The sequence below is a fragment of the Arcicella gelida genome (genome assembly GCF_034931025.1).
Taxonomy (GTDB): Bacteria; Bacteroidota; Bacteroidia; order Cytophagales; family Spirosomataceae; genus Arcicella; species Arcicella gelida.
The window spans coordinates 57,672-98,508 of sequence record NZ_JAYGIL010000023.1 but is presented as its reverse complement, the minus strand read 5'-3'; the positions used below and the strand labels follow the sequence as shown (position 1 = coordinate 98,508).

Annotated in this window: 23 protein-coding genes and 1 pseudogene (1 of these 24 running past the window's edge); 15 read left to right on the top strand and 9 right to left on the bottom strand. The window is 35.0% G+C overall.

Features of this window, described 5'->3' with window-relative positions:
- From VB776_RS17220 to VB776_RS17205, 4 genes and pseudogenes are all read left to right on the top strand, one after another.
- Nucleotides 1-112, top strand: a pseudogene (locus VB776_RS17220) (IS1 family transposase); the annotation flags it as partial.
- A 200-nt stretch (nt 113-312) separates the two neighbouring features.
- The gene (locus VB776_RS17215; protein WP_323698111.1) at nt 313-1,392 is read left to right on the top strand and encodes a porin; all 1,080 of its coding nucleotides are present in this window, start codon (nt 313-315) and stop codon (nt 1,390-1,392) included.
- 93 nt (nt 1,393-1,485) lie between these two features.
- Complete coding sequence (locus tag VB776_RS17210; protein WP_323698110.1) at nt 1,486-2,598, top strand: sensor protein KdpD; 1,113 nt, start codon at nt 1,486-1,488, stop codon at nt 2,596-2,598.
- A gap of 124 nt (nt 2,599-2,722) precedes the next feature.
- Complete coding sequence (locus VB776_RS17205; RefSeq protein WP_323698109.1) at nt 2,723-4,405, top strand: sensor histidine kinase; 1,683 nt, start codon at nt 2,723-2,725, stop codon at nt 4,403-4,405.
- A gap of 355 nt (nt 4,406-4,760) precedes the next feature.
- Here VB776_RS17205 and VB776_RS17200 read toward each other — a convergent pair whose 3' ends face one another.
- Nucleotides 4,761-5,273: a RidA family protein gene (locus VB776_RS17200; RefSeq protein ID WP_323698108.1), complete on the bottom strand. Its 513-nt coding sequence runs from the start codon at nt 5,271-5,273 to the stop codon at nt 4,761-4,763.
- 287 nt (nt 5,274-5,560) lie between these two features.
- Between VB776_RS17200 and VB776_RS17195 the strand changes: the two genes are divergently transcribed.
- A complete protein-coding gene (locus tag VB776_RS17195; protein ID WP_323698107.1) occupies nt 5,561-7,093 on the top strand; it encodes a SulP family inorganic anion transporter in 1,533 nt (510 codons plus the stop codon).
- Between the two features lie 49 nt (nt 7,094-7,142).
- Here the strand turns inward: VB776_RS17195 and VB776_RS17190 are convergent, their stop codons facing one another.
- From VB776_RS17190 to VB776_RS17160, 7 genes are all read right to left on the bottom strand, one after another.
- On the bottom strand, nt 7,143-8,270 hold the full coding sequence (locus tag VB776_RS17190) for a TlpA disulfide reductase family protein (protein ID WP_323698106.1): 1,128 nt from the start codon (nt 8,268-8,270) through the stop codon (nt 7,143-7,145).
- 81 nt (nt 8,271-8,351) lie between these two features.
- The gene (locus VB776_RS17185; RefSeq protein ID WP_323698105.1) at nt 8,352-9,728 is read right to left on the bottom strand and encodes a RagB/SusD family nutrient uptake outer membrane protein; all 1,377 of its coding nucleotides are present in this window, start codon (nt 9,726-9,728) and stop codon (nt 8,352-8,354) included.
- A gap of 13 nt (nt 9,729-9,741) precedes the next feature.
- Nucleotides 9,742-13,110, bottom strand: coding sequence for a SusC/RagA family TonB-linked outer membrane protein (locus VB776_RS17180; protein WP_323698104.1), 3,369 nt, complete (start codon nt 13,108-13,110; stop codon nt 9,742-9,744).
- Nucleotides 13,111-13,536: 426 nt separating this feature from the next.
- On the bottom strand, nt 13,537-14,505 hold the full coding sequence (locus tag VB776_RS17175; RefSeq protein WP_323698103.1) for a FecR family protein: 969 nt from the start codon (nt 14,503-14,505) through the stop codon (nt 13,537-13,539).
- Nucleotides 14,506-14,682: 177 nt separating this feature from the next.
- Entirely contained in the window at nt 14,683-15,231 is a 549-nt protein-coding gene (locus tag VB776_RS17170) for an RNA polymerase sigma-70 factor (RefSeq protein ID WP_323698102.1), read from the bottom strand.
- A 459-nt stretch (nt 15,232-15,690) separates the two neighbouring features.
- Nucleotides 15,691-16,461: a response regulator gene (locus VB776_RS17165; RefSeq protein ID WP_323698101.1), complete on the bottom strand. Its 771-nt coding sequence runs from the start codon at nt 16,459-16,461 to the stop codon at nt 15,691-15,693.
- Nucleotides 16,462-16,479: 18 nt separating this feature from the next.
- A complete protein-coding gene (locus VB776_RS17160; protein ID WP_323698100.1) occupies nt 16,480-19,539 on the bottom strand; it encodes a ligand-binding sensor domain-containing protein in 3,060 nt (1,019 codons plus the stop codon).
- A gap of 280 nt (nt 19,540-19,819) precedes the next feature.
- On the opposite strand from VB776_RS17160, the gene VB776_RS17155 reads away from it, so the two are divergent.
- On the top strand, nt 19,820-22,267 hold the full coding sequence (locus VB776_RS17155; RefSeq protein ID WP_323698099.1) for a glutaminase family protein: 2,448 nt from the start codon (nt 19,820-19,822) through the stop codon (nt 22,265-22,267).
- A gap of 103 nt (nt 22,268-22,370) precedes the next feature.
- Here VB776_RS17155 and VB776_RS17150 read toward each other — a convergent pair whose 3' ends face one another.
- Entirely contained in the window at nt 22,371-23,429 is a 1,059-nt protein-coding gene (locus VB776_RS17150; RefSeq protein ID WP_323698098.1) for a glycoside hydrolase family 76 protein, read from the bottom strand.
- Between the two features lie 542 nt (nt 23,430-23,971).
- On the opposite strand from VB776_RS17150, the gene VB776_RS17145 reads away from it, so the two are divergent.
- From VB776_RS17145 to VB776_RS17105, 9 genes are all read left to right on the top strand, one after another.
- Nucleotides 23,972-27,799, top strand: coding sequence for a PAS domain S-box protein (locus tag VB776_RS17145; protein ID WP_323698097.1), 3,828 nt, complete (start codon nt 23,972-23,974; stop codon nt 27,797-27,799).
- 270 nt (nt 27,800-28,069) lie between these two features.
- Nucleotides 28,070-29,656 carry a glycoside hydrolase family 32 protein gene (locus VB776_RS17140; protein WP_323698096.1) on the top strand — a complete coding sequence of 529 codons (1,587 nt, stop codon included), beginning with the start codon at nt 28,070-28,072 and terminating at the stop codon, nt 29,654-29,656.
- A 149-nt stretch (nt 29,657-29,805) separates the two neighbouring features.
- Complete coding sequence (locus VB776_RS17135; RefSeq protein ID WP_323698095.1) at nt 29,806-32,502, top strand: substrate-binding domain-containing protein; 2,697 nt, start codon at nt 29,806-29,808, stop codon at nt 32,500-32,502.
- Between the two features lie 171 nt (nt 32,503-32,673).
- Nucleotides 32,674-34,017, top strand: a complete 1,344-nt coding sequence (locus tag VB776_RS17130) for a sugar porter family MFS transporter (protein WP_323698113.1) — start codon at nt 32,674-32,676, stop codon at nt 34,015-34,017.
- 34 nt (nt 34,018-34,051) lie between these two features.
- Nucleotides 34,052-34,960 (top strand): carbohydrate kinase family protein, encoded by a 909-nt coding sequence (locus VB776_RS17125; protein ID WP_323698094.1) that lies wholly within the window; start codon nt 34,052-34,054, stop codon nt 34,958-34,960.
- Between the two features lie 29 nt (nt 34,961-34,989).
- Nucleotides 34,990-38,130 (top strand): SusC/RagA family TonB-linked outer membrane protein, encoded by a 3,141-nt coding sequence (locus VB776_RS17120; RefSeq protein ID WP_323698093.1) that lies wholly within the window; start codon nt 34,990-34,992, stop codon nt 38,128-38,130.
- A gap of 97 nt (nt 38,131-38,227) precedes the next feature.
- The gene (locus VB776_RS17115) at nt 38,228-39,934 is read left to right on the top strand and encodes a RagB/SusD family nutrient uptake outer membrane protein (protein WP_323698092.1); all 1,707 of its coding nucleotides are present in this window, start codon (nt 38,228-38,230) and stop codon (nt 39,932-39,934) included.
- 198 nt (nt 39,935-40,132) lie between these two features.
- The gene (locus tag VB776_RS17110) at nt 40,133-40,369 is read left to right on the top strand and encodes a hypothetical protein (RefSeq protein ID WP_323698091.1); all 237 of its coding nucleotides are present in this window, start codon (nt 40,133-40,135) and stop codon (nt 40,367-40,369) included.
- A gap of 137 nt (nt 40,370-40,506) precedes the next feature.
- Nucleotides 40,507-40,837, top strand: the 5' portion of a protein-coding gene (locus VB776_RS17105; protein ID WP_323698090.1) for a M61 family metallopeptidase. It continues 1,238 nt past the right edge of the window; only the first 331 of its 1,569 coding nucleotides appear in the window; it begins with the start codon at nt 40,507-40,509; its stop codon lies beyond the right edge, outside the window.

Sequence of the window (40,837 nt, the reverse complement as noted above, 5' to 3'; positions counted from 1 at the left end):
TAGCCGATTAGTAAGACAAACATTGTCTTTTTCCAAGAAATTAGAAAATCATATAGGGGCTATAAAATACTTTATTTGCCACTATAACAAACAAAGAGCATTACTTGATTAACACTACCGAATAATTGAGTGAATTAGCGAATGAGTGATTTAGTGATTAATCTTTTGTAAATCAAATTATTAATCTCGTCAATTCTTCAGAGCTTTTACTCATGGCATGACTCCAAGTCATGCCATGAATAGCTTGAGTCTCAACTCTTAACCTGTTAAACTATGAGATATAGAACAATTCACAAAAACAATCTCATAATCATGAAAACAATTTATTTTACTTTGATTGCCTTGTTCGTTTTTCAAACAAGAATTTTTGCACAAACTGAAAGCAAACCAAGTATCACTTGGTCGGGTTACTTGGAAACGTATTATGTCTATGATTTCAACCGACCTACCAACCACGAGCGTCCGAGTTTTATGTATAATCATAACCGACATAATGAGTTTAATCTCAATCTTGGTTTTATCAAAGGCACTTATATTGCAGCAAACACACGGGCGAATTTGGCTTTGATGGCTGGTACTTATGCCCAGTACAATTTGGCAAGTGAACCTTCATTGTTGCAACACGTTTTTGAAGCAAACGTAGGAGTGAAACTTTCAAATAAACAAAATCTTTGGTTGGATGCTGGTATTATGCCCTCCCACATTGGTTTTGAAAGTGCCATCTCAAAAGATTGTTGGACGCTCACCAGAAGTATCTTAGCAGAAAATTCGCCTTATTATGAGTCTGGAGCGAAAATTACTTATATCAATGCAGACAATCGTTGGACGCTTTCGGCTTTGGCATTGAACGGTTGGCAGCGAATCAAACGACCTGATGGAAACCAAACGCTGGCTTTAGGAACGCAAGTTCAATTTAAACCAAATGAAAAAACAACGCTGAATTGGAGTACTTTTATCGGAAATGACAAACCAAGTAGTCAAAAACAAGAGCGTTATTTTTCAAATCTTTATGGTATTTTTCAACTGTCTTCAACCTTAGGCTTGATTGCGGGATTTGATTATGGTTTAGAACAAAAAGCAGTGGCTTCGTCGGAATATAATACTTGGTATAGTCCTGTGGCAATTTTAAAATATACCGCAAACACAAAATGGTCGGGAGCGGTGCGTTGGGAGTATTATCAAGATAAAAATGGGGTAATTATCGCCACTAACACACCAAATGGCTTTCAAACAACAGGTTATTCATTGAATATCGACTATAAAATTAGTGACCAAGTACTTTGGCGAGTGGAAGGCAAGTACTTAGAAAGTAAAGACGCAATTTTCAGCAAAGAAGGAAAAGCAGTGAACAATAATTTCTCACTAAATACTTCAATGGCGATTGCTATTTGAGGTGAAATCAACTCATTGCATGACTCTAAGTCATGCAATGAGCAAAAAGGAGTACACAAATAACCATTAACAGATTTCTGATAACAATTTTAAATGGAACATTCGGCTCAATATTTTTTAGATTTAATCAAAAGCTCCAAAAGAGGGAAGTTTAAAATTTACATTGGTATGAGTGCTGGTGTGGGCAAAACTTTTAGGATGTTGCAAGAAGCCCACACTTTGCTCAGAAATAATGTCAATATAAAAATTGCTTATATTGAAACCCACAATCGAGCCGAAACCCATGCTTTGTTGGAAGGTATTCCTGTGATTCCTCGCCGAAAACTTTTTTATAAAGGTAAAGAATTAGAAGAAATGGATGTGCAGGCTGTCATCAACCAACGTCCAGAAATTGCTATTGTCGATGAACTCGCTCATACTAATATTGAAGGCTCTAAAAATGAAAAGCGTTGGCAGGATGTCATGGAGATTTTGAATGCTGGTATCAATGTGATTTCTGCCGTCAATATTCAACATCTTGAAAGCCTGAACGATGAAGTAAAACAAATTACCAATGTAGAAGTAGCAGAAAGAGTACCCGATTGGGTTTTGCAACAAGCCGACGAAGTAGTAAACATTGATTTAACGGCTGACGAATTAATTACAAGGCTCAAAGAAGGGAAAATCTACGATTTGAGGAAAGTAGAAACTGCCTTGAATAATTTCTTTCAACCTGCTAAGTTATTGCAATTGAGAGAATTAGCTTTGAAAGAAGTAGCTCATCAAGTAGAAAGAAAAGTATTCAACGAAGTTGCCAGTAGTAAATTTACCCATGAACGATTTTTGGCTTGTATCAGTTCTAATGCCAATACTTCAAAAAATATCATTCGCAAAACGGCTCGATTGGCTTCGCATTATGATTCAAAATGGTTTGTATTGTACGTGCAAACGCCTTCGGAATCGGGAGATAAAATCAATTTAGCAACGCAAAGACATTTGATTAATAATTTGAAATTAGCCACCGAATTAGGAGCAGAAGTCATCAGAATACCAAGTGATTCGGTAGCAAGAAGTATTGTAGAAATCGCTGAAAAGTACGAAATCACGACAATTTGTATCGGAAAACCACATTTTAGTTTATTCAGAATTATCTTGGCAACGAATTTATTTAATCAATTACTAAAAAAACTATCGTCTTCGGATATTGATATTGTTATTTTAAGTTAAAGACGTTATCCGTTATTAGGATTTTTCAAAATAGAATTTAAGGCAATTAACAAATCCAAACGAATTATTTAATAAATATCGTGCTTGCCTAAAGCCTAAAGCTTATCGCTTAAAGCAAATTACCATGAAAATCAAAGCAAAACTTCAACTGGGATTATTCTTCCTTTTTTCTGTCATCGTCTTGTTGGGCGGTATGGGAACGTATTATCTGAATCAATTACAGGCAGATTCCAGTAAAATCTTGAAAGATAATATTGAGTCTTTGGAGTATGTGCAGGGTATGGAAGAAATACTCAATACTTGGTCGTCGGTTGATACTGCCAAGCATAAATCCTTTGAAGTTTTGTTGGATAAACAAGCCCACAACGTAACCGAAGTAGGCGAGCTTGAAGCTACGCAAAATCTACGAAAAGCCTATGTTGAATTTAAAAAAGATAGTTCAGAAACACACTTTACCAAACTAAATCAAGCTTTATTGAACATTGCCGATTTAAACCAACAAGGTATTGTCAGAAAAAATGATTTGGCATTTAAAACAGCAGAAAATGCCAGTAATTATTTGAAAATGGTTGCCATCATTTGTATGTTACTGACATTTACTTTTATTGTCAATTTCCCGTCTTACATTGCCAATCCCATTAAAGAATTGACCAAAGGTATTCAAGCAATTACCAATAAAAATTATGAACAACGACTACATTTTTCTTCGGAAGATGAATTTGGGGAATTGGCTTCTGCCTTTAATTCAATGGCGGAGAAACTCAACGAGTACGAACATTCAAATTTGGCAAAAATACTTTTTGAAAAAAGTAGAATTGAAGCCATCATCAACAATCTAAACGATGCCGTAATTGGTTTAGACGAAAAAAGTAAAATACTCTTCGTCAATATTGTAGCGATTAAAATGTTGAATGTGAAATTTGAAGATTTGATAGGGAAATACGCTCCAGACGTAGCTTTGTACAACGATTTACTGAGAACACTTTTGAATGAAAAAGACCAAAACAAAGAAATTAAAATCTATGCCGACGAACGTGAAAGCTATTTTACCAAAGAAACCTTAACGGTTGAAAGCAATCAGAAAATTTTAGGAAAAGTAATTTTATTGAAAAATATTACTCGTTTCCACGAATTAGATGAAGCCAAAACCAACTTTATCGCCACGATTTCGCATGAATTAAAAACACCCATTTCGGCGATAAAAATGAGTTTGAAATTATTAGAAAACGAAAAAGTTGGAAGCCTGAATCCTGAACAAAGCCAATTATTAGAAAATATTAAATCCGATAGTCAACGACTATTAAATATTACGGGCGAATTATTGGATTTAACCCAAGTAGAAAGTGGCAAAATCAGTTTGAATTTACAAGCCGTAGCACCGCAAAACATTATTGAATACGCAACTTCGGCAATACAGTTTCAGGCACAGCAACAAAATATCGAAATTGAAATTCAGCTTTCAGACAAACTTCCACAAGTACAAGCTGATGCAGAAAAGTCAGCATGGATTTTAGTGAATTTATTGACAAACGCCATTCGTTACAGCCCAGAAAACAGCAAAATTATCGTTTCAGCCATTCGTCAGAATGGAACGGTAGTATTTTCTGTACAAGATTTTGGCAAAGGAATCGCCCAAGAATATTTAGAAAAAATATTTGACAAATACTTCCAAACGCCTGATAGTCAGAAAGGAACAGGTTTGGGTTTAGCCATTGCTCGCCAATTTATAGAAGCTCAAAACGGACAAATTTGGGTAGAATCTGAAATTGGGAAAGGCAGTACTTTTTACTTTTCGTTGAAGGTTTAGGCTTTTGTTTACTATAAAAAAAGAACTTTTACTCTTTAAGTAATAATAGACCATATATTTTCTAGCATTTTAAAATTATGCTTTATTTAGCACTTTATTGAAAATAGTAATTGTAGCGGTAACTTTTATGGTTACCGTTTGACCGTTATAAGAAACGGTAACCGTAAAGGGTACCGCTACAGGTTGTACAGGCAAGAGTTTATACCGGATAATTTTTGAGAACTTTTTTAATGACTTGTTGACTTAATCTCTATATTCAAAACCGTTTTTCCTATTAGCTGGCGAATTAATTCGCCAGCTAATAGGAAAAACAAAAGTTTAATGATTATTTGTGTTAGCATCTAACTATTTTCAGCTACTCTATTTCTACAATCATTTCTACTTCAACCGCCATGTTGAAAGGCAAAGCATTAACCCCAAGTGCAGAACGTGCGTGTTTCCCTTTTTCTCCAAAAACCTGAATCATTAAATTAGAACAGCCATTGATTACTTTGGGATGCTCAAAAAACTCACTATCGCTATTCACGAAACCCAAAATTTTTACTATTCTTTTTACTTTGCTTAAATCTCCCAAAGTAGCTTTTAATACTGCTAATTGTTGAATTGCCGCTAATTCAGCCGCTTTTGCACCTTCTTCAATAGTTAAATCTTTTCCTAATTTCCCTTTGATATACTGTCCGTCTGCCTTTAAAGGACCTTTTCCAGAAAGAAATAAAAGGTTTCCAGTTCGTACTACATTTACATAACTAGCCACTGGTTGACTCACAGCGGGAAGTGTGATGCCTAATTTTGTTAATTGCTCTTCAGGCGTTTGAGCATGAACTTTAACAGAGAAAAATAACAAACAAAGTAAGAGAAGTTTTTTCATGATGAATAATTTTAGTAATGATGATGATTTTCGATTACTCAAATATTGTTTAAAAAAAGGAGTATTCAAATAGGAGCGAAGAGGCGAAAGCTTATTCACTTTGATTTTCAGCGTTCAGAAGGTACTTTTGTGTAAAATAATGGAAAAACTAGCTTATAAAGCTTCGTTTATTGCCTCATCTTGATGGAATTACAAGATGATTTTTCTCTCCAAACTTTCTTCAATTACTTGTATTTAGAAGATTTTCTTTCCTGAGGTAATATTTTAATAGAATCAATCTTAAAATAATGTTAAAGTCTATCAACTTATTTGATTTTAATCAAAAAGTCAATTATAAAACAGAAGTTCTAGCAGGACTTACAGTAGCCATGACGATGATTCCAGAATCGTTGTCATTTGCTATTTTAGCAGATTTCCCTCCTTTAATGGGACTTTACGCTGCCTTTATCATGGGTTTGGTTACGGCTATTTTTGGTGGAAGACCTGGTTTGATTTCTGGCGGAGCTGGAGCTACCGTTGTTGTATTAATCGACTTAATGAAATCGCACGGATTAGAGTATGTCTTTGCCGCAGTTGCCTTCGCTGGAGTATTTCAGATAATTGTGGGTTTGTTTAAACTTGGCAAATTTATTCGTTTAGTGCCACAACCAGTAATGTTTGGTTTTGTAAACGGTTTGGCAGTTATCATTTTTATGGCACAAATCGAGCAATTCAAAACTGTACTTAATGGTGAGACAATTTGGTTATCAGGTACTCCGCTTTATATCATGGCTGGTTTAGTAGCTTTGACGATTGCTATTGTGTTGATTTTCCCTAAGATAAGTAAAGCAATCCCAGCGTCCTTAATGGCAATTATTGTAGTCGGGATTTTGGTTTTTGTTCTTAAAATTGAAACTAAAACAGTAAAAGATATTGCTTCTGTTTCGGGAGGTTTTCCGCCTTTTCACGTTCCAAATATTCCTTTTACTTTTGAAACTTTTCAAATTATTTTTCCTTATGGTTTAATAATGGCTGGCGTAGGTTTAACCGAAGGATTATTGACGCTAAATGTCGTGGATGAACTTACACAAACAAAGGGAAATGGCAACAGAGAATCTTTAGCACAAGGTGCAGCCAATATTTTAAATGGCTTTTTCTTTGGCATGGGCGGTTGCCCAATGATTGCTCAAACTTTAGTAAATATTTCGGCGGGTTCACGAGCAAGGCTTTCTGGTATTATTGCGGCATTAACTATTCTGTCGGTTATTCTTTTTGCTTCGCCGTTGATTGAAAATTTACCGATGGCGGCACTTACTGGAGTAATGATTATGGTGGCGATTGGCACTTTTGAATGGATGAGTTTTAAAATCATCAATAAAATGCCTAAACAGGATATTATTGTCGGAATGCTGGTGGCTGGTATTACGATTTGGTTGCATAATTTAGCCTTAGCGGTACTTATGGGTGTAATTATTTCTGCTTTGGTTTTTGCTTGGGAAAGTGCTAAACGCATCCGAGCAAGAAAATATATAGACGATAAAGGCGTAAAGTATTATGAAATTTATGGACCACTTTTCTTTGCTTCAACAACTGCATTTACCGAGAAATTTGACATCGCAAACGACCCGAATGAAGTAGTTATTGACTTTGCAGAAAGTAGAATTGCCGATATGAGTGCCATTGAGGCAGTCAATAAAATTACTGAACGCTATGCACAACTCAATAAAACTGTTCGTTTAAAACACCTGAGCGAAGATTGTAGAAAACTATTAACCAGAGCTGATAAAGTAATTGATGTAAATATTCTGGAAGATCCAACTTATCGAGTGGCGGAAGATTAGAAGATTTTTTTGTGCAGGAATAACGTCCTGCACAAAAAATGACATTGCATCAATGAATTAATTCAGCTAGCTTTTTGTGAAGTTCTTCACTTCTGAGGTTTTTGGCAATGATTTTACCATTTTTATCTAATAAAAAATTCATCGGAACAGCACTTACAGCATACATTTTAGCAGCTTCGTTTTGCCATCCTTTCAAATCTGAAACGTGAATCCAAGTCAATTTATCAGCATTGATAGCTTTTAACCAGTTGTTCTTTTTATCGTCTAAAGATACTCCTACAATTTCAAAGTTTTTATCACGATACTCATTATACGCTTTTACAACATTTGGATTTTCTTTTCTGCATGGTCCACACCAGCTTGCCCAGAAATCAACCAAAACATATTTACCTTTAAGCGATGCCAATGTAAAAGCATTGCCAGTAGTATCTGCCATACTAAAAGCTGGAGCCATTCTTCCAACATCAACTTGAGCCGATTTGTCTAAAAATTCTTTTACACTTTTACCATAATATGAAGCTTGTGCATTTTTAGCTAAAAGATTATAATATTCCTTCGCTTTATCTTCAGAACCAGCTCTCATGAAATAGCTATTGATGATAAATGCACTAATCATAGAATTAGGGCGAGTGGTAATAAATTGTCTGCAAATACTATCAGCATAAGCTTCGCCAGCAACAAAAAGTGTATGAGCTTTTTGTCTGATTGCAACGCTATCTGGATTTTTCGTTTTTACCGTAGTACCATATAATTTATCTGACTGACTCATAATGGCAAAAGCACCGTCCATTTGCTTGCGGTGTATCATCCATTCGTTGTGCAAAGCCGAACCTTTTACTGTTCCTTTGCTGATAGAATCTTTGGTAGTTTGTACAGTAATAGCACCGCTTTGTACAAAAATATTTAAGCGTTCTTTTCTAGGATTTAGATACAAACCATAGATAGATGGATAGGCTAATTTACCTTTGAAAGCAAACTTTCCGTCGGCACTTACTAAAGAGTCAATGTCGAAACCTTTACCGTTGTAATGAGAAAAAAAGATTTTTTCATTTTTAACTCCTTCTATTTTTCCTGTAAGGCTAAATGATTCTTCTTTTGCTACCGGTGGCTTGGTTTGAGCCATAGCACCTGTGATTGACAAAGCCATTAAGCTTAATGCCATTGCTATTTTTTTCATAATCTTTACTTGTTTATTGTGAATGATTTTGAGTTCAAATTTTTATCAATAGGAATGAGACTTATCCCATTCCTATTTGATTTAATATCCTAAATTCTGTGTCAAATTTCTATTGGCAAGTCGTTGATTTTCAGGAATTGGATAAAGTACTGCGGTCGATTTCCAAGTTTTTGGTTTCAATCCACCCAAAACGGCGTCGGCTCTGTTGGTACGTTTTAAATCTAACCAACGGTGTCCCCATTCTCCGAAAAATTCAACTTTACGTTCTTTCTCAATCGCCAATAATAATTGTTCTTTGGTCAACGAACTTGATAAAGCTGGTAATCCTGCTCTTTTACGAATAATGTCTGCATCCGCTTTGGCTTCTGTCAATTTACCTTGTTGTGCTTCAGCTTCCGAACGAATCAAATACAATTCTGCAAAACGCAAAGCAACGCTGTACTCATTACCAGTGCCTGTTCTTACTTTGTATTTGCTGATGAAGTAATAATTGTTTGTTCCAATTTTGGTTACGCCCGTCCAATTGGTTTTTCTTAAATCTACTTCTTCAAAAGATTTGTACAAAGTATCATAAAGCGAATAAGCTGGAATGACACCTGTTGCTGCCAAGTAATTCCCACCAAAAATAGAAACCCCAGTTGTGTTGGCTACTTGCCAAATGATTTCATTACTTGTATTCACAAAAGCATCGGCTGGAGCGGGCAAAGTATAAGCTTGTGCCGTAATTACTTGGCTTGCTTGGCTTTCAGCATTTGCCCAATCTTTGTTGTACAAATAGGCACGTGCCAACAACGTAGTAGCGGCATGTTTGTTGACACGACCTTTGAAAGTACCTACATAAGTTGTAGGTAAATGTGCTTGTGCTTCTTTTAAATCAGTAATGATTTGAGCCCAAATTGACGTAGCGGGTGTTCTTGGCAAGCTTGCTTTAGCTTCATAGTCAGCATCTGGCGTTAATGACATTGGCACATCGCCAAATAGGTTCACCAAATAGAAGTACGATAAAGCTCTGATAAATTTTGCTTCGCCCAATAATTGTTCTTTCACTGTTGGCGTCAAAGTTTGTGATTTATTCAAACCTGAAATAGCATTATTTGCATTTTTGATTTGCTGATAAGAATACGTCCAAATCGTATTTTCTACCAAAGAATTAGTGGTACTCAAAGCATTATTTTCAAATTCATCATAAGATGTATTGGCAGCATTATACTGAATATCATCTGCCGACATGCCCGGAAAAAAAGTACTTCCCTGAACAAATTGACTCATGTTTGTTCCAGAATATAAACCTAAAATCGCACTTGAAGCCGTGGCATCAGCTTTGAAAACATCTTCAGAAACAACTTGTGTAGGAGGTGCACCTAATTCTACAAATGATTCACATGAAGAAAAAAGCGATAAGGAAGTGATGGCTGTCGCCCAAAATACTCCTTTGAATTTTTTATGGATATTTATCATGATATTTCCTTAATTAAAATGAGCAATTGATACCAAACATAATCGTTCTAAGTGGCGGTAAAACCTGTGCAATTGTACCTGTTCCTAAACCTGAAGGTCCTCCAGCAACAGTAGTTTCGGTATCCAAAATATATTTATTTTTAGACCATGTAAATAAGTTTTGTCCTTGTACATAAATTCTACAATTGGTCATTCCCAATACTTTTGAAATATTTTTAGGAACATTGTACGCAATACTTGCCGATCTCAATTTCAAATAAGAAGCATCACCCCAAAAGGCATCTGATGAACCAAAGAAGTTGTATGAATTATACAAAGCCGTACCCGCTGTAGTTGTTGCTGCTGGAATATTGGTAGCATCACCTTCTTGTTTCCAAATATTCAAATACGAAGTATTTTGGTTATTCAACGTTCCCGGTCTGTTGTTCAAAATATTAGTTTGTCCGAAACGATGATTGTATTGGAAGAAGAAATCTAATTGGAAGTTTTTGTAAGAAACGCTATTTCCTAAACCACCATAATAAGGTGTTCCGATTTTGGCTACATAGCGGTCATCGAAAGTAATTACGCCATCTTTATTGATGTCTTCGTATTGAGCTGCACCCGTTTTTGGGTCAACACCTAAATAGTGAAGTAATCTTGAAAAGTTAATCGGCTGACCAACAACATAAGATGAACTAGAGAAAGTATTTTCTAAACCCGGGAATTCAACTAATTTGTTTTTTGGCAAAGTAATGTTGAAGGTAGAAGTCCACTTCCAATCGCCAGCTGAAACATTAGTTGTGTTCAAATCAAATTCAAAACCACTATTTTCAATCAAAGCAGGTAAGTTTGATAAAATGGCGTTGTAACCTGTTTGTGTTGGCAAACGCAAGTACGCAATCTGATTATTTGAACGATTATTATAGTAATCGGCTGTTAAAAGGATTTTATCTTTCAAGAATCCTAATTCTAAGGCTACTTCAAATTTCTTAGTCGTTTCCCATTGAATATCAGCATTTGGTAAAGTAACAGGGTTCATCACAGGATTATTCAAATACGTTCCTGAAGTACTGTAAAGAGGCAAGTATAAGTAATTAGAAATCTGGTCGTTACCAGTAGTTCCATAACTTGTTCTTAATTTACCGAAACTCAATACGGGTAATTTCTTAGCGAAATCTTCTTCACTGAAAACCCACGCTGCACCAATTGCTCCAAAATTACCGAAGCGATTGTTTGGTCCAAAACGAGAAGAACCATCTCTACGGAAAGTAGCGTTAGCAAAATACTTCCCTTTCCAATCATAATTTACACGTCCGAAAAGTGCATTGTATTTATATTCTACAATGTTGTTGTAATTGATAGTAATTAAACCAGCCGCCGAAAGTGTATTTAACAAAGCTTCGCTACTGTAATTACTTCCTGTGATATAATATCCATTTGAAGTATTATGTTGCCAGCTTGCTCCAGCTACTGCTAATAATTTACCTTGACCAATTTCCTTTGTGTATTCTGCTGTTGGTTCAATAATATAGTTCTGAGCCTTATTATCCGCAAAAACCGAACTACTTGTTGGGTTTGAAACTGGATTTAATACTGAAGCAGGAGTAAGATTTTTTTGGTCTAAATCTGTAATAGTATAACCAAAGTTTGATTTGATATTAAAACCATAGAATACATTATATTTCACACTTGCGTTGGCAATTAAGTTAGAACTACTAGATAAATATGTTCTTCCTAAACTTGACAAAGGATTTGTAAAATTTGACGACCAGAACCATTTACCATTTGCATCATACAAAGGCAAGTTTGGCGGTAAATTATAAACCATACTTACATCCGTTTGTGGTAGATTGGTATTGTCTTTTGAATAACTTACGGCAAAAGCAACATTCAATTTTCTATTTTTTGAATTATGGTCTAAATTCAAACGACTCGTAAATCTTTTATTAGAGAAATCGCCTGGATAAATTGTTGTTTCAGTTCTATAACCTGCATTAAACAAGAAACGAGTATTGGCATCACCACCCGAAAGTGTTGTTTGAATATCACTGATTTTACCACTTCCACCCAATAAAAACTTTTGCCAGTCTGTTGTTTTGGTTTTATCCCAAACTAATAAATCTGGTGCATTATTAACTGTTGGCGTAATGCCATCATTTTTGAATGCCTGTGTTCTTAAATCATAATATTGGTCAGGATTCAACATTGGGATAAAACGATTTAATTCACTAAAGCCTGTTGACGCATTGACATCAAATTTCGTTTTGCCAGATTTCCCTCTTTTGGTCGTAATCAATACTACGCCATTCGCACCACGAGAACCATAAATTGAAGTAGCATCAGCATCTTTCAAAATATCAATACGTTCGATGTCGGCAGGGTTAATCATACTAAATGGACTCACGCCACCATTTGCACCAGAAGTACCAAAAGCATTCAAATTGTCTGTTGCTGGTGAACCTCCGTTGAAATTCGTAAATGGCACACCATCAATTACATACAAAGGAATTGTACCAGAAGAAAGTGAACCCTGACCACGAATTTGAATTTGTACTGCACTTCCCGGAAGACCGTTATTTTGGGCAATTTGTGCTCCAGGAATACGTCCAGGCAAAGCAGCCAATACATTGGCAATTGGTTGTTTCGAAATTTCAGCCGAAGTAATAGAACTTACAGAACCAGTATTGATTCTTTTTGATGAAGTTCCATAACCAATTACGACTACTTCATCCAAGGCTTTTTGAGAAGGCTTTAGTGATATTTTTAAATCCGTAGCGTTTCCAACTGTAATTGTATATGATTCAAAACCTACATAAGTAAACAAAAGAATGTATCCTTTTTTTGCCAAAATGCGGAATTTACCGTTTTCATCGGTGATTGTTCCAAATGGTGTACCTTTGGCAGTTACAGATACCCCTATTAAAGGTTCGCCCGTTTCGGCAGAGGTAACAATACCTGTAACGTCTTCCTTTACTGCTTCGCTAGAAGTACTCGTTACAGTACTTCCTTTTAGTAAATTCAATGGAGTATTGTTAGCAATACGAGAAAGAATAATCAAATGTTCATCTTTCACAGCATATTTTATGCCCATCGGTTTTAGCAATCCATCCAATAAAATTCCTAAAGATTCTTTAGAAGAAGTAACACTTACCGTTTGATTCAAATTGATTTGACTACTACTGTAAACAAACTTTATTTTGGCTTCTTTTTCCAAACGTGACAAAGCACTTTTGAGTGAAACGTTTTCAATTTTGATGGAAACACCTTGATTAAGAACACCTTGTGCAAAATTTACATGAGCGTTGATGATTCCAGTAAAAACCATAATTATGATGGCTTGATACATGGTAAACCGCATAATTCTTAGGGTTAAGTCTTTGATTCGATAATTTTCTATCATACCTTTGGTTGGGTTTTATTCTTTGTTGAAATGGAGGAATAAGACAATAGTTTCTCATCACCGTTTTCCAAACGGTGTTATGAAATGATTTAGCCAAGGCAGGAGTGCTGGGAACACTCTTGCCTTTTTTTATGATTTTTTTTCTGTCATTAAGGATTACATTTGAGGGTTTGTTGATTATTTAGTTTGGTTTTATTTTGTCGCTTTAGGCTTTGGGCGGTAAGCTTTAGGCATTGGATAATTGATAAATCTGTTTTTATAATTCACAAAAGGGTAAAATTAAAACTTACAGCGGTAACACATTACCGTTTCAAGTGAGGTAACCGCAAGGGATTGCCCCTACAAGAAATTATTAGTTTAAATAAAGTTTTGAGCATCAATTGAATTTTTTGTACAGTATTAATCCATAACTCAAAATTCAAAACTCTACCTGCATCCTTCAGCTTTCAGCCATACGTTGTTATTTTCTATTTCAAAAGTGCCATTCAAGGTTTGGCAAAGTACTTCAAAGGTTTTTACTAAAGACTGATCTGTAAAATCTGCTGTAATCAAACAGTTGGCTACTGTATTGTCAGTCAGTTTTACATTTACATCGAATTTTGCTTCAATCTTTTTGATGATTTCACTCATTTTGGCATCTTCAAAATTCATGTTGTATTCAGTATTTGCCAAATATTCTTCTTTTTGTACGTTTGTTTGTGCTTTAATTTCCTTTTCAGCAGGCATACAAATAGCTTTTTCCGAAGGCAGTATCAACAATTGCTTATTCGTATTAGGTAATGAAACCGTTACTTTCCCTGTAAAAACTACGACTTCGATATGCTTACCGATGGGTCTGATGTTAAAACTTGTTCCCAACACACGAGTATCCATATTTCCTGAATGAACGATGAAAGGATGCTGTGCATCTTTGGCTACTTCAAATAGTGCTTCACCGCTTAAACTTACTTCACGAGTGGCTTGGTCAAAATGTTCTGGATAAGTCAAAGTACTTTTTCCTTTCAACCAAATAATACTGCCGTCGGGAAGCATTACTTTTTTGGTTTGTCCTTCCGACGAAGCCTGCAATGTTTCATTTTCCCAATCAAATACGTCATAAGCAAGTACTAATGAAAATGCCAAACCAATAAAAATTGCTAAAACTGCTGCTATTTTAATATAAGCAGCCCGATTAAAAAGCCTTACCGCTTCTTTGGGTAAAGGCTTAATTTCTTCCTTAATTTTGGCAAACATTCTTTGCTTGATTGCCAATTTTTCTTCTTCATTAATTTCCTCAAAGGCGTTTCTCTCAATCGCTAAAGAATTCATCCATTCTTCAACGATTAATTTTTCTGCTGGCGTACAGTTGCCTTGTTGGTACTTGTCAATAAGTACTATAAGTTTTGAATCTTTCATTGCTGTTTTTAAAAATGAGTAGATAAAATAATATTTTGGAAGATTCATGAATGCCCAAATATTATTTTATGTATCCTCTTATAGTGAAGTAAATGCAAAGGCGAAATACACCTATCTCAAAATGAAAATATTTAATATTTTTTTAAAATAGGCTTAATACAGCCTCAAAATCAGCTTTTAGCTAATAAATAATTCAAAAAAAAGACTGAATACTAGAAAATCTCCCAAGGAGCTACGAAGATGTTTAAGTGCTTTTGTGAGATGATTTTCGACGGTTTTATGAGAAATGTTTAATTGAAGTGCAATTTCTTGGATACTTAGATGATGAATTCTACTGAGCCGAAATACTTCTTGACATTTTTCTGGAAGTTCTTCTATGCTTTTTTCTAGCATCATTTTCAAATCATTCAATGCCATTTGTTCGTTGGTAGAATCATCAAAAAGAGCATCTCTGAAATGGTTAAAACTATCAATATAGCTATTCCGTACTTGTGTTGATTTCATGAAATTCAACATTTGGTACTTCACTGCTTGGAAAAGATAACCTGAAAGTGAGCTGGTAATTTGAAGGTTTTCACGATTTGCCCAAAGTGAAACAAAAATATCTTGGATGATTTCTTCGCAAGCTTCTTTTTCTCTTAGTCGATTGTAGGCAAAAGCATATAATTTAGCCCAGTACTTTTCATACATTTCATCAAAAGCTAAAGTATCGCCTTGCTGTATCAAAGCAAATAATTCTTGGTCGGTATGTAATATCGTTTTATTTATCGCTTTAGGGTTATATTTTTTTCAAGCTCGATTTTATGAAATTACAAAAAATATGAGGATTTTCAATCTGAATCATAAAGCTACAAACATCTTATTTAGGATTGATATTTTTTTCAAAAAATGTATAAATGCAACCGATTTTTAATAAAAAAACAAAAAAATATCAAATTATAAATCTTTTCGCAAGTTTATTGCTTTTGATTAACATAAAAACAGTCAAAAAATAACAAAAAACAAACCTGCTATTTTTATTATGAGGCTTTCATTAGAATACATAATCTACAAAAACTATAGGCAAAATTACAAAATACTCTCAATAGAGCAATCATAATCCTGTTTTTTACAGGATTAATTGCTCAAGCGACAAGAAAAGCTATTGATTTTGAGAGAATAAATGGAATGAAAAATGAAGCAATTTTACTTCTTTTCTAACTGTTTAGAATTCATGTATTCGGTAGGCGTAACATTGAATTGCTTCTGGAAATTACGGGCAAAATTACTTTGTGAGCTAAAGCCAACCATATAAGAAACCTCGAAAATACGGTGATTTCCTTGTGCTAATAATTCAGCGGCTTTTTTCAATCGAGTAATGTTAATGAGTTCGATGGGTGTAAGTACAGAAATGGCTTTAATTTTTCTATAAAGCGTAATGCGGCTCATGTTCATGATTTCTGCCAATTTTTCTACATCCAAATCTGTATCTTCAATGTTTTTGTTGATTGTATCATGAAGCGTTTCCAAGAATAATTCATCTGCCCTTGAATGTGCCATACTTTTGATATGAATCAAGGGTGAATTGGCGAAATATTCTCGAATAATATTTCTATTATTCAGCAAACTGGCAATTTGTGCTTGGAGATATTCTTTAGAAAATGGTTTTTCGATATAGGCGTCGGCACCCAGTTCCAAACCTTCTACTTTGGCTTGAATGGCATTTTTGGCAGTCAATAAAATTACTGGGATATGGGAAAACTCAAAGTTTGATTTAATTTTTTTACACAATTCAAACCCATCCATTACGGGCATCATCACATCGCTGATAATTAATTGTACGGCTTCTCTTTCCAAAATTTTCAAAGCTTCTGCACCATCTTCTGCTTTCAGAATGGTGTATTTACTTTTGAGCATTCTTTCCAAGAATTCCAAAATTTCGTCATTATCATCTACTAATAATACGACGGGTTGCATATCGTTTGTCATTAATTTTTAAGCGTTATTGGTTCTTTCAAGTGGCAATTGCAATACAAAAACAATTGAGCCGTCGGCTGTTTCTTTCAAAAATAAATCGCCATGAAGTAATTCTGTCAGCGACCTCGCCAAAGCCAAGCCAATGCCAGTACCTTCTTGTTTAGATTCTTTGAGGCGATAAAAAGGTTCGAAAATCTTTTCTTTCATCTCAAAAGGAATACTCAACCCATCATTTTCGAATTCAATAGTGATATAATTTGCATTTTCCACTAATGGTAAAAGGCGAATCGCTACTTTCTTTTGAGCAAATTTGATGGCATTGCTGAAAAGATTACTGAAAATTTTATTTAAAGCTTCTTCATCGACCAAAACAAAAATATCATTTGGCGGATAATCAATGCTGTAGGCTATTTTCCGTTTTTTTGTCAGCAAAGTAAAATTGCTATAAGAATCTTTGAGCATTTCGGTGATATTTACTCGGATAAAATCTACCGTAAAACTTTTGGTTTCTACTTTTCTAAAATCCAGAATTTGAGTCACCAAAGCGATTAAGCGATTGGTGTTTCTTTCCATCATCACTACGTCTTCTTTAATGTCTGGATTTTCTTCTACTTGTTCTAAAAGATTCTCTACTGGTCCTTTTATCAAAGTAAGTGGCGTTCTGATTTCATGGGCTAAATTGGTAAAAAAGTCAATTTTAGCTTCATAGATTTCCTTTGCTTTTTTATCTTCAATGATGATTAAATAAGTTCTCAATAAATAGTAAATCAGTGATATAGAAATAATGCCATAACACAAATAAGCCCAAATTGTAGCCCACCAAGGCGGTAAAATGTTGATTATCAAAAGCTTTTCTTCTTTACTCCAATTCCCATTGATATAAGCCTTTAAATGGAAAGTATATTTTCGGGGTGCAAGATTGGTAAAATATACTTTACGATTGGGTTTGATGGCTGTCCATTCTTTATCCAAACCTTTCATAAAATAGCTGTACTCTGTCATTTCTGGTGAAATATAACTCAGTGCGGCAAATTCAATATTGAAAGACGATTTATCGTAAGGCAAAGTAATTTCATTGGTATAAATAATCGACTTTTTCAACAGCGAATGCTGACTATCAATTTCCTGTTCTTTGTTTTCTACACTAAAACCTGTGATATAAATCGGTGCCGAACTGGATGTTTTTACAATTTCATTCGAATTGAAAGTAATCATTCCTTTTACGCTACCAAAATACATTTTGCCATTGGCATCTTGGTAGCCAGAATTATAATTAAACTGGTCGGTTAACAAACCATTGTCTTTGGTATAAGTAACCATTTCTTTGGTTTTGGGATTGTAATTTACAAGACCTTTAGAAGTAGAAATCCACAAATTATGCTGTTTGTCTTCCAGCACTTTAAAGACAAAATTGCTGGGTAAGCCTTCATTAGTAGTAATACTTGTCATTACTTTACGGTCTTTACTCAGTTTGCAGAGCCCGCCACCTTCTGTAGAAAACCAAAGACATTGCTGGCTATCTTCGTAGATAGCATTAATATCAATGTTGGTTAGGCTAACTTTACTATTTTTATGATGCTTGATATGTCCTTTTTCTTTGGTAATAGGATTGAAATAATAAACTCCACCATGCGAACCCGCCCATATAATATGTTGATAGTCTTCTACAATACTTGAAATCCAAGTACTATTTGGTATAGAATTAATTGCTTCAAAGCCATCGATATTTGGTTTGTACTTGTACATTCCATCGGCACTTCCAACATAAATATCGCCCGATTTGGTTTTTAAAAAACTGACGATAAAACTATGTCGAAAATTATTTTTACCAGTACCAGCATTATAATGGCGACGTACTTTACCTGTTTTAATATCAAGTACGTCTAAACCATGTTCAAAAGTACCTATCCAAATATCATCTCCAGCTGCCAACAAACCGTGAATATTAGAGTAAGAAATACTTGTTTTTTCACCTGTTGGTAAAAATTGAGTAATTGCTCCTGTTTTTGGATTGAGCTTATTTAAGCCAGCGTCTTCTGTGCCAATCCAAATATTTCCGTAACGATCTTCGCAAATTTCTCTCACAGCATTTCCGCTGATTGATTTTTTAGAATTATCTGCAAAATACTTTTGAAACAGGGCATTCTTCCTCGAATAATAATTAATTCCACCAAAATAAGTACCTACCCACATTCCACCTTCTTTGTCTTTACAAAGCGAATAGACGGCATTATCTGATAAAGAGAATGGGTCTAAAAATTTCTTCTTGAGGTTTGTTAACTGATTTGTCTGCGTATCTAAAATAAAAATGCCCGATTCTGTAGCAAACCATAATTCATGCTCAGTATATTGCTTAATATCACGAACGTGTACTTTTGTTTTATCAGGATTGATACTCAGAACATCAACGTATGTAGCCGACGGAACGTCAAAACGCTTAATTCCTTGACTTGCCGTACCGATATACAAAGTATTCTTGTCTGAAAAATACATTGTATGGATCCAATTTGAAGATTCTTTTGGCGAGTGTCCGAAAACATCATAAGTACTAAAAGTCCCCGTTCGCTCATTAAATTTTTTTAGTAAACCATTATTCGTGGATGCCCAGAGATTGCCTTCTTTATCTACTGTTAAGGATGTTGCTTCAAAGAAATCGTAGGTTGGAAAAGCCGTTAGTCGTTTTTTTTCAAAATTATATCGGCAAAGTGTTTGTCTGGAAATAAACCAAAGTTGATTTTTCCCATCTTGTTCAATACCGTTGATTTCATCTACAGATTCAGATTTGATAAATCGAATCAATTGCTCTTTTTCACTATCAAAATAATACAGACCTTTTGTATTTCCAGTCCATAAAACTCCCCGATGGTCGGTTTTCAAGCAATGAACTAAATCAGGATTAAAAGTTTGTTTACCTTCGGTAGTTTTGAAGGTTTTGAAATGATAGCCATCAAAACGATTTACACCATCTTTAGTTCCGAACCAAAGAAAGCCATTTTTGTCTTGTACGCTACAATAAACAGTATTGTTTGAAAGCCCATTTTCTACTTGATAATGCCTAAAAAAGTAAGATTGCGCCATGCTTTTGTACATACAAAAAGATAAAAACAAGATGACGCTAAGCCGAATGATGATATGTTGTTGTTTTTTCAAAAATATAAAGCGAATCTGAGAATGAATTGTCTGTTTTCTGAGGATAAAGTTATGAAATAATAATTCAAACCTTATAAAATGAAACATTATGAAGAAATATTGATACTTATTGAATTAAGTGTCTAAAAATGAAAGTCTAATTTTGTGTCCATCTCTTCAATCATTGTTGTATTGATGCCAACGATATTATTTTTCCAATCATTTTAAGATGAAAAAACTGATTTTATTAGGCTTAATTTTGTGCAAAACAGCCTTCACATTTGCGCAAAGTACGAAAGCCCCAGCTTATCCACTAATTACACATGACCCATATTTCAGTATTTGGTCGAATAGCGACAATTTGAATGCTTCGCCTACTAAACATTGGACAGGTACAGACCATTCTTTAATTGGAATGTTGAAAGTTGATGGACAAACCTACCGCTTTTTAGGAGCACCAATTACCAATTATAAAAGTATTTTGCCAGCAGGTGATGAAGTAAACTATGCTGCAAAATATACTGAAACTATACCTTCAGCAGATTGGATGAATCCAAACTTCGATGATAAACAATGGAAAAGTGGAGCAGCACCTTTTGGTAATCAACGTGGTGTTTCAAAAACTTTATGGTTGACAAATGATATTTGGGTTCGTCAAGAATTCACCCTTGATAACCTAAATTTCAAAGAACCGATTTTAAAATTACAACACGACGACGATGTAAAAGTATATCTGAACGGTGATTTGATTTACACCGCAGGTTGTTGTGCTGGAAAATTCCTTTACTTACCGATGTCCAATGAGATGAAAAGTAAGCTCAAAAAAGGTAAAAACGTTTTAGCAATTCACGTAAAAAACACTGGAGGAGAAGCCCTACTAGATTTTGGAATTGTGGAAAAAGCAATCAATCCTGCTGAAACTTCAATTCAATTGGCAACACAAAAAAGTGTGAAACTAAATGCTACCCAAACCATTTATGAGTTTACTTGTGGCAAAACTGACCTTACTCTTACCTTTACTTCGCCATTATTAATTAATGAACTTGATATTTTAGCTAGACCAGTTTCTTACATCAGTGCCAAAGTAAAAGCGAATGATGGTCAACAACATAATGTACAATTGTACTTGGGTGCTTCAACAGATATTGCGACAAACACTTCTGCACAAGTTGTTAAGGCTGAAAAATACACTAGCAATAATCTTAATATTTTAAAAGCTGGAACGGAAGAACAAGCCATTTTAAAGAAAAGAGGCGATGACCTTCGTATCGACTGGGGTTATATGTATGTAGCTACCAAAACGGGTGCGAATGTAAAACAATCAATTAGCAGTACGCCTGTTAATCCATTTCAATCAACTGGAACGGAAGTTTCATCAGGTAAGCGATTGGTGTTGAATACAATCGTTGATATGGGTAAAATTACTTCTTCACAAAAAGAACAAGTAATCATGTTGGGTTATGACGATTTGTATGCCATCCAATATTTTGGACAAAATCTTCGTCCTTGGTGGAATAACAATGGTACAACAAGTATCGAAAGTCAGTTAGATTTAGCTTCAAAAGAGTATGCTTCAATCATCAAAAAATGTGAAGTAATAAACGAAACCATTTATAATGATGCTTTGAAAGCTGGCGGTGAAAAATACGCTAAATTATGCGAATTGGCTTATCGTCAAAGTATTTCGGCACATAAATTATTGAAAAGTCCAACAGGAGAAACGTTGTTTTTATCAAAGGAAAATTTCAGTAATGGCTCTATCAATACGGTGGACGTTACTTATCCTTCTGCTCCGCTTTTCTTGGCTTATAATCCAGAATTGATGAAAGGAATGTTGAACGGAATTTTCTATTACAGCGAAAGTGGTAAGTGGGCAAAACCATTCCCAGCACATGATTTAGGTACTTATCCATTAGCCAACGGACAAACTTATGGCGAAGACATGCCCGTAGAAGAATGTGGAAACATGATGATTTTAGCCGCTGCTATTTGTAAAGCTGAAGGCAATAACGATTATGCCAAAAAACATTGGGAAGTGATGAAAATTTGGGCTGATTTCTTAACTAAAGAAGGTTTTGACCCAGCGAATCAATTATGTACAGATGATTTTGCGGGACATTTAGCACGTAATATCAACCTTTCTGCCAAGGCAATTGTAGCACTTGAAACGTTCACACAATTAGCCAAAGAAATGGGCGAAACAGCTACTTTCCAAAAATATGATGCCATTACGAAAGGTTTTGTAGCGAAGTGGATGGAAATGGCAAAAGATGGCGACCACTATGCTTTGACTTTCGATAAAAAAGGAACTTGGAGTCAGAAATATAATTTGGTTTGGGATAAAGTATTGAATTTGAATTACTTCCCGAAAGAAGTTTTCGATACAGAAGTAAAGTACTATTTAACCAAGCAAAATGAATTTGGTTTGCCACTTGATAGCCGAGCGACTTACACAAAATCTGACTGGGTAATTTGGACATCAGTATTGGCAAATGACTACAAAGATTTTGAAGCTTTGGTTAATCCTATGTTTGAATATGCCATCAAAACAAATTCAAGAGTACCCATTAGCGACTGGCACGAAACTAAAACTGGTAAAATGGTAGGTTTTCAGGCGAGAAGTGTTGTTGGCGGTTATTATATGAAAGTATTAGAACAAAAATTGAAAAATAAATAGAACGCAATCAGTTAATTATCCATTTACTATTATCCAATTTAGCAATGACAATACATAAAAAATGGAGCAATTTGCTCCATTTTTTATGTACAGCCCAAATAATTTACTTACTTTCCGAAAGTCTCAATAAAATCTCAATCATTCCCGCTTGATTGACCAAATTGACGACTTTGTTTTTCCCCATTATTCCTTGTGAATTCAAGTCGTTTGTTAAAGCAAAGTCTGTACAAGTTTTAAAAGCATTCAGGTATTTTTCATCTTTATCGTATTGGTAAAGATGTTTAAATGCTCTCAGCATCACTGCATTAAACCAATAATCATCTTTGAATTTTGCTTTGGCATAAAAGGTTTTTAAAGATGATTCCGCAATGATTTTTGCTTCTATCAAGTATTTTTTATCTTTCGTGATTTCATATAAATAAACATTACTTTGAAGCATCGCACCTGTATTATAAGTATAAGCGTGCTTATCAATGGCATCGGTTTTGATAATGACATTATCATAAAAAATACCTTCTGGCGAACGAAGCCTTTTGTTTGCCCATTCATAAAGGTTTACTGCTGACTTCAAATACTTTTTGTCTTTCGTAGCCTTGTACAATTGCAAAGCCAAAATAATTCCCGGCGCATTTGAACATGTATTTTTAGTGATTTTATCTACTTCACGCCAGTAAAGTCCGCCACCAGCGGCTTCGTCGTAGCCCGTCATCATAAAATCATAAATCATTACTGAGGTTTTCAAATAATCTTTTCTTTTTGTTCTTTCGTAAGCATCCATTAGGGCAATTCCAATCCATTGGTTATCATCATAATAACGGTCGCCACCGCCCAATTTCACCAAGTAAGAATCGTAGCCGCCGATCGAATTCTTTTCAGAATAATAGGCATTGATAACTTTCATTACATCAGTCATATAATCTTTTTTAGGTTGTGCTTTTTCTAATTCATTCACTACTTGAATCATGCAGCACAAACCCCATAAATGCGAAAACTTTCGTTCAAGGGTATCGACATCCGTATAAAGTTTAGCGTTTTTGTCATAGAATCGCTCTTGCACTTTTTCATATAAACTGAGTGCTTCTTTTTGATATTTTTGACTGTAAGCGATTTGATTAATCAATAATAAAGTGATGATAATAGTAAAGTGTTGTTTGATTTTCATCGTTTTTTTGTTTAGCGTAAATTAATTCTGCATTCCGAAAAAAGGTTTCATTCAAGTATTGTTTGGCTGTAAATAGTTGATAAATCCTTATTAGCCCTTGAGTACCTATCATCTGAGCAATACCCTTTTGTCAGTAAAAAACGCTCAAAAAGAATCAATGATTGAGGAATAATGAAGCTAAATCTCATGAAAAAAAGGCGCGCGTTTTCTAAGAAAAATGTAGTATCAACCATGTGTAAAGTTCAAAAAACGAAGATTAAATACTTTGGTGATATGTTTCATATTTTATTCAAAATAAATCAAACTAGATAAATTCAATTATTTGTTTAACTTAATAACGATTTGTTTCTATAATTTCCCTTTTAAAAACCTTTTTAGCGGAAATATCCTTAGTAATTTTCCGATTAAGATTTTTCGAAACAATCACGTACATTTGGTATTGGAGTACTCATAAATTGAAACAAACATGAAAAATGGCTAGTTTATTCAAAAAATGAGTACACAATCCTAACGGTTTTTAATTGATTTAAAAATTCATCAACATGAATCTAGCATTCCCTAATCATATATTTAAAGTACTTCCATCGCCATGCTTGTTATTATCAATAGAAGACTTTAAAATCATCGACTTTAATGATGCTTATTTAAGAATCTGTGCTTTAGATAATATTGATTTAATCGGGAAAAGCATTTTTGAGATACAAGAAACACAAGATGAGTTACTCTCATCACTTAGGATTTCTTTAGAGAAAGTGCTACAGTACAAAATTCCTGATACAATTCCTGTTTCACCAACCACGGTATTAAGCAATGAAAACCAATATTGGGAAATAACACATACTCCTATTTTGGAAGGGGAAAAAGTAAGCCTGATTATGCAGACGCTTTTGGATGTTAGCGAGCGTATTTTGCTTAAACAACAATTAGAAGAAGCGAAAGAAACCATTATCAAAGGAAGTGAATTACTGGAAAAAGCAGAAGTCATCTCAAAATTTGGAACTTGGGAATTGGATTTTAAAACCAATAAACTATACTGGTCAGACGGCGTTTATAGAATTTGTGGTTATGAGCCTCAAGCTTTTGAAGTAACTTTTGAAAGAGGTTTGGGTGTAATTCATCCAGAAGATAGAACAATGGCTATTGCTGCAATGGAAAGTACCATGCAAACGGGAAAGGAATACAGAGTTGAAAAAAGATTTCTCCTTGAAGACCAAAGTATTAAACACATTATTTCTAGAGGAAGCTTGGTTAAAGATGAAGAGGGCAATCCAATAAAATTATTTGGTGTTTTTCAAGATGTTACCGACGAAAAGCTCCAACAAATTGCTCTTCAAAAAACAAAAGAAAAGCTTCATAAAATCATGCAATCTTCTTTGGATATGATTTGTACCATTGATACAGAAGGACGATTTGTACAAGTAAGTGATGCTTCTTACAAAATTTTGGGTTATAAACCCGAAGAATTGATTGGGGAACATTTTATCAATTATGTACATCCAGAAGATTGTAATCGAACAATAGAAAGAGAAAGCCAAATAAGAAATGGCGTAGAAACAACAAGTTTTCAGAACAGATATATTCATAAAGAAGGCTGGATAGTGCCAATTACATGGTCAAGTACTTGGGACGAAATCGACCAACTCTTTTACAGTGTTGCACAAGATGCTACTGAAAAAAAAGCCAATGAATTAGCTTTGGTAGAGTTGGTGAAACAATACAAGTACCTTTTCGAAAATAATCCTGCACCCATGTTTATTTGGGATTTCAAAACACTTGAGATTGTAGATTGTAACGAAGTAGCTCAGACTAAATATGGTTATACACGAGAAGAATTTTTGGCTTTAACCATCTTAGATTTAAGACCAGCCTCTGAAATTCCAGAGATTTTTGAGGTCATCCATAGCGAAGAAAACTACAATAGACTTTACAAAAAAACACGAATTCATCAGACTAAAAATGGCGAACTTATTAAAGTTGAAGGCTTAGGACATTTGATGAACTATCAAGGAAGACGAGTAGTTTTAGTACAAATAAATGATGTTACTGAAAAAGAGAAAGTTTTACAAGAATTAAAAGATAGTGAAATAAAACTTCGTACAGCTACCAATATTGCCAAATTGGGTTATTGGCAAGCCAATATTCAAGAAAAAAACCTGTATTGGTCGAATGAAGTATATGTTATTTGGGGACTTGACAAACGATCATTTAATCTTACTTATGAATCGTTCTTACTTACTTTAAAAGCGAAAGACAGAGAAAATTACATTAAGCAGCACGCCATTACGTTGGATGGTGGAAAAGACATTGACATTGAATACAACATAGTTTTACCAGATGGTTCGAGTAAATGGATTCATGAAATTGGGAAACTCATCAAAGATGAAGCGGGAACTCCACTCTTTTTGGAAGGAACAGTGCAGGATATTACCGAATATCAAAATACTCAAATCGCATTAAAAGAAAGAAATAAGTTTATCGAAACAACACTCGAAAACCTTCCGATAGGTATCGCTGTCAATAAAATTAATGAAGGAACAGCCACCTTGATGAACAAAAAATTCAGTGAAATTTATGGATGGACAAATGAAGACATTTTAGATGTTAATTCTTTTTTTGGAAAAATATATCCTGACGAAGCTTATCGAAAAGAAATAAGCGAACGCATCATGACGGATATTTTAAGTGGAGATGAGAGTAGAATGAATTGGGAGGGAATAACCATCACCACCAAAACAGGAGAAAAACGTATTGTAAATGCCAAAAATATTCCGATTCCTGAACAAAACTTGATGATTTCTACCGTGGTAGATGTTACCGACAAAGTAGAAGCCCAAAAGTCTGTTATTGAAAGTAATGAAAGATACCAATTCGCATCAAAAGCAACTTCTGATGCTATATGGGATTGGAATTTAGAAAATAATGCTATTCTTTGGGGAGAAGGTTATTTTAATATGTTTGGTCACAGACACGAATCTCCTTCTACTATTTTAGATTCTTGGACTTGCTATCTTCATCCAGATGATAAAGAAAGAGTCATTAAAAGTATCAATGTTTCTATTCAAGGAACAGAGAGCAATTGGTACGATGAATATCGTTTTAAAAAGGCTGATGGCAAATATGCACATGTAATTGATAAAGGTTTTGTCATCAGAAATGAACAAGGGAAAGGGATTAGAATGGTCGGTGCGATACAGGATATTACCTTACAAAAGGAAAGAGAACGCCAATTAAAATTGTTAGAATCGGTAGTAGTTAATACAAATGATGCCGTATTAATCACAGAAGCCGAACCTTTTGATGAACCCGGACCAAGAATTTTATATGCCAACGAAGCTTTTACTAGCATGACTGGCTATACTGCCGAAGAAGTAATCGGAAAAACGCCTCGTATTTTACAAGGTCCAAAATCAGATAAAGCAGAATTGGCTCGTTTAAGTAAATCTTTGCGTAAATGGGAATCATGTGAAATTACAACCATCAATTATAAGAAAAATGGAGAAGAATTTTGGATAAACTTCACCGTAATTCCTGTGGCTGACGAAACTGGCTGGTTTACGCATTGGATTGCCATTGAAAGAGACGTTACAGAAATGAAATTGGCTGAAGAAGCCCAAAGACAATTAAAAGCATTAGAACTTTCTTTGGAAAAAGAACGTGAAATGAACATCCTAAAAAATCGTTTCACTGCACTTGCTTCCCATGAATTCAGAACGCCAATTGCTACCATCGTAAGCAGTATTGATATTCTGGATATTTATGTAAACATGATTGAGGATGAAACTCTTAAAGAAAAAACTAAACAGCATTTAAGCAAAATTATTTTTCAGTCAAATCGTCTTACAGAAATGTTAAGAGATATTCTTTTACTTGAAAAAACAAGCGTGAATCACGAAGAATACAGTGTTGAATCCATTGATATTATTCAACTAATTCATCATGTAAATAATCAATATTATATTGACAGAAAAGACGGTAGAAGCTTAGAGTTAATATTACCTGAAAAACACAGATTGATTACTTCTAATACTTCATTTTTGAATCATATCATCAGTAATTTGGTGAATAATGCTTTTAAATATTCGCCGAATGCCAAAAACCCAAGTTTAGAATTAGTTTTTGCTCAAGATACTTTCAAGCTTATCATTACTGATTATGGAATTGGAATTCCTGTGGCAGATCAAGAACATCTATTTGAACTGTTTTTCAGAGCCAATAATGTACTACAAATTGAAGGCACGGGCTTGGGACTAACCATTACCAAAGAATTTACGAATATTCTAGGAGGGCAAATTTCATTTATCAGTACTGAAGGAAAAGGCACTTCTTTTACCTTAACCTTTCCTTACGATGTTCAAACAAAAGCTTGTTAAGCTGTAAAAGGAAGCGAATCAAAGACAAGAGTTTTGTGAATGTAACATAAGTTGTATTTTGGTAACATTTTTAATACTTCAATGCTTTATAAAATAGGTAAATAATTGAAATACAGACATTTAATACTTGTATCAAAATTGGAATATTTGGAAAGATTAGTACATCATTTAAAAAATATCTACAAGTAATTTTGAATCACAGAAAAGCATAAAGGTAACTTTTTTGCATTCACTCACTATTTAAATGATGGAAAAATGATTTACATTAAAATGGCTAAACACATAATGTTGCTTTGCATAGCCCTTGTATTGTTTTTGAAAATAGAAGGTTTCGGACAGCATCATGAAACATCAAAATTATACCAAGAACAACATAGACCTCAATTCCATTTTTCACCTGCCAAAGGTTGGATGAATGACCCTAACGGAATGTTCTTTTACAAAGGGGAATATCATTTATTCTATCAACATTATCCAGATAAAACAATTTGGGGACCAATGCACTGGGGACACGCTGTCAGTAAAAATTTAACACATTGGGAAAATCTACCTATTGCCCTTTATCCTGATAGTTTGGGTTATATTTTTTCTGGAAGTGCCGTGGTTGACTGGAAGAATACAAGTGGTTTTGGCATTAATAATCAACCGCCATTAGTCGCTATTTTTACTTATCATAATATGGAAGGTGAAAAGGCAGGTAGAGGCGATTTTGAAACTCAGGGCATTGCTTACAGTAATGATAAAGGACGTACTTGGACAAAATTCTCAGGAAATCCAGTTGTAAAAAATACTGGAACACGTGATTTTAGAGACCCAAAAGTAATTTGGGATGAAGCCCACAAGCAATGGGTAATGTCACTTGCGGTACAAGATCATCATGAATTTTGGGTTTCAAAAAACTTAAAAGAATGGGAAAATTCAGGAAATTTTGGGAAAGAATGGGGTAATCATGGTGGCGTTTGGGAATGTGCAGATATGTTTCCATTAAAAGATGGTAATGTTACAAAATGGGTTTTGATTGTCAACATTAATCCGGGCGGACCAAATGGTGGTTCAGGAACACAATACTTTGTGGGAGATTTTGATGGAAAAACGTTTATACTTGACGAAGCCCTTAAACCTTTTGTAAAAAATGGAAATGGACTTTGGTTAGACTACGGCAAAGATAATTATGCAGGCGTAACGTGGTCAGATATTCCAAAAGCTGATGGCAGAAGAATTTTAATCGGTTGGATGAGTAACTGGCAATATGCCAATATTGTTCCAACTGGCGTATGGAGAAGTGCCGCTACACTTCCAAGAGTATTAAGCTTAAAATCAACCAGTCAAGGTTATAGAGTATCTGTTAATCCTGTTAAGGAACTTCAAGCTTTGAGAAATCCTGCTAAAAAAGCATTACAATTAAGCAATTTAAACATTGCGAGTTCGCTAGATGTAGCTTCAAAATTGAACTTTAAGCCTACTTTATCTGAGTTGGAACTATCTTTTGAAAAACCACAAAAAGGAAAAGTTGAGATAGAAATATCAAACAGCAAAGGTGAGAAATATATCATTGGTTACGACAGTGAAAATAATACTTTCTTTAGCGATAGAACCAAATCTGGGAAAGTAGATTTTTCTGATACTTTTGCTGAAAAAGTACATCTTGCACCAAGATTAGCAAGTGACAAAATCATCAAATTACACGTTTATTTCGACGTATCTTCAGCTGAGTTATTTGCTGATAATGGTGAAACTGTAATTACCGATATTTTCTTTCCGAATGAAGATTATACAAAAATGAAAATCAATACTTCTGAAAAAAACTTCAAAATAAAGACCTTAAAAGTCTGGAATTTGAAAAGTACTTGGAAGTAAGATTCCATTAATGTTGCGTACAACTAATAGATAAGCTGTTGGGTTTTAATCCAGCAGTTTATCTTTTTCTTGTTTATAAAGCTTTCGTATTTTAGCATTATCATTGAAACAAAACTCAAAAATTTATACCATTTTATAACAGAAAAGAGATGAGAAAAATCTATCAAATATTTGTAGCACTATCGCTTATCTTGATGTTATATGCTTGTAATAAGTCCGAAAAAAAGACCTTTCAAATTGGTTTTGCCCAATGTACGATGAACGATAATTGGCGTAAAACAATGGTAGATGGAATGGAAAGCGAATTGGCTTTTCATAATAATATCGGGATGACTATCGCCAATGCAAACAGCAATAGTGCTAGGCAAATCGCTCAAATTCAGCAATTTATTGACGATAAAGTAGATTTAATCATCGTTACGCCCAACGAAGCCAAACCGCTAACGGCTATCATTGAAAAAGCGTTCGATGCAGGGATTCCTGTAGTTATCGTTGACCGCAAAACTACTTCTGAAAAATATACGGCTTTTGTGGGGGCTGATAATAAACTCATCGGGCAAAATGCTGGGATTTATGCAAACATCATCCTGAAAGGACAAGGAACAATTTTTGAAGTAGGCGAAGGGGCAAAAACATCTCCGACGATTGACAGACATCAAGGTTTTCTGAAAGTAATTAATCAAAATCCTCAATTAAAATTGGTGAAATCGCTTTTCTCAGCGAGACAACCACAGTATTTTCAAGAAGAAATTCGTGCTTTTCTAAGTCAGCATCCTAATGTCGATTTGATTTATGCACACAATGACAGATTGGCTCATGCCATCGCAAACGTTTGTAAAAGTTTGAATTTGAATAAAAAAATCATTGGTGTTGATGGTTTGTATGGTGCAAATCAAGGCATTGATTTGGTGAGGAAAGGTATTATTTCTGCAACCATTTTATATCCTACAGGTGGTGAAGAAGCCATCAAAACAGCTGTTAAAATTTTGAATAAACAACCTTTTGAAAAGGAAAATCAATTATTTACGACCATCATCAATGCAGAAAACGTAGGCATTATGTTGGCTCAATACCAAAAAATAAAAGAACAACAAGATGATATTAAACGACAAGCTAGTAAAATAAAAGAGCTAACTCGTATCTTTTCAACCCAACAAAATACACTTTATTTAACCGTTATTTTTTTACTAGTGGTTATTTCTCTTGGAGGAATCTTATTCTATCTTTTACGAGAAAAACAGAAATCGAATCAAGTTTTAGCCAACCAAAATCGTGCGATTTTAGAGCAGAAAGATGAAATTGAACGAATTTCGCAACTTGCCCGACAAGCTACAGAAGATAAATTACGCTTTTACTCTTATATCTCGCACGAATTTCGCACGCCTTTGAGTTTGATTCTAACACCTACGGAAGATATTTTACATCGTAAGTCTGTGGATGCAAAAGAAACCAAAAATGCACTTCAATTAATTTATAAAAATGCCAATAGATTACTCCGCTTGGTTGATCAACTGCTAGAATTAAGAAAAGTTGATGCAGGCAAAATGGAATTGGAAGTAAGTCAACAAGATTTGGTAGCTTTTGTGAAAGACATCGTTTCCGATTTTAATGTAAAAGCAAAAACACAGCACATCGACTTACAATTTATTTGTCCATTTGCGCAAATGCCATTCGGTTTCGATGCTGAAAAATTGGACAAAGTACTCTTCAATATTATTTCAAATGCCTTTAAATACACGCCAATTGGCGGTTTAATACACATTTCACTCTTAAAAAATATTGAGAAAATAGAGATTTTGATTTCGGATAATGGTATCGGGATGAGTAAAGAAGAAAAAGAGCGGGCATTCGATTTATTTTATCGTGGCAACCAAAATATTTCTTTGGGAACAGGTTTGGGCTTGGCGCTTTCTCGTGAATTCGTTTCGCTTCATCAAGGAGATATAGAAGTAGAATCTGAAAAAGGGAAAGGAACAACGTTTAAAATCATTTTGCCTTATGTCGAATGTCAAAGTGTTGAAAAAGAGTCGGTTAAAGAAAATGCTTATTTGCGTGAAAGCGTTGAACCCATCACGCCGATGCTCATAAATAATTCTGTAGTTCATGATAATACGATTGTGTTGATTGAGGATAATCAAGATTTAAACCAATTCTTGACTCAAAAATTAAGAATTGCTTATAATACTGTTCCCGTAGAAAGTGCGGAAAAAGGTTGGGAAGAAATCCTGAATAATATTCCAGATTTAATCATCAGTGATGTGATGTTGCCAGAAATGGATGGATTTTCGTTGACCCAAAAAATCAAAAATGATTTCCGTACTTCGCATATTCCTGTGATTTTACTGACCGCCAAAGGACAAATGGAAAGCCAAATAGAAGGAGCAAAAGCAGGTGCAGATGCTTATATTTCAAAACCGTTTAATCAGCAATTATTAGAAGAAAAAATCAAAGGACTTTTAGAAAACCGAGATAGAATGCGTCGCCGTTTTTCAAGTGAAATCACCAATCCTAGTCAAATTCAAAAAACAGAACGTAAATTTTTAGTAGAATTTGAATTACTGATTGAAAAAAATCTGAACGATAGCTCTTTATCAGTAGAGAAATTAAGTAAAGAATTGGGAATGTCGAGAGTACAATTATTCCGCAAAATTTCTGCTTTGACGAATAAAAATGTTACCGATTATATAGCAGATTTTAAATTATTAAAAGCCAAAGCATTATTAAAAGAAACCGATAAAACCATTGCCGAAGTAGCGTATGAAACAGGCTTTAATAACCCAAGTTATTTCACTACTTTCTTTAAACAAAAGACTAACCAAACACCATCAGAATGGCGAAATTCTTGATGTAACATTTATTAAAATACTGTATCAAATTTAATGATTCAATTATTTTAAATATGTTTAAATTGTTGACTATCAAATATTTAAAACAATGTATCAAATTAAATACTCTTTGAAAGAATACTGACAGCCCTTCGTTATCCTAAGTACTAATTTTGGTTCATCAAAAAACTTATACCAAAAGTTAACATGAATCAAAATATTAAAATATTCTTGTGGGCATTATCCGCAGCTTTAGGAGGATTTCTCTTCGGATTCGACACCGCAGTAATTTCAGGCGTAGAGCAAACGCTTCAAAAATTATGGAATCTAAGCGTTGTTGAACACGGCGTAACGGTTTCAATCGCTTTAATAGGAACAGTTTTAGGTTCTTTAATCGGTGGAATTCCAGCCGAAAAATACGGAAGAAGAACAACCTTATTATTAGTTGCTATTTTGTATTTACTTTCTTCATTAGGAACGGCTTATGCACCCAACTGGAGTATCTTTTTAGTATTTAGATTTCTTGGCGGATTAGGCGTTGGGGTTTCTTCGGTGGTAGCACCCATGTATATTTCGGAAATTGCGCCTGCACACAAAAGAGGGCGTTTGGTAGCCATGTTCCAATTCAATGTAGTGTTCGGTATTTTGATTGCTTATCTTTCAAATTACTTGTTGGTTGATATTGGCGAAAACGCTTGGCGTTGGATGCTGGGTGTACAAGCATTTCCATCAGTACTGTTTTTAGTGACGGTTTTAGTCATTCCTGAAAGTCCAAGATGGTTAATTTTGAAAAAAGGGGCAGTGGATACCGCCAGAAAAATTTTAGCTACCATTGATGCCGACACCGCTGAAGACATTATCGAAGCCATTCAAAATCAGGCAAAAGGTCACTCTTCAAATAGCTTTACCAATTTATTCAAGCCAGCGTATAGCAAGCCCGTTATGTTGGCGGTATTGTTCGCAGTTTTTAATCAAGTATCTGGAATCAACGCCATTATTTACTTTGCGCCACGTATTTTTGAAATGGCAGGTTTAGGAAAAGATTCAGCGCTTTTATCATCGGCTGGCATTGGTTTAATCAATCTTGTTTCAACACTTGTTGGTATCTCATTGATTGATAAATTCGGTAGAAAAGTATTGATGTTTTGGGGTTCTTTAGGATTGATTACTTCGCTTGTTTTGGTTGCTCAGGCATTTTTTAGTGGCAATATCGGCATCAATGTTTCTTTCTATCTATTCATCTTTATTGCCTTTTTTGGTTTCTCGCAAGGGGCTGTTATTTGGGTGTTTATCTCAGAAATTTTCCCGAACGAAGTACGTGCTTATGGACAAGCATTGGGTAGTTTCACGCACTGGATTTTAGCCGCTATCATCACTTTTACTTTTCCTTATATCGCCGAAACTTTTGGAGGTGGAATCACTTTTACTTTCTTCGCTTCGATGATGATTTTACAATTATTATTCGTCTGGAAAGTAATGCCTGAAACCAAAGGAACTTCTTTGGAAGGCATGGAAAGAGCAGTAGTGCTTCATTAAGCAATAAAACCTTAACCTTAAAACAATTGAAAGAATGACTAATCCAACTATCATTTGCTTTGGCGAAATGCTTTGGGATGTGCTTCCCACGGGCAAACAAGCGGGTGGAGCGCCCATGAATGTAGCCGTTCAACTAAAAAATTTAGGACTTAACCCAAGCGTAATCAGCCGTGTTGGTGATGATGAACTAGGGGAAGAATTGATACAATTTATCACTGAAAAAGGTTTGTCAACCGAACTTGTTCAACATGGAAAAACCCATTTGACAGGTGTTGTAAAAGCCAATGTAAGTGATGAAAATGAAGTAACGTATAAAATTGTACATCCTGTTGCTTGGGATTATATCCAAGTAGAAGATAGTTTAATTGAAGCTGTTGAAAATTCAGAGGTATTTATTTTTGGTAGTTTATCGGCACGCAGTGAGCAAACGGCTCAAACCTTGAATACACTTTTGGAAAAAGCTAAATTCAAAGTATTTGATGTGAATCTCAGAACGCCATTTTACACACCTGAACTTATCTTTTCTTATTTAAAAATAGCCAATATGGTGAAAATGAATGAGCAAGAACTCATTCAAATTGCTACTTGGTGTGAAGAATCTACGGAATTAGAAATTGCCATGCAGGCAATCGCCAAACGATTTGACATTCAAATACTTTGTGTAACACTCGGAGCCGATGGTGCAATTCTGTTGAAAGATGGTATTTTTTATCAAAACGAAGGCTTTCCAGTAACGGTAAAAGATACAATAGGTAGCGGAGATGCCTTTTTAGCAGGTTTGCTCAAGAATTTATTAGCCAACAATAGTCCTACAGAAAGCTTACAATTCGCCTGTGCTATGGGTTCGTTAGTAGCTACTTATCAAGGTGCTACTCCCAACATTAATGAAAGCGAAGTAAAAACAATGATTGAAGCGCACTTAAACTCTTTTTCTAACATATAAAATAACCTTTTTAATTAAACAATTTCAATATGAAAAACTATTTACTCAGCATCACCATGCTGTTTATTACTACCCACTTTGCCTTTGCTCAGCAAAGAACAATAACGGGAAAAGTAATCGCAGCCGAATCGAACGAAGTCCTTATTGGGGCAAACGTACTTGTTACAGGAACATCAAAGGGTGTTACAAGTAATGCAGAAGGTACTTTTACCTTAACAGTACCTGAAAGTGCAACGTCATTATCAGTATCTTACGTAGGTTACAACAGCAAAGAAGTTTCCATTAAAGGACTTAGCAATATTGTTATTGCACTTACTGCTGGGAAAGAATTGAGCGAAGTTGTAGTAGTAGGTTATACTTCTTCTAAAAAGCAAGATTTAACAGGAGCAGTAGCCGTAGTGGATATGAAACCGTTAAAAAATATCAGCTCAGGTAACCCGATGCAGTCTTTGCAAGGTCGTGTGGCTGGTTTGTACATTGAAAAAGACGGCTCACCAAATGGTTCAAATAGCCGAATCTTAATTCGTGGAGCGAATACTTTAGGAAATAACGACCCATTGTATATCATCGACGGAATTCCTACTACTCGTCCAGAAGTATTCCAAAACATCAGTCCTACCAACATTGAGTCTGTACAAGTATTGAAAGATGCTTCTGCGGAATCAATTTATGGTGCTCGTGCTTCTAATGGTGTAATTATCGTTACGACGAAAAATGGCGGAAATACCAACGGAAAAGTTGAATTCCAATTCAATAGTAGCGTTTCTGTTCAGTCTGAAAAAGCAATGCGTTTTAAAATGTTGAATGCTGTTGACAGAGGTAGAGCACTTTGGCAAGCTTCAGTAAACGACGGACAAGACCCTGCTGCTGGTTATGGAGAAATCTATAATTTCGATTGGAACAAAAGCTTTACTAACCCAATCTTGAATGGTGTTTCAGTAAAACCATTCGTTGGTGGCGACCCAAATACTCCAGTTGGCGATACAGATTGGCAAGATGTAATGTATAAAACGGGTATTGTTACTAGAAATGACTTTACGATTTCAACAGGAAATAAGGCTTCTTCAATCGAAGTAAACTTTGGTCAATTGAAAAACACAGGTATGTTGAAGTTTACCAATTATGACCGTATTAATGGAAGTATCAACGCCATTACTCGTGCTTTTGATGATAAATTAAAAATTGGTCTTAGTTTGCGTATTGCCAATTCAAATGAAACTTTAACATCAACCGATTTAGGGGGCGCTAGTACAACAGGTTTAGCGGTTACGCTTGTACCAACCATTCCTGTGTATCAAAAAGATGGCGTTACTTATGCGGGTGCTTCTGGCGGTGGATATTCAGACAGAAATAACCCATTGCACATGCAAGACATCGCAAAATGGAATAATGCGAATCGTTTGAGTACTTTCGGAAATATTTTCATTGAAGTTCAACCGATTAAAAACTTGTTTTTCAAAAGTAATATTGGTGCAGACGATTCAAGATATTTGAACAAAGTAATTACACCAACTTTCTCGGAAGGTGCTTTCAACCGTACTACGAATAGTTTACTTTTTGATCAAAACCATTTTATCAGTACTACTTGGTCGAATACTTTGCGTTATAACTGGGATTTGAATACTGACCATCACTTCAAATTTTTGGTAGGAACAGAATACATCAAAACAGATTTAGATTTCCAAGCTACTAAAAAAGAAGGTTACGCTTTGCAAACAGAAGATTACTTTACCTTGAATGCTGGTACTGGTAATACAACGGTTTCTGGTGGTTCTACGGGTCATCGTTTGTTCTCTCAGTTTGGTCGTGTCGATTATAATTTAGAAGATAAGTATTTGTTAGCATTAACTATTCGTCGTGATGGTTCTTCTCGTTTTGGTACAGATAACCGATATGGTATTTTCCCTGCGGCATCTTTTGGTTGGAGACTTGACCAAGAGAATTTCATGAAAAACAGTAAATTATTCACTGAATTAAAAGCAAGAGTAGGTGTAGGACGTGTGGGGAATCAACAAATCGGAGATTTAGCTCGTTTTGGTTTGTTTGATACAAGATATGGAACTACGCAAGCACAATTATCTGGTGGTTTCTGGGAACAATATATGAATATCGGAACGGCATACTCTTTGTCGGGTGCTAATACAGGAACTTTGCCTTCTGGTTTTGTACAAACACAAGCAGCAAACTCTGCTTTGAAATGGGAAAGTACAGAAGAAATCAACGCTGGTGTTGACTTTGCTTTCTTAAACAATAAAATTTCTGGTTCATTCGATTATTTCTCTCGTAAAACATCAGGTATTTTAATTACTCCTCCAGTAGCTTCAGCTTTGGGCGAAGGACAGTCGAAAGCAGTAAACGGTGCATCAAAATCTAACAAAGGTTGGGAATTTGTATTGGGTTATCACGGAGAAATTGAAAATGGTTTGAAGTATAATGTTACAGCAAACTTTGCACATTTCAGAGATAAAATCACTGAATTACCAGAAAATGTTCGTCCAGCTTATGCAGGAAACTTGGTCAATACAATCATCGGACATTCGCAATTTGATATTTTTGGTTACAAAACAAACGGACTTTTCCAATCGCAAGCAGAAGTAGATGCCGCACCTGCACAAGTAGGAGCTGGACCGGGTAGAATTCGTTACGTAGATATTAACAGCGATGGAAAAATTGACGACTTAGACAGAACTTGGATTGGTACAACACTTCCAGCACTAGAATACGGTTTAAGAATTGATGCTTCTTACAAAAACTTTGACATCGCTATTTTTGGTTCAGGAGTAGCAGGTAGAACAGGTTTTGATGTTTATACTTTGTTCAATAACTTGATGAAGGGTAGAGAAAATGTTGGACCAGGAGTATTCAACGGTTGGACACCTCAAAATACCAACACAACCGTTCCAGCATTGACTTTGAAAGACAACAACAACGAAGGACGTACTTCTGATTACTTCATGGTAAATACTTCGTATTTCAAATTACGTAACGTACAATTAGGTTATACGCTTCCAACAAAGACGGTTTTCTCAAGACTTCGCTTCTTTGTAATGGCTGAAAACTTATTCTGGATTAAAAGTAGTACTTACCAAAGCCCAGACCCAGAACGCATAGACCTTGGTCCAGTACCAATTCCACAAACGTTCACATTTGGTGTTAATGCGTCATTCTAGGCTTTAAGCTATAAGCCTTAAGCTGTAGGCTTTATTAAAATTGCCTAATGCTTATAGCATACAGCCTAAAGCACAAATTCAAACTCAGATTCAAAAAATGAAAAAGAAGATATTTTCCCTCATATTAATTACAGGCTTACTTAGCTTAAATGCTTGTAAAGATGCCTTAGAATACACGCCAACGGGTGTGTTATCATCCTCAGATTTAACTTCTCCAACAGCCATTGATGGCTTGGTTACCTCTGCTTATGCGGCAATTGGTAATGGCGACATGATTGGTCCAATCTACAGCAATTGGGTTTATGGAAGTGTTCGTTCAGACGATGCCTACAAAGGTGGCGGTGGAACAGGCGACGTTGGTGAAATTGATGCACTAGAGCATTATAATTTGGTTACGCCAACAATGGGTTCGTTTGTAACACGTACTTGGCAAAACCTTTTTAAGTCAATTTCAAGATGTAATGTGGCTTTGCGTGCGGTGAATACACTTTCTGAAAGTAATTATCCGAACAAAAAGATTCGTTTGGCGGAATTACGTTTCTTGAGAGCCCATAGTTATTTTACGATGAAGCTTTTGTACAAAAATATTCCAATTTTTGACGAAACAGCAACAGAAGAAGACATTTTGAAAGTATCAAATACCTTGAGCAATGATGAATCTTGGAATAAAATTGCTGCTGATTTTCAATTTGCAGTAGATAATTTACCAGCCAATCAAGCTGAAATTGGAAGAGCAAACAAAGTAGCGGCACAGGCGTATTTGGCAAAATTAAAGTTGTATCAAGCTTATGAACAGGACGCAACGCACAAAGTAACCAATATCAATAAAACGAGATTACAAGAAGTTGTGAATTTAACCCAAGCAGTGATTTCTTCAGGGAAGTACAGTTTGAGTAACGACATCGCTGACAATTTTGTGCCAGAAACTGAAAATGGACCAGAATCAATTTTTGCGATTCAGTTTACTATTAATGATGGAACAACTGCTGGTCGTTTGAGTTTCGAAGATGGTTTAAATTACCCACACGGAGCGCCTCAATATGGCTGTTGCGGTTTTCATGCACCAAGCCAAAACTTGGTAAATGCACACACAACAGATGAAAATGGTTTACCAAAATTCGATACTTTTAACACTGGAAATGTAGATTTAACAAGTGCAACGGTTGACCCACGTCTTGACCATACAGTTGGTATCGACGGACATCCATATAAGTACGATAACACAAAACCTTTCAGCAATAGCTGGGTGCGTGATGCGGGTGTTTATGGAAATTTCCACTCGATGCGTTTCCAACAATTAGCGACAAGTGGTTCATATTTCAAACTAGGACCATTTATGGGAACTGCCAAAAACTATGATATTCTTCGATATGATGATATTTTATTGATTCAAGCAGAAGCGTATATTGAACTAGGACAGCAAGATAAAGCATTGCCTATCATCAATCAAATCAGAAAAAGAGCTTCAGAAAGTACTGCTAGATTGAAAAAAGCAGATGGCACTTTTGCTTCAAAATACAATGTAAAACAGTATTCAACAACGGGTTGGACACAAGATTTTGCTCGTAAGGCTTTGCAATGGGAACGTCGTTTAGAATTTGCCACGGAAGGTTCACGCTTCTTTGATTTAGTTCGTTGGGGCATAGCAGAATCAACGTTGAACGCCTACATCAATGTAGAAAAAGCTAAAAGAACCTATTTGGCAACTGCTAAATTTACGGCAGGCAGAGATGAGTATTTACCAATTCCACAGGCGGAAATTACTTTCACTAACGGTTTGTATAAACAAAATCCGGGATATTAATATTTGAATAAATTGGGTTATTGTTGCAAAAAAGATAGTCTCGTAAGGGCTATCTTTTTTCTTTTTACAGGAATGTTAAGCCAACATTCATAATAAACTAAAAAGTCCAAAGTACTTAACTTAAACACGATTAACCATGAGAAAACTCGTGGGGGAAACCAAATAAATCGTAAATTGCACTGGAATTTAATAGCAAACATGGAAGAAAAAGCATTTGTCCCCGCCATACTTACTGCACAATGGAAAACCCTTCAAAGAGGACGCAATGCAAAATTTAGGTCGGGTAGATTCAGAGATTCTATGATGAAACATTTATCCTTGAAAGAATCTCAAGTGAATACTTTTTATGCCATTATCAACGGTAAAAAATCTATCGAAACGGGTTATATAAAATATGCAATGGATTTAATGAAGAATTGTCTTTTGATTAAATAGCTCTCAACCCTTACTCATTCATCATTAAGTATAATTACTTGAATTTTGAGGATTCCTTTGTCTTTCAAGAATAATGATGAATATTTGGAAATTAAACCAACCTAAATTCATCTTCTTCAACAAGGCTTTTTATCGAAATGAAAAAAACGAATACATTCCCAAAATATGTTTCATTCATATTATTATTAATCTTCACTACAACAATTACTCTTACTGCTAAAGCTCAAAACAAAAAAACGTTAGCTTATACATTATCAATGCCTCAGCCTGAAAATCATACATTTCATGTAGAGTTAAAAGGAAATGGCTGGTCGCAAGATACTTTATCGCTGAAAATGCCAAAGTGGATGCCGGGCTATTATCAAATAATGGATTATGCCAAATCGCTAGAAAATATTTCGGCAAAAGACCAACAAGGCAAAAAACTAAACATTGTACAAAGCAATGAAAATACTTGGAAGCTTACTG

Excerpts from the sequence above, each read along its gene's own strand:
- VB776_RS17210 (WP_323698110.1), top strand. The coding sequence starts at position 1,486 with ATGGAACATTCGGCTCAATATTTTTTAGATTTAATCAAAAGCTCCAAA.
- VB776_RS17135 (WP_323698095.1), top strand. The coding sequence starts at position 29,806 with ATGAGAAAAATCTATCAAATATTTGTAGCACTATCGCTTATCTTGATG.
- VB776_RS17110 (WP_323698091.1), top strand. The coding sequence starts at position 40,133 with ATGGAAGAAAAAGCATTTGTCCCCGCCATACTTACTGCACAATGGAAA.
- VB776_RS17145 (WP_323698097.1), top strand. The coding sequence starts at position 23,972 with ATGAATCTAGCATTCCCTAATCATATATTTAAAGTACTTCCATCGCCA.
- VB776_RS17115 (WP_323698092.1), top strand. The coding sequence starts at position 38,228 with ATGAAAAAGAAGATATTTTCCCTCATATTAATTACAGGCTTACTTAGC.
- VB776_RS17215 (WP_323698111.1), top strand. The coding sequence starts at position 313 with ATGAAAACAATTTATTTTACTTTGATTGCCTTGTTCGTTTTTCAAACA.
- VB776_RS17190 (WP_323698106.1), bottom strand. The coding sequence starts at position 8,270 with ATGAAAAAAATAGCAATGGCATTAAGCTTAATGGCTTTGTCAATCACA.
- VB776_RS17200 (WP_323698108.1), bottom strand. The coding sequence starts at position 5,273 with ATGAAAAAACTTCTCTTACTTTGTTTGTTATTTTTCTCTGTTAAAGTT.
- VB776_RS17205 (WP_323698109.1), top strand. The coding sequence starts at position 2,723 with ATGAAAATCAAAGCAAAACTTCAACTGGGATTATTCTTCCTTTTTTCT.
- VB776_RS17180 (WP_323698104.1), bottom strand. The coding sequence starts at position 13,110 with ATGATAGAAAATTATCGAATCAAAGACTTAACCCTAAGAATTATGCGG.
- VB776_RS17195 (WP_323698107.1), top strand. The coding sequence starts at position 5,561 with ATGTTAAAGTCTATCAACTTATTTGATTTTAATCAAAAAGTCAATTAT.
- VB776_RS17185 (WP_323698105.1), bottom strand. The coding sequence starts at position 9,728 with ATGATAAATATCCATAAAAAATTCAAAGGAGTATTTTGGGCGACAGCC.
- VB776_RS17160 (WP_323698100.1), bottom strand. The coding sequence starts at position 19,539 with ATGGCGCAATCTTACTTTTTTAGGCATTATCAAGTAGAAAATGGGCTT.
- VB776_RS17155 (WP_323698099.1), top strand. The coding sequence starts at position 19,820 with ATGAAAAAACTGATTTTATTAGGCTTAATTTTGTGCAAAACAGCCTTC.
- VB776_RS17140 (WP_323698096.1), top strand. The coding sequence starts at position 28,070 with ATGGCTAAACACATAATGTTGCTTTGCATAGCCCTTGTATTGTTTTTG.
- VB776_RS17150 (WP_323698098.1), bottom strand. The coding sequence starts at position 23,429 with ATGAAAATCAAACAACACTTTACTATTATCATCACTTTATTATTGATT.
- VB776_RS17175 (WP_323698103.1), bottom strand. The coding sequence starts at position 14,505 with ATGAAAGATTCAAAACTTATAGTACTTATTGACAAGTACCAACAAGGC.
- VB776_RS17125 (WP_323698094.1), top strand. The coding sequence starts at position 34,052 with ATGACTAATCCAACTATCATTTGCTTTGGCGAAATGCTTTGGGATGTG.
- VB776_RS17120 (WP_323698093.1), top strand. The coding sequence starts at position 34,990 with ATGAAAAACTATTTACTCAGCATCACCATGCTGTTTATTACTACCCAC.
- VB776_RS17165 (WP_323698101.1), bottom strand. The coding sequence starts at position 16,461 with ATGCAACCCGTCGTATTATTAGTAGATGATAATGACGAAATTTTGGAA.